The sequence below is a fragment of the Levilactobacillus sp. FUA 3915 genome (assembly GCF_044053135.1).
Classification (GTDB): Bacteria; Bacillota; Bacilli; order Lactobacillales; family Lactobacillaceae; genus Levilactobacillus; species Levilactobacillus lanxiensis.
On record NZ_CP168704.1, the window covers coordinates 2,422,202 to 2,479,872 of the forward strand.

At 50.2% G+C, this 57,671-nt stretch carries 47 protein-coding genes (2 of these 47 running past the window's edge); 43 read left to right on the forward strand and 4 right to left on the reverse strand.

Annotated elements, in window-relative coordinates; all coding sequences use genetic code 11:
* The 11 genes from asp1 to ACEPST_RS11250 form a co-directional block, all read left to right on the forward strand.
* Positions 1–1,013, forward strand: partial view of an accessory Sec system glycosyltransferase Asp1 gene (asp1, locus tag ACEPST_RS11200; protein ID WP_204121794.1) — the 3' portion only. The gene continues 505 nt to the left of window position 1, outside the view; only the last 1,013 of its 1,518 coding nucleotides appear in the window; its start codon lies off the left edge, out of view; it ends in the stop codon at positions 1,011–1,013.
* Between the two features lie 12 nt (positions 1,014–1,025).
* Positions 1,026–2,558: a glycosyltransferase family 4 protein gene (locus ACEPST_RS11205; RefSeq protein WP_204121793.1), complete on the forward strand. Its 1,533-nt coding sequence runs from the start codon at positions 1,026–1,028 to the stop codon at positions 2,556–2,558.
* A gap of 43 nt (positions 2,559–2,601) precedes the next feature.
* A complete protein-coding gene (locus ACEPST_RS11210) occupies positions 2,602–4,791 on the forward strand; it encodes a Mur ligase family protein (RefSeq protein ID WP_204121792.1) in 2,190 nt (729 codons plus the stop codon).
* Positions 4,792–4,814: 23 nt separating this feature from the next.
* Entirely contained in the window at positions 4,815–5,210 is a 396-nt protein-coding gene (locus ACEPST_RS11215) for a capsular biosynthesis protein (RefSeq protein WP_125763131.1), read from the forward strand.
* Entirely contained in the window at positions 5,207–6,850 is a 1,644-nt protein-coding gene (locus ACEPST_RS11220; protein ID WP_204121791.1) for a hypothetical protein, read from the forward strand. The genes ACEPST_RS11215 and ACEPST_RS11220 overlap by 4 nt, the downstream gene beginning before the upstream one ends.
* The gene (locus ACEPST_RS11225; RefSeq protein ID WP_395390835.1) at positions 6,847–7,572 is read left to right on the forward strand and encodes a glycosyltransferase family 2 protein; all 726 of its coding nucleotides are present in this window, start codon (positions 6,847–6,849) and stop codon (positions 7,570–7,572) included. Before ACEPST_RS11220 ends, ACEPST_RS11225 begins: the two co-directional genes overlap by 4 nt.
* Positions 7,569–9,368, forward strand: a complete 1,800-nt coding sequence (locus ACEPST_RS11230) for a hypothetical protein (RefSeq protein ID WP_204121789.1) — start codon at positions 7,569–7,571, stop codon at positions 9,366–9,368. Before ACEPST_RS11225 ends, ACEPST_RS11230 begins: the two co-directional genes overlap by 4 nt.
* A 20-nt stretch (positions 9,369–9,388) precedes the next feature.
* Positions 9,389–11,236 carry a hypothetical protein gene (locus ACEPST_RS11235; RefSeq protein ID WP_395390837.1) on the forward strand — a complete coding sequence of 616 codons (1,848 nt, stop codon included), beginning with the start codon at positions 9,389–9,391 and terminating at the stop codon, positions 11,234–11,236.
* Between the two features lie 38 nt (positions 11,237–11,274).
* A complete protein-coding gene (locus tag ACEPST_RS11240; RefSeq protein ID WP_204121787.1) occupies positions 11,275–14,478 on the forward strand; it encodes a CapA family protein in 3,204 nt (1,067 codons plus the stop codon).
* A 29-nt stretch (positions 14,479–14,507) separates the two neighbouring features.
* Positions 14,508–15,380, forward strand: a complete 873-nt coding sequence (locus ACEPST_RS11245; protein ID WP_239064535.1) for a hypothetical protein — start codon at positions 14,508–14,510, stop codon at positions 15,378–15,380.
* Between the two features lie 253 nt (positions 15,381–15,633).
* Positions 15,634–16,914, forward strand: coding sequence for a hypothetical protein (locus ACEPST_RS11250; protein ID WP_204121786.1), 1,281 nt, complete (start codon positions 15,634–15,636; stop codon positions 16,912–16,914).
* A gap of 75 nt (positions 16,915–16,989) precedes the next feature.
* On the opposite strand, the gene ACEPST_RS11255 is transcribed toward ACEPST_RS11250, so the two are convergent.
* Entirely contained in the window at positions 16,990–17,625 is a 636-nt protein-coding gene (locus ACEPST_RS11255) for a copper homeostasis protein CutC (RefSeq protein WP_308440065.1), read from the reverse strand.
* An 830-nt stretch (positions 17,626–18,455) separates the two neighbouring features.
* On the opposite strand from ACEPST_RS11255, the gene ACEPST_RS11260 reads away from it, so the two are divergent.
* The 3 genes from ACEPST_RS11260 to ACEPST_RS11270 all read left to right on the forward strand — a co-directional run bounded on the left by ACEPST_RS11260 (position 18,456) and on the right by ACEPST_RS11270 (position 21,866).
* Complete coding sequence (locus ACEPST_RS11260; RefSeq protein WP_204121784.1) at positions 18,456–19,676, forward strand: RNA-guided endonuclease InsQ/TnpB family protein; 1,221 nt, start codon at positions 18,456–18,458, stop codon at positions 19,674–19,676.
* 164 nt (positions 19,677–19,840) lie between these two features.
* Positions 19,841–21,025 carry an AI-2E family transporter gene (locus ACEPST_RS11265; protein ID WP_203646011.1) on the forward strand — a complete coding sequence of 395 codons (1,185 nt, stop codon included), beginning with the start codon at positions 19,841–19,843 and terminating at the stop codon, positions 21,023–21,025.
* The gene (locus ACEPST_RS11270; protein WP_204121783.1) at positions 21,012–21,866 is read left to right on the forward strand and encodes a methyltransferase domain-containing protein; all 855 of its coding nucleotides are present in this window, start codon (positions 21,012–21,014) and stop codon (positions 21,864–21,866) included. Before ACEPST_RS11265 ends, ACEPST_RS11270 begins: the two co-directional genes overlap by 14 nt.
* Positions 21,867–22,149: 283 nt before the next feature.
* On the opposite strand, the gene ACEPST_RS11275 is transcribed toward ACEPST_RS11270, so the two are convergent.
* Both ACEPST_RS11275 and ACEPST_RS11280 read right to left on the reverse strand, forming a co-directional pair.
* Complete coding sequence (locus ACEPST_RS11275) at positions 22,150–23,259, reverse strand: Ig-like domain-containing protein (protein ID WP_204121782.1); 1,110 nt, start codon at positions 23,257–23,259, stop codon at positions 22,150–22,152.
* A 467-nt stretch (positions 23,260–23,726) separates the two neighbouring features.
* Entirely contained in the window at positions 23,727–24,905 is a 1,179-nt protein-coding gene (locus tag ACEPST_RS11280) for an Ig-like domain-containing protein (RefSeq protein WP_204121818.1), read from the reverse strand.
* Between the two features lie 713 nt (positions 24,906–25,618).
* Between ACEPST_RS11280 and ACEPST_RS11285 the strand changes: the two genes are divergently transcribed.
* The 4 genes from ACEPST_RS11285 (at position 25,619) to ACEPST_RS11300 (ending at position 30,899) form a co-directional block, all read left to right on the forward strand.
* Positions 25,619–26,131, forward strand: a complete 513-nt coding sequence (locus tag ACEPST_RS11285; RefSeq protein WP_204121781.1) for a tRNA (cytidine(34)-2'-O)-methyltransferase — start codon at positions 25,619–25,621, stop codon at positions 26,129–26,131.
* An 18-nt stretch (positions 26,132–26,149) separates the two neighbouring features.
* On the forward strand, positions 26,150–28,495 hold the full coding sequence (locus ACEPST_RS11290) for a DNA translocase FtsK (protein WP_204121780.1): 2,346 nt from the start codon (positions 26,150–26,152) through the stop codon (positions 28,493–28,495).
* Positions 28,496–29,066: 571 nt separating this feature from the next.
* Positions 29,067–30,395 (forward strand): DUF5776 domain-containing protein, encoded by a 1,329-nt coding sequence (locus ACEPST_RS11295; RefSeq protein WP_395390844.1) that lies wholly within the window; start codon positions 29,067–29,069, stop codon positions 30,393–30,395.
* A 141-nt stretch (positions 30,396–30,536) separates the two neighbouring features.
* Complete coding sequence (locus ACEPST_RS11300; protein ID WP_204121777.1) at positions 30,537–30,899, forward strand: hypothetical protein; 363 nt, start codon at positions 30,537–30,539, stop codon at positions 30,897–30,899.
* A 235-nt stretch (positions 30,900–31,134) separates the two neighbouring features.
* On the opposite strand, the gene ACEPST_RS11305 is transcribed toward ACEPST_RS11300, so the two are convergent.
* Positions 31,135–31,257: a DUF4044 domain-containing protein gene (locus ACEPST_RS11305; protein WP_125577081.1), complete on the reverse strand. Its 123-nt coding sequence runs from the start codon at positions 31,255–31,257 to the stop codon at positions 31,135–31,137.
* 721 nt (positions 31,258–31,978) lie between these two features.
* Between ACEPST_RS11305 and ACEPST_RS11310 the strand changes: the two genes are divergently transcribed.
* From ACEPST_RS11310 to ACEPST_RS11430, 25 genes are all read left to right on the forward strand, one after another.
* Positions 31,979–32,332 carry a DUF3397 family protein gene (locus ACEPST_RS11310; RefSeq protein WP_203646022.1) on the forward strand — a complete coding sequence of 118 codons (354 nt, stop codon included), beginning with the start codon at positions 31,979–31,981 and terminating at the stop codon, positions 32,330–32,332.
* Positions 32,333–32,533: 201 nt separating this feature from the next.
* Positions 32,534–32,965 (forward strand): division/cell wall cluster transcriptional repressor MraZ, encoded by a 432-nt coding sequence (gene mraZ, locus ACEPST_RS11315; RefSeq protein ID WP_125763100.1) that lies wholly within the window; start codon positions 32,534–32,536, stop codon positions 32,963–32,965.
* Positions 32,966–32,987: 22 nt separating this feature from the next.
* Positions 32,988–33,932 (forward strand): 16S rRNA (cytosine(1402)-N(4))-methyltransferase RsmH, encoded by a 945-nt coding sequence (gene rsmH / locus ACEPST_RS11320; protein WP_203646023.1) that lies wholly within the window; start codon positions 32,988–32,990, stop codon positions 33,930–33,932.
* 42 nt (positions 33,933–33,974) lie between these two features.
* A complete protein-coding gene (gene ftsL / locus ACEPST_RS11325) occupies positions 33,975–34,376 on the forward strand; it encodes a cell division protein FtsL (RefSeq protein WP_204121776.1) in 402 nt (133 codons plus the stop codon).
* The gene (locus tag ACEPST_RS11330; RefSeq protein WP_395390848.1) at positions 34,376–36,535 is read left to right on the forward strand and encodes a penicillin-binding transpeptidase domain-containing protein; all 2,160 of its coding nucleotides are present in this window, start codon (positions 34,376–34,378) and stop codon (positions 36,533–36,535) included. Before ftsL ends, ACEPST_RS11330 begins: the two co-directional genes overlap by 1 nt.
* Positions 36,536–36,560: 25 nt before the next feature.
* Positions 36,561–37,532: a phospho-N-acetylmuramoyl-pentapeptide-transferase gene (mraY, locus tag ACEPST_RS11335; protein WP_374706465.1), complete on the forward strand. Its 972-nt coding sequence runs from the start codon at positions 36,561–36,563 to the stop codon at positions 37,530–37,532.
* Between the two features lie 260 nt (positions 37,533–37,792).
* A complete protein-coding gene (locus tag ACEPST_RS11340; RefSeq protein ID WP_204122297.1) occupies positions 37,793–38,311 on the forward strand; it encodes a helix-turn-helix domain-containing protein in 519 nt (172 codons plus the stop codon).
* Positions 38,260–39,159, forward strand: coding sequence for an IS3 family transposase (locus tag ACEPST_RS11345; protein ID WP_204122298.1), 900 nt, complete (start codon positions 38,260–38,262; stop codon positions 39,157–39,159). Before ACEPST_RS11340 ends, ACEPST_RS11345 begins: the two co-directional genes overlap by 52 nt.
* A gap of 76 nt (positions 39,160–39,235) precedes the next feature.
* The gene (murD, locus tag ACEPST_RS11350; RefSeq protein WP_275404345.1) at positions 39,236–40,816 is read left to right on the forward strand and encodes a UDP-N-acetylmuramoyl-L-alanine--D-glutamate ligase; all 1,581 of its coding nucleotides are present in this window, start codon (positions 39,236–39,238) and stop codon (positions 40,814–40,816) included.
* Complete coding sequence (gene murG, locus ACEPST_RS11355) at positions 40,816–41,910, forward strand: undecaprenyldiphospho-muramoylpentapeptide beta-N-acetylglucosaminyltransferase (RefSeq protein WP_203637256.1); 1,095 nt, start codon at positions 40,816–40,818, stop codon at positions 41,908–41,910. Before murD ends, murG begins: the two co-directional genes overlap by 1 nt.
* 715 nt (positions 41,911–42,625) lie before the next feature.
* The gene (locus ACEPST_RS11360) at positions 42,626–43,483 is read left to right on the forward strand and encodes a cell division protein FtsQ/DivIB (protein ID WP_203646027.1); all 858 of its coding nucleotides are present in this window, start codon (positions 42,626–42,628) and stop codon (positions 43,481–43,483) included.
* Between the two features lie 142 nt (positions 43,484–43,625).
* Positions 43,626–44,960, forward strand: coding sequence for a cell division protein FtsA (ftsA, locus tag ACEPST_RS11365; protein ID WP_125763086.1), 1,335 nt, complete (start codon positions 43,626–43,628; stop codon positions 44,958–44,960).
* Positions 44,961–44,982: 22 nt separating this feature from the next.
* Positions 44,983–46,257 (forward strand): cell division protein FtsZ, encoded by a 1,275-nt coding sequence (gene ftsZ, locus ACEPST_RS11370; RefSeq protein ID WP_204122244.1) that lies wholly within the window; start codon positions 44,983–44,985, stop codon positions 46,255–46,257.
* Positions 46,258–46,298: 41 nt separating this feature from the next.
* Complete coding sequence (locus ACEPST_RS11375) at positions 46,299–46,736, forward strand: cell division protein SepF (RefSeq protein WP_203646029.1); 438 nt, start codon at positions 46,299–46,301, stop codon at positions 46,734–46,736.
* A 12-nt stretch (positions 46,737–46,748) separates the two neighbouring features.
* Entirely contained in the window at positions 46,749–47,033 is a 285-nt protein-coding gene (locus tag ACEPST_RS11380) for a YggT family protein (protein WP_125763080.1), read from the forward strand.
* 18 nt (positions 47,034–47,051) lie between these two features.
* Entirely contained in the window at positions 47,052–47,831 is a 780-nt protein-coding gene (locus ACEPST_RS11385) for an RNA-binding protein (protein ID WP_203646030.1), read from the forward strand.
* A 19-nt stretch (positions 47,832–47,850) separates the two neighbouring features.
* Positions 47,851–48,558: a DivIVA domain-containing protein gene (locus ACEPST_RS11390; protein WP_203637263.1), complete on the forward strand. Its 708-nt coding sequence runs from the start codon at positions 47,851–47,853 to the stop codon at positions 48,556–48,558.
* Positions 48,559–49,507: 949 nt separating this feature from the next.
* A complete protein-coding gene (locus tag ACEPST_RS11395) occupies positions 49,508–50,026 on the forward strand; it encodes a helix-turn-helix domain-containing protein (protein WP_204122297.1) in 519 nt (172 codons plus the stop codon).
* Positions 49,975–50,874 carry an IS3 family transposase gene (locus tag ACEPST_RS11400; RefSeq protein WP_204122298.1) on the forward strand — a complete coding sequence of 300 codons (900 nt, stop codon included), beginning with the start codon at positions 49,975–49,977 and terminating at the stop codon, positions 50,872–50,874. The genes ACEPST_RS11395 and ACEPST_RS11400 overlap by 52 nt, the downstream gene beginning before the upstream one ends.
* 689 nt (positions 50,875–51,563) lie before the next feature.
* Entirely contained in the window at positions 51,564–54,377 is a 2,814-nt protein-coding gene (gene ileS, locus ACEPST_RS11405) for an isoleucine--tRNA ligase (RefSeq protein WP_204122245.1), read from the forward strand.
* A gap of 168 nt (positions 54,378–54,545) precedes the next feature.
* The gene (locus tag ACEPST_RS11410; protein WP_203646032.1) at positions 54,546–54,770 is read left to right on the forward strand and encodes a cold-shock protein; all 225 of its coding nucleotides are present in this window, start codon (positions 54,546–54,548) and stop codon (positions 54,768–54,770) included.
* A gap of 2 nt (positions 54,771–54,772) precedes the next feature.
* A complete protein-coding gene (locus ACEPST_RS11415; RefSeq protein WP_203646033.1) occupies positions 54,773–55,315 on the forward strand; it encodes an NUDIX hydrolase in 543 nt (180 codons plus the stop codon).
* 9 nt (positions 55,316–55,324) lie between these two features.
* Positions 55,325–55,630: a hypothetical protein gene (locus ACEPST_RS11420; RefSeq protein WP_204122246.1), complete on the forward strand. Its 306-nt coding sequence runs from the start codon at positions 55,325–55,327 to the stop codon at positions 55,628–55,630.
* Between the two features lie 618 nt (positions 55,631–56,248).
* Positions 56,249–56,941, forward strand: a complete 693-nt coding sequence (locus tag ACEPST_RS11425; protein WP_203637267.1) for a 5'-methylthioadenosine/adenosylhomocysteine nucleosidase — start codon at positions 56,249–56,251, stop codon at positions 56,939–56,941.
* 97 nt (positions 56,942–57,038) lie between these two features.
* On the forward strand, positions 57,039–57,671 hold the 5' portion of the coding sequence (locus ACEPST_RS11430) for a cysteine desulfurase family protein (protein ID WP_236000759.1). Its footprint extends 492 nt past the window's final position; the window shows 633 of its 1,125 coding nt (coding positions 1–633); it begins with the start codon at positions 57,039–57,041; its stop codon lies beyond the right edge, outside the window.

Here is a 57,671-nt window from a genome sequence, read left to right on the forward strand (position 1 = left end):
CGTTGGAACAATTCTTTGTGCCCGATACCAATGGGAACCCATTGACCTCCCGGATGATTCTGAAGGATTACCGGGGCCGCGGCGACCTGTTCTTCCAGAACATCGACGACCTCTTCGTCTTCTTCCTGGCCGAACTCAGCAACCAAGACAGCGAGACGACCACCTTTATCAGCGACCGTCCTGGGACCGGGGTGCAGCCCTTACTGGCACTCAACGACAGCTCACACAAGTACGTCTACATTCCCATCAACCACGCCGTTGACCCGAATGATCCGATTCACGGCAAGCTGGATGGCTTCTTAGAACCAGCCTTTGAACACTTCAGCCACTTCGATGGGTTTATTACCCCAACGGAGCAACAGGCGGAACACCTGCGACAACGTTATGCCCAGGCCCAGGTCACGGCGATTCCAGCCGTGACGACGGTGCCACTTTCCAAGGAACGCGAGGCAGCTGTGGCCCAGATTCAACGACGGCCCCACAGCCTGCTCTACGTCGGGCGGATTGCGCCGGACAAGCAGATCGAACAATTATTACGGATGTTTGCACTGGTTAAGAATCAGATCAAGGATGCGACCTTTGACCTGTACGGCTACGGCGCACCAGAGTTCATGCAACAGATGGCCGGCGTAGTCGATGAACTGAAACTCAACGACAGCGTGTCCTTTAAGGATTACGACCCGCGGATGGCGGACCACTACGACCAGTATCAACTGTTGGTCAACATGTCCTATGCCGATGGGGCCCCGATGGCGATGCAAGAAGCCATGGACCACGCGATTCCCGTGATCACTTATCCGTTCAACTATGGACCAAGCGCGTTCATCAAGGACGGCGTTAACGGTTGTCTGATTGATCGTGGGAACTCACTGGCTATGGCCGACAAGATTCGGGAACTCTTCACGGACGACACCAAGCTAGCGGACTTGAGCCAAGCAGCCTATGACAGTGCCCATCAGAACTGGACGCAACGGAAAGTTTGGAACCGCTGGCAACGCTTATTACAGGCGTAGGAGGGAGCAGCTATGTATTACTTTTTAAACGACAATATGCAGTACTCAAAATCAGGGATTGAACACGCTGAAATCAACCGGCTCCACCTCTTTGAGAAGAATGGGGTGCCTGCCAAAATCGTGACGCGGGTCTTCTCCATGGAACTCTCCAAGATTATCGACCAAGCGGGAATTGATCCGGCCGGGTTTGTGAATCTTTTCCAATACTTCTGTGGCAGCGCAGACGTGCCAACGCAGCGATTCTCCTTGAATGAATTTTCACTGCCAAGTAACACGACGCAGACCCGTAAGGACAACCAGATTCAGGTGTTTGCCCAAGGGAAAATGTTAATGATCATTTACCTGCGGCAGGGGTCCGATGACATCAGTAACATCCAGTATTTCGACGTGAATGGGCGGACGCTCAAGATGGTCTGGTGGGACGTCCGGGGCTTCAAGTGTCTCGAACAGCTCTTTGACTGGGACGGCAAAATTGTTCAGGAACAGTACTATGGGCCGGATGGACTGGTGCACATCGAAAAGTGTCACCTGTTGAACCGGGCTGGCAAAGAACACCTCAGCTGGCGTGTCCTGAACTACCGGAACCGCGACTGGGTCTTCAACGGCATGAGCGCCTTGACGCGGTTCTTCTACGACGAATTGAACGACAACGGCGAGCAGAACGTCTACATCTGTGACCGGACGGTGGAATGTGACTGGGCGCTCTTCAACATGCAGACGCCGGCGTTCCGAGTGCTTCACCTGCACAACGACCACGTGGCGGACCCTAGCGACATGCTGCATTCGCCACTGAACAACAACTATCAAAATGCCCTGATGAACTGGGACAAGTGGGACGCCGTGATTTCCTCGACGCCGGAACAGTCACAGGACATCGAGGACCGGTTCGGCAAGGCAATTCCGGCCTTTACGATTCCCGTGGGCTTCGTGACGGATGAACAGTTGGCAGAGACGCATCAAGCCTTTGGCCAACGCCAGAAGCATCTGGTCGTTCACGTGGCACGGTTGGCCCCTGAAAAGCAACAAAACCATTCGATTCAGGCCTTTGCCCAGGTCCACCAGAAGTTCCCGGATGCGCGGTTGGAACTCTGGGGTTACGCCAACGGTGACATTGGGAAGACCTTCAAGCAGGAGGCGGCGGACCTCGGCTTGACCAACGTGGTGAGCTTCAAGGGCTACACGCACGATATTGCGGCCGTTTATGACCGGGCACAATTAGGGCTACTCCCAAGTCGGGCGGAAGGGTTCTCCCTGATGCTGCTGGAAGCCCAGTCACACGGGTTGCCGATGGTGGCCAACGACGTGAAGTACGGACCTAGCGACATCATCGACAACAACGTCAGTGGCCGCTTGACGACCGATGGCGACGTGCAGGGCCTGGCAGATGCCATGCTGGATCTATTGGGCAATCAGGATGAATTGGCGGCTTACAGTGAAGCCGCTTATGAAAATGCCAAGCGTTACTCCGAGGAGGCGGTGTTTAAGCAGTGGCAAGCCTTGTTGACTTACTTTAAGGAAAAGACTGACGAAGCTGTTGAGGCTTAGGTATCGTAGCTTTAGTAAGTAAAGTCATCAGTTGTTTTGTTGAATGGGGGATGAGCAGGTGGTGCTGAATGAATCGTTTTTATCGATGAAAGAAATTGCAGCTGTTGTGGGCGGTAAGTGGTTGATTTTACCTAAAAATTTAGATGAAGTCGTCAAAAACTATGCCGTGTATACAGGAGAGCTTTTACAAGAAAATCAGGCTAACTTGTTTTTCGCAATGGATGGTCCAACTTGGCTGAAAGGAACTGGAAATGGTGGTGTGTACGCCGCCTCAACAGTGGATACACACACAAAGGTCAAAGGAATTCAAGAGCTTCTGAAAATGGTTATTGTTCAGCACTTGATTCCTGATGTTCAGGTTCCTCAGCTTCAGGTTGAAGATTCTTATGTTGCAATGAACAAATTATTCGCAGTCGTTAATGCCAATCATATCGGAAAAAATATTGGGGTCACTGGGACAGTTGGAAAGAGTACTGTCAAGAATCTATTGGCTGATTTGTTAAGTCAAAAGGTACCAACTCATAAGACACCTTCAAATTATAATTCGCGGACATGTGCCAAGGTTACCGTTTTAAATAACGGCAAAGCACAGATCAACGTTCTTGAAATTGCGGTTTCAGCGCTCTGGTATGGCAAAAATAGAGTGGGAATCGCCGCAGATGTGCCACTTGATTTGGCAATTTTAACTCAGGTGGGTGTTGGTCAACGCGGTTATGATGCTCACCAGATGGCAGATTTTAAGAGTCGTATTGCCTATGGATTAAGACCTGGGAAACCATTCTTAGTGAATGGAGATATTGAGAATATCAATGAAGTTATTGAATTGGCTCATCGATATACGCAAGATATTATCACTTATGGCTTTTCAGAAAGCTGTGATTTTAAGGCTGTGATACAAGATGATTCTGATTTAGTTGTATATGTCGAGGGTAAGCAACTGGTCAAGATGAGTGTCCAGGGATTTGATAAAGGGCTCGCCTCAAATGTGGTGGCGGTCGTGTCTGCCTATCATTTATTGATGGGTCAAATCAGTGAATCCCAGGTGACGTATCTTGAAAATCAGTGTCAGAAATTAACTAGCCGCAAGACACATGAAATTGTTGTCAACAAGCAGAAACTAAAGATCATCGACGACACACACAATGCAGAGCTACTTTCGATGAAGAACTTTATAGACTATGCGGAAAATTTACCAGTGAGTTCGCAGACAAAGAAAATCTTTATTGTGGGACGAATCGTGAATTTAGGGAAGCAAGCTGAGGCTGTTTATTTAGAATTAGCTAAAGTGTTTAATCGGGCACATTTTCAGCGAATTTACACATACGGGCCAGATATAAACGTATTGGATGAGCATCTAAGCAAGGACGTGTTTGGTGGTCATTTTGATAAGGTAGGTCCGCTGGTACAAACTGTAGCTCAACAAATAACTGAAAATGAACTTGTCTTTATTAAGGGATCTAGTCGCCAATCGCGTATTGGATTAATTGGTAACCGGTTAGCTCGAGACAGTCAGTATATCGCGGAAGGTGGCAATGCGTTTGCCATGTCTGATTTACAAACGAGTAATTGTGCGTACAGTAGAAACGGTGTTGGTCGCTTGCTAGTTATCCTAGAATGTCTGGAACGACTGTCGAGTGGTCAGTTGCACTTACTAGATGCGGTGCCAATTAAACGTATATTGGCAAATGATTCGAGCGTTAACAAAGTTGGCTTACAACAGGGTGAACGTTTAACCATTTGGTCACTATTAAGTGTCGCACTGGTTGCACCGACCCCAGATATTCTGATTAATCTTGCGGAATTTATGGGTGGTAGTTTGTCAGGCGCACAAGAAATGCTGTCAGCCAAATCACAGGCCCTTAATCTTTCTGAACGTGCGGTGGTTAATTTGACGGGACGGCCAACCAGAAAGCCACAAAGGACATATTTGCGTGATCTTGAAAAAATTGGCGAAGCTTTTGCCAAGGTACCAAATGAGTTCTTTAGTCTGTTAGGGTTGCAGCGTGCACAGTTACGTACCGATGGTAAGCTCTATCAGAAAAGGTCAAGACTATTGGAAAATCGTCTTGTTATTGGGTCAATCTTCTTTGGGGCAAATGAAGCAAACGGTCTGCTTTTTCTAAACAGTGCAACTGGCAGACAGGTGTTGGCATTTATTAATAGTCCTGAGGCAAATGCAGTCAGTGAGGCTGTTAAACAGCACCAGACTAGTTTTCCGTTGATTGAGAGTTAGTAAAAGTATTGGGGGGAATCATTATGGATAAAACAACGAGTTTAGTGGTTGATATCGATGGCACCTTGTGTGATTTGAAGACTGCGGAACAGACGTATTTAGACGTGACACCCAAGGCCAGTATGATTGAGAAAATGCGGGAGTATCAAGCAGCTGGCTATCACATCATCTTGTTCACCTCGCGACAAATGCGGACGTACGCGGGGAACCTCGGCAAAATCAACAAGTACACGGCACCCATGACCCAAGAGTGGCTCGCCAAGTACGACGTGCCTTACGACGAAATTATTTTCGGTAAGCCGTGGGCGGGTCGCGGGGGCTACTACATTGACGACCGGGCCTTTCGTCCAAGCGAACTGTTAAAGCATTCACCAGAAGAGCTGGCAGATTTGGTTGAAAAGGAGCGTGACATCCATTGACTAAAACTTTGTTAATGCTTTCCGCAGCTGAAATCGCGGATGATATGCAGACGACGTTCGGGACGATTTATCCAGCCATGATTCCGGTGACGGATGGCCAACGGATCATTGACCGAACCGTAGCCCAGTATCAGGCGGACTATAACTTATACGTGGCAGTCAGTGCCAGTGATGACTCGGTCGCAGCTTATATTGATCAAAAAAATTTACCAGTCACACCCATCAAGGTGGCCAGTGGACTGAACCTGAGTGAAGCCGTTGCCCAAGCCTTTCACAGCTTACAAGCGCAAACGACGGTGGACGAACTGACCATCATCTTCGGTGACACGGTGGTCAAGGCTCAAAACCTCTCACGACCGGATACAATCTTTACGCACGCGGTCAGCGATGCCGGACGGTGGACCACGGTGACCTACGATGACCAGCAGCACGTGGTCTTCGCGGACAAGGTGGTTCAGGACTCAACCCAGGCAAACTTTGACGCGGCCGTGGGAGTGTTCAACTTCAGTGCCGGTCAGGAACTGGTTGAGCAGTGGCAGGGCGCCAAGTCCTTCTACGAAAACTTACGGATCTACGACGAGCAACATCCATTAACGGTGGCCGAGACCGACCAGTGGTTGGACTTTGGGCATAGTGATAAATATGTGGAAGCCAAGCAGGTCGAAGCACGGTTCTTTAACAAGACCAACATTGACTTTAAACGGGGCATCATTCGCAAGGAAAGTACCGATGTGGATAAGTTCTTGGGTGAAGTCAAATGGTACCTGAAGTTGCCTAAACGGCTCTCCTACATTGCGCCGCGAATCTTCGACTACTCGTTGAACTACAACGCACCGTTCGTGGAGATGGAATACTTCTCCTACGAAAGCCTGCACAACCTCTTTCTCTATGGGAACTTTGAGCTAGGGTTCTGGCGGGAAATTATCGACGAGCTCTTCTTCCTGCGCTCAGAAATGAACGACTATCAGGTCGAGGTCAACCAGGATGAATATCAGGCGACGGTCAGCGACATGTACCTGGACAAGACGGTCAATCGGCTTCATCGCCTGATTGATGAAGACGACTTCTACGCCACGATTGCGGATAAGCCGCTGGTCATCAATGGCGAGACCTATCCCAGCATCAATGAGATCATTGCGGCATTACCAACGGTTCTCGAGCAGAGTGGCGTGCTACAGGGCAACACGTTTGCGGTGATTCATGGCGATTTCTGCATGACCAACATTTTGTATGACAACACCAAGCACGTGATGCGGTTGATTGATCCGCGGGGCAAGTTTGGCAAGTTCGACATCTATGGGGATGCCAAGTACGATTACGCGAAGCTGATGCACAGCTTCTCCGGCAAGTACGACTGCATCATCTCGGATATGTTCAACGTGGATGCCGATGAGACCGGGCGGCTGGACTACGGTCTGAACGTCACCGGAAACGAAGAGGCGATTGGGCATTTATTTGAGGAAAAATTGCAAGAGCATCTTGGGGATGCCCACGCTTACCAGCAGATTCAGTTGATTGAGTCCTTGCTATTCCTGAGTATGATTCCGTTGCACAAGGATAAGCCGGAACGACAGAAGGCCATGTTGGCGGTTGGGGTCACCAAGTTTGCCCCATTTATGGTAAAAGTAATGGAGGGATGAAGTTGCAGGTTGTGATTACGATGGCGGGACAGGGCTCACGCTTTAGAAAGGTGGGATACACCGTTCCCAAACATGAAATCGAGGTCCGGGGCAAGAGTCTCTTCGAGTGGGCCATGCTCTCCTTAAAGGATTTCGTGAATGAAAAATTTGTCTTCGTTGTGCGGGAAGGTCAGTATCAGCCGGATAATCTCCGCAAGTTGATTCAAAAGGCCGGCATTCACCGTTACAAGATCGTGACGGTATCTGAAGTGACTCGTGGGCAGGCGGCGACCGTGATGGCCGCGGCGTCCGTCTTGAATCCCAAGGATAGTCTGGCGGTCTATAACATCGACACCTACGTCTTACCCGGCCACATTCTCCGCGAAGACTTACGGGGCTGTGACGGCAACCTGACAACCTTTACAGCACCCGGTGACCACTGGTCCTTTGTGGAACTGGACGACGCGGGTAAGGTCACGGACGTGGTGGAAAAGCGGCGCGTCTCAGAGCACGCGTCGGTGGGCTTCTACTACTTCAATACCTTCGGCGACTTCGTAGAGATTTATCGACACTACGGGGATGCCATCCAGGCGGAGTACGGCGAGGTCTACGTGGCACCGATGTATCACTACCTGCTCAAGCAACAGGCGAAGATTACCTATACGGACATCCCGTTTAACACGGTGCATGTCCTGGGGACGCCAGAGGAACTGGCGGTGTTTAAGGAGGCAGCGACAGAATGAGACCAGCTGTGTGGGCTGCCGTTTGTGGCGCAGTCAGAGATGAGTTAGATGTGCGGTTGATTTTGGATTACTTGCTTCGTTGTCGGCAAGCGGGAACGATTCAGGGTATCGTCTTCTCCACCTGGGAGGGTGAACTAGAGAAGGAACCCGGCGTTGCGCAGTTGCTAGCCGATAATGGCGTGACCGTAGTCAAGACCCGGCCAATCGACCGTGTAGTGGGGGACATTAAGACAAATGCCGTAAATTATTGGCGACAGGCCACCCAGTTGCAACGGGCTTTGGATGTAATCCCGGCTGATGCAATTGTTTTGAAGACGCGAACGGATCGGGCAATGCCCGTTACACGTAAACTGGTTGAAATGTTGGCGGACGAAGATCCTTTGCCCTTGGTGGAAGAAAGCAAGCAACGGCTGAATTTGCCGGCATTTCCGGCAGTTTTCACGCACCAAGTTGCTGCGTTTCGACCACGGACTAATCGTGCGTTTCAATTCACTGATTTTGCCTTCATGGGGTACAGTCAGGACCTACGGAAAATGTTACACTTTGAGGTCCCAGAATTTTATTTCTCACGGTATTTAAACGCCAACATGTTATTTTTTATTGTCACGTTTGTCCGGGACTACCCCATCGTTAAGGACTACGAACGGCGAATCAAATATGAAGCACTAATTCCTGAATTAGATCGGTACACGGCCGCGGGTGGTGACCAGTTTCCTGAGTTTTTAAAGCGGTTTTATGCCGTTTATCTGGGTATCTTGGCAACGCATTTCCGGTTGGGGAGTTTGTGGCCAGAGGGACTCAAGACAATTTCACTCCCCGTTGAGTTTACAGACTTCTTTCATGGAGCGGCTAATCGCCACCTAACGCACTCTAGCTTAGGAACGTTAATAAATAGTGCAGAGGTTGTTAATGACTTCATTACCCAGCCAACAAATCAAGTCAGTGCAACGACATTGGCGGTACTGCAAAAGATGCATACCGCTACTCGCCAGACATTTGAGCGGGCGACACCGGCCGAAATCTTAGATTTAAAGGCTTATACGCGTAATTCTAAATTTTCTACCCAACCGTGGCTTCTTAACGGGCAAGTGATTGAAGACCGGCAACCCCCAAAATATGCGAAAACGATGGCGTATCATTTTCCTGGTATCTCTGACCAAGAACAAAAAACACTGTGGGAACAGTGTGCGGCTGTTGGCTCGACAGATCGGGTCTTGCTTGAGTTTTGGTTAAATCATCAGATAACGCCTGAAGATTCAGCTGCCTACTTATCCAGTGGTGCCAAAGATGGTTTGCCATTAAGCATTCTGGTGATGATGCGATTGTTACGGAAAAATTATTTGCATGCGAATGATGCAGCCGAAATTTTACGTGTCAACAATACGCAGGGAAAGTTAAATCGGCAGCACGGCGGTGGTAATATCCAGATAACGTGTTACGTCTTGAATCGTGTTTTATATTTACAGAAGAGTGGTCAAGAGATTCCACGTGAATTGGATTTGCAGGTGGATTATTATCTACGTCGTTACATGACAAGTGAAAAAAGTGATGAGGTTAAACAAGCGCTTGCCAAACATCCCGCACGTTTGATACAAATTTTTGATGCGCAAATTGCGCATGCAATTGAGATAAATAAGCCAGTGGTTCATCGAAGACTCATTGAATTGGCGTTGGAATTAACGGGAAATCGTAAGTATTGGGAATTACTGCAGCCTTTGTTTACTGATAAGGAGACGACCATCCGTGGTGTTTATGAATATTCAGTAGCTCAAGGCTTACTACTGCGTGGCGAATAAGCAATTTTGGAGGGGATTTTATGCGGTCTGTGTGGGCAATGGTCTGTGGAAACATTCGTGATCAAGTAGATTTTAGTTTGATGCTGGACTACCTGTTACGCTGCCGAGAACAAGGAATTATCCAGGGAATCGTCGTGAGTACTTGGGAACATGAATTTGATCAATTGGGCGATCTCCAGATGAAGTTAGCGTTGAATGATGTGGCCATTGTGATGTCGCCAACCAATGATGCTTTGGTTGCGGATATGCATGCGAATTCGGTTAACTATTGGCGTCAGGCAAAACAAATGCAGGCGGCTTTGGACTTGATTCCAACGGATGCAATTGTCATCAAGACACGAACAGATCGGGCATTACCGGCGACTAAGCGACTGGTAGCTATGCTAGATGAAGCAGATCCTCTACCACTTGTGGGGGATAAAGTGAAGGCTAAAAATCTGACACAGATTCCACAAGTCTTTGAACACCAGATTGCTATTTTTAAAGCACGGACTGGTAGGATTCTGCAATTCACCGATTTCGCTTTCATGGGGTACAGCAAAGATATTCGAAAACTAACGAACTTTGATATTGCAGATTTGACCTTCACCCGAGGAATTGTGGCCAATATCCAATTCTTTATCTATCCTTTCATTCGGGACTATCCGATTATTCGTGATTATTATCGCGTAATTGACTTCTACCCATTGCTGAAGGATTTAGCGGTTTATACGAAAAATGGGGGGACAGAATTCCCTAAATTCTTCGAGCGCGTTTACGCCGTGTATTTTGGGCTATTAGCCAGTCATTTTCGAATTGGTAGTTTACAGGACGCAAAGTCTTTGGGGGAAGTGACCAAACCAATTGAGTTTCCGGATTTGTTTCACTCTGGGCAAGGAAAGCACTTGGTACATGATGCCTTGGGCGTGACCCTGAATTCACAAGTTATTTTGGATCAATTTATGATGCAATCAACGCAGCCAGTTGCGACTGAAAAGTCGCGTAAACACTGGTGGCAGAAGCAAACAGCTGCTCAGCAAGCGCAACCGGAGATTCAACAAGCTTCAACTAAACATGTTCTTGAAAACATCCAACGGCTGTCGTCGGCGATGTTAGATCGCGTGACCAATGAAGAATTGCTTGAATTGAAATCCTTTGCTGAAAAGGAAGATTTTTCCAGTCATCACTGGCTACGAATTAAGCGACCAATTTTAGCGGAGCAACCAGAAACTTATAAGTCGTCGATTCGGTATGCTTTGCCGGGAATTAGCGCGGCAGAGCAAGAAAGCTTATGGCGTGAATGTGAAGAGAGTACGAGTGCCAACCAAGTGCTTTATCGGTACTGGTTGCACCACGATATCAAGCCACAGGATTCTCCAGCCTACTTGATGAGCACTGCACGAACGGATAATCGCTTTAGTATTTTAACGGTGACCCGGTTATTGCGACAGGGGTTGGTGGATGATAAGACGCGAGCAGAGGTTTTACGAATTAACAATTTTTTTGGCAGCTTTCACGTTCGACATGGCCGGATGAACGCAGAAATTGCGGGCTATATACTGGCTAGATACATGTACCTGGTTGAAAATGATTTGAAAATCTCTGCGATGGCGGGCGAACAAGCGCGGTATGCATTTAAGCGATTTCTGCCAAATCAGTTTGAAAACTTTAAGCAACTTGTTCAGCAGCCTGAAGAAATGATCACGTTTTTTGATCGTGAGATTGCTAATCGTGCGGGTAAACAATCCGCTAGACAAAGGGTGATTGAAATGGCATTGGAAATCACTCATGAAGATAAGTACTGGCAATTATTGGAAAAGCAATTCAATGGTCGGTATGAAGGTTACGAGTATGCCTATCGTTATGGCGTTAAGTGGCAGTTAATTTAGAAGGAAATGAAAAAATATAAGTAATTGGAGGGGTCGTTGTGGCGGAACTTAGTATGCGGCAAGTTCATGATATCGTTGGTGGTCAGTGGGTGGAGGCGCCTGTTGATGAGACAGAAACGATTCAACACTACGGGCTGTATTCAGGTGAAATTCGACGGGACATCGGAGCAAAAAATCTTTTGTTTGCCATGTCCTTGGAGAATTGGCGTAAAGGTTCTGGAAACTCAGGGGTCTATTTAAACACGTTCAAAGACAATCATGAGAAAGTGAGAAGCTTACATGATTATCTAAAGATGGCGATTGTGGAGCACCCAGTAGCTGATACCAATGTGCCACAGTTAGTCGTCCCAGATGCCTACCAAGCAATGGAACAATTGTTGCGGGCGACATTGCCCGACTATCAAGGTAAAAATGTGGGTGTCACCGGTTCAGTCGGGAAGAGTACCACGAAGACACTGATTGCTTACCTGTTAGCACACCTAGGTCGGACCATGAGCTCGGTTGGTAATCATAATTCACGGACGAGTGGGAAAATCCAAGGACTCAATCACGAACAAGGCGATTATAACGTCTTTGAATTGGCAGCGATGGCATTTAATTATCGTGAACCCGGTGCCGAGAGAATTGGTGTTGCGTCGTTGATTCCGTTTGATTTGGCTGTGTTAACGCAAATTGATGCCGGTCAAAAAGGCTGGGATGCGCGGTTGACGGCAGATGTTAAAACGCGAATGGGGGCTGGTTTGAAGCCGGGGAAACCCTTCTTAGTCAATTCAGCCATTAAGAATTTAGATGAAGTGGATAGCTTTGTTAGACGTTATACGGATAACTTGGTTACTTATGGAACTAATCCAACCAGTGATTATTTAGGTCGTATGTCTAAGGATGGTCAGCTCACGTTGTCCTACAAGGGAAAGCCACTCGCACAAGTAGATGCGACTGGCTTGGACGAAGGAATGGTCAGTGACATGATTGCCGCTTTGGCAAGCTATCATCTACTGGGCGGTCAGATGACCACTGATGTCTTGCAAGACTTTGGCGAAAAGTGTGCGAAGACCAGTACTAGAAAAGTTAGTCAATTCACTGCTAACGGTCACCAGGTCACTATCATTGATGATACGCACAATGCTGAGCTGTTATCTATTAAGAACTTTATTAAGTATGCCAAGCATTATGAAAATGGTAAACGAGTCAAAAAGTTATTTATTGAAGGTCGGGTTATTAATCTCAGAGACATCTCAGTCAAAACGCACACGGAAGTGACCCAACTGTTGAACGCTGCACAGTTTGATCAGTTCTATACCTACGGGCCGGAAATGGACTGGGTGATTCCTGCAGCTGATTTTAATAGCTTTGGCGGGTACTTTACCAATCCAGATGAGACGACGCATGCACTGGCTAAGGAACTGGATACAGACTTAGTGATCTTTATCAAAGGTGACAGTCGAAACAGTTCAATCAATCTGATTGCTCAGAATATTACGGATAATCTAGCGTACTATGCAAGCGAGAAAAGTCATTTTGCAATGAGTCTTAGTCAGCAGAATGCACAGGCCTACAGCAGAAATGGTGTCGGCCGACTGTTAGTTATGCTGACCATCATGGAACGCTTGGCTGCTGGCAAACTACAGTTAACGGATTCTTTAAAAATCACCAATGCTATGCCTAAGGATCACAGCAAACGTAAAATTGGGTTGGAAAAGGGTGCCAGTTATACCGTGTTTGAATTACTTTCAACTGCCATGGTCGCCTCTGCACCAGATGTTGTCACGAATTTAGCCGAGTACCTCTATGGTGGTAGTTCCAAGGTGATTTTACAGAAATTAAAGCAGCAGGCCACAGAACTAGGATTGTCCGACCAAGCAGTTACCAACATTACAGGTCGGCCAGGGAAACAACCCCAACGGACAACCCTAAGCGATTTAGAAAAAATCGGGGCCGCCTTTACGGACCTCCCTAACGGTGTCTTTAGCTTGCTGAGCACCCAACAAGTGATGTTTAACGGCAAATTCTACCACAAACGGTCACAACTGTTTAAGACAGGGAAGATTGTGGGATCTGTCTTTAATGATTGGCGTGAACGGTCGGGACTGTATTTCACGCAGGATGCGCGGGGAAAGCAGGCAATTGCCTTTGTCAATAGTCCACACCAAAGCTACGTTGACGCGGTCGTGGAAGATTGGGTCGATTCCCAAACGGATAGTCGCGCTGAGCTTCCCGTGATTGAACCGATTAATCTGACATCGCCCGTGGTGAATGTCTTGGCGGACACTTACTTTGGTGAAGACTATACGCGGCGGCGAGAAAATCATGGGCAGGAGGATGCCTTGCAGAAATATGGGTATAGTCATTCTTTGGCTAAGATTGGCAAATTCTTTAGTCCGGATGCCTATAACGTTTTGAACTTTGAAGCCGTCTTTGCTGAGGGCACGAGTCCACTAGACAACGTAAAACCCTTTGTGTTGGATGCGAAGGCTGAACCGACGCTGGCAGAGTTCAAACAACGACACTTTAACTTAGCTATGCTAGGGAACAATCACGCCAATGATTATGGCCCTCAAGCTTTGACCCGGACGCTGGCTGCCTTTAATGAAGCCGGTATGTCCACGGTTGGGGCCGGAAATAATCGGTTGGATAGTCGCAAATTTATTGCGTTCAACTATGATGGGCACAAGGTTGCCCTCTTCAATGGTTATTGGTATCGGAACCCGGCTTACAATTTGTTTGATTTTTATGCTAAGGATCAGCAGGCCGGGGTGAACTGTCTGGATACACTGATGATTAATGACATCCAACGGTACAAGCAGGCTAATCCCGACGCTAAGGTGATTGTTAGTGCCCATTGGGGAACTGACTATGGTGAGATTAAGGCGGCTCAACAGGAAACGGCTAACCGACTGATCTTGGCAGGTGCAGACCTGATTATTGGTCACGGGCCTCATCGGCTACAACCGATTACCTATGTTGGGGCAGCACCGGTTCTTTACAGTATTGGTAATGGGGCGTTTAACAATAACGGCGAATTCAAGAAACGAGACGTACCACCTTACGCAGCCATTGTGCGCTTAAACATTGCGAAGCAAGAACTGTATTGGTGCCCGATTTATGCGGACAATCGTGAGACCTTCTGGCAGCCAGACTTTGTGTCAGACGAAGATTTTGAAACGGTTCGGGCGTTTAACGGTCCGAAGTTTAAGACGACGAAATTAGGTGATGGCATTAATGCGGTAGTTGTGCCGTTTTAAAATAACGTGAGAGAGAGGGGGAACATCTGTTGAAAATAGTTAAGCGGGTGACGCTACTCATCCTCCTAGCGGCCGTTGTCGGCACCGCCATGTGGGGGATGACCAAGATGTACCGGGCTATGTTCGGTAACAATCACTACTACCAGCGGTCACGAGCGTACACGACGCAGGACAGTCTGCTGAATCAGAAAATGGTTTCACGGTCAAAGATGGTGCAGCTGACCAATCTGACGCATGGCACCCAGTACACGGGTAATACAAGTCTGGACCAAGCAGCGAAGACCTATCGTTACCAGGTAGGCAAGGAGAAAATTAGTAACTTTATGGGAACGGATGCGACTCTCCAGCTCTACACGGAGTCCAAGCTCATGACCAAGTCGATGGTGCAGGATGCGGCGACCTTTTGGAATACGCTAGCTGGTCAAAAAATTGTGACGGTGGTGGCTAGCGCCAAGCAGAGTGACGAGGTCATTCACGACACGAAGACCGATGACAAATCGCTGGGCGGTCAGACCTATGACCGCCAGGGGATGGTCTTCCATCCGGCCAATTGGAAATCGGCGGGTCTGTCAACTGCCGAAGAACAAGACTGGCGCGAAGCCGTTTTGATTCGTGAAATCGGACACGCGCTGGGGATACCAAGTTTGGGTGGTGGCAAGTTAGGGAATAATGCCTTTGTTCACGGGAAGATTGGCTCAGAGGTCATGAGCTACTGGTCCGTGGGCAGTGCGGCCCCCGCCATCAATAAGCAGGGCGTTAAGAGCACGGGCATGGATGGTGCGGCCTTGGCGTTAGCCGGATTAGGCTGGAAGCGGCCCCAACGTTTAGCCCAATGGGTATATACAGATCAAACACCATTCGTGCTATATCATGATGGCAAAATCAGTTCCACATTTAAGTAAGATAGTTTGGGAAAGCGGACGAAGCGGGTCGAGCAGCGACCATGAAGATAAACTCCCGGGAAAATGCGGTTTCTCGGTTGAGATAAATGCATGCGGCAACTCATGGTCGAAGGGCGTTCGTGTAAGTGAAAACGGCTTTACTGTTTGAAGAATTTCGACAGTAGAGTCGTTTTTGTTAGGTACCGGGTTAGTAAAGTGACTGTGAGTTCTGCGTCAATAGGCAGGGTGGTTCTTAGTGAGGAGGGAGCCTGATATGAAGACAATGAAAAAAGTCCTGATTGGACTGGGGATTATTTGTGGGATAGCAGCGCTACTAGTCGTACAGTCGCAACCTAAACGTGCGACCACCCAGCAATCATCAGCCAGTAATACGCTAACCATTAAGCACTATCGCTTTTCAATCAAGGACAGTGGGGCTGACTACGAAACGGCGATTCCCTTAGCAAACGCCCGAGTTAATATTTATGGCATTAACCGGACGACCGGTAAGCAGGTGTTTTTAAAAACCACGACAACGAACGCAACTGGGGCGATTAATCACTTGAAATTAAAAGCCGACCGCCGATTTGATCAGGTCAAGCTGACGTACTTCTTTGGCAACAAGACTCGCGGCTACGCCATTACCTTAAAGGATGTCCGGTATCAGGTGAGTCACACGCTCACGGTCGCCAAGAACCGGACGCTCAACTCTCAACGGATCGCGGTGTATCAGACGCCGGTCATTTCTGCGGCCATGTACTATCGGCTTGCGCGGCTAAACAAAACCTACGCGGATGTCTATCGGAATCAAGCGGCTGCTATTAAGGCGGCGTCACCCTATATTGACACACACCGGGCAACCCTTAAGCCGATTGATTTAATTTATGATCCAACCCTGACCGATAGTCAAAGCTCTTTCCACAGCCGTGGCAAACAAGACAACGACGGTGGAGTGATTCGGCGGTCAGTCATTTGCATCAATACCAGCAATCAGACGCAGGAAACCATGAATTCTGCGGTCAGCCATGAGTGGGCTCACTGGAACATGTGGCGAGTCAACAACAAGTTGGCGGCGGGGAGCTATGCCAGTCATTCCGCTTATAATACCGACCCGGGTGTCAGTTACAAGGAAGGCTGGGCAATTTTCCAGCGATACCGGTACATGTTTGGATTAACCCGTGGTTTCCCGTACGACACTATCGTTCAAAAGAATCCCGCACTGTATGGCAAATCGACCAACAATACCGTCTGGGGCGCATTAAATGATTTATTTGATATCAACTATGGTCAGTACGCGGCGCTCGAGGATGATCCGTTTGACGTTTATCAGTTATTTGTGCATGGGGATGATAGCTTGGCTAACAAAGAATTGATCAATGAGGGACTCATGTATGCCACGTTAGTGAATAGTCGGGCGACGACTTTCAAAGGATTCTATCAGTACTTGGCGGCCTACGCGGATAAATCTAAGGATAAGACTATCAAGGGTAAATTGTTTCGGGCCATGGCTGTGAATGGCATTGATAAGAATGGGGATTTTATGATTAAAGGTTAATTTACAGTGACAGAAAAAAGAGACGGTAGCGGTGAACACTTAGTCCACAACTACCGTCTCTTTAAACGCAATAAGCTAAAATTTTAAAACCTGTTGGCCATAAACCAGGTTCACGTGTAAGTCATCCGCAACCTGTTGAGCATCCGCAGCGGTGATATTGGCCGGAACCAGGGTCACACCATCTGCGTCGGCCAAACGCTTGCTGGCAACCCAGTCGGATTGGCGGTCATCACTGGCCGTGCCGGCACTCAAGACGCGGTCGACACCCTGACTGGCTAACCAGTCCAGTGCCGTGCCCCGGTCTTGGGGCCGAATCTCGTCAAAGGCTTGGCCAAATGTCAGCGTCATTCCACCAGCGGCGGCAATCAACGTGCTGAGCACCTCGACGTCCAGCTGGTGTTGGTCGGTGAGGGCCCCGAAGATGGCGCCGTCCACACCTAATTGTTGGGCTTCCAACAGGTCGGCTTCCATCATTTTAATTTCTACGCCGTTGTAAGGCACGTTGCCACCACGAGGGGCGATGATCAGGTCTAAGGACACCTGGTGTTCGTGGGCGTAACGCACGGCCTCGGCCATGACCCCCTTGCTAACGGTCGTGCCACCCACGGCCAAATTGTCGGCCAGTGCCACGTGTTTGGCGCCGGCACGAATGGCAGCGGGGAGGTCAGTATAATTTTCTAGTAACGGTTCAACTAAGAGCAAAATCGTCATCCTTTCTCTGCTTGCTCTGCGCAAGCGGCTAACAGTATGGTACAATATATCCACTCTGGTTAAGCTTATGGTTCGTTCCCGGCGGCGGATTCAAAACGCCCTGCTATGGGGCCGGTTCCAGCCTGGAAAGCGGGCTTCCACCTCGACTTTGTGCCTGAGAAGCGGTCACAAAGGTCGTCCCGTGGGCTAGGTCGGACAAGAACTCCGACCAAGACCACCGACACAGCTGGGCGTTTTGCCCCGCCTCTGGTCACTGACACTGGCACCTCGCGGATGCTTTTACCATCCTTAAGGTGGGTCCTGCCAGTTGGATTGGGAACAATCGCTGCCGTTTCCGGCGGCGGATTCAAGCCACCCTGCTGTGGGGTCGGTTCCAGCCTGAGAGGCGGGTTTCCACCTCGACTTTGAGCCAAAAGGCGGTCTCAAAGGTCGTCCCATGCTCTAAGCTGAGAAAAAACGCTCAGCTAAGACCATCGACACAGCTGTGTGGCTTGATCCGCCTCTGGTCACTCAGACTGGCCACTCATTCTCCCGTCCTCTGGGCTGTTTAACAGTTGACCGGGAACGGCCAGTAACCAGCACAAACGTTAGCCAACTGACTAGTTGTTACCCTTAATGGGTTTAATCAGTAGGGGCTGACCTAATCGTTACAGCGAACCAATGAATCAATGAATCACAGCTTAATTCCAAAGCTCATTAAAGAATAAGCAGGAAACCTGCGATTTCGATCGCAGGATGAATGCTAGAACTTAACACTTTCTAAAACATATGTTCCCCTATTGGACAGCTAAGCATGGTATACTTAGACCAATCTTCAGGGGAGGTAGCTATTGGTTAAACTAGGTCGAACGATTAAATTGCGACTCTATCCAGACATAAAACAGTCGGCCGATTTCTTAGCAATGAGCAAGGAATACCAGCGATTAGCTAATATTGTCAGTCAATGGATCTTTGACCATGAGTTCCCATTAAGTTGGTTAAAAATTAATCACCAGCTGTACCAAGTTCTCAGACAGGAATCGCCATTGAACAGCCAAATGATTCAGTCTGTCTTTCGGACGGTTGCAGCGCGTTACAAAACTGTTCAGGAACAGATGAAACAGCATCCTCGCCGTTATAAGAATGAAGACAACAAGTGGGTTCAAGTTCCCAGAGACTTGACCTGGTTGGAGAAACCCATCCATTTTCGTCGACCACAGGCAGATTTAGTTCGTCAAAAAAACTATTCCTTTGTGGATGAGATGAAACAAATCTCAATCACCACCCTGGGTAAGCGGACGAAACTGTGCTTTACCGACAAAGGCTTCGAAGACTATTTTTGCGGAGACTGGAAACTTGGTACCGCAAGATTAGTCCACAGTCGTGGTAAGTGGTTCATCCATATTGGCGTCACCAAAGAAGTTGATGACTTTGACAAACAGGGCTGTCCGAAGATTGTCGGTATCGACCGTGGTCTACGCTTTCTGGCAACGATCTATGATCACTTGGGCAAGACATTGTTCTTTGACGGCCAGAAAGTTTTACGCAAGCGAAAGAAGTTCCTAGAAATTCGGCGACAACTGCAAAGTAAAGGTACCAAGTCTGCCAAGAAAAAGCTTAAGCAATTAGCTCAACGAGAGAACTGTTGGATGACCGATGTAAATCATCGGATAGCTAAGACACTCGTTGCAGTATATGGGTCGCATACACTCTTCGTTTTGGAAGACTTAACCAACGTAACATTCAACACTGATGATTTACCTAAATCTCTGCGAAACAGCCATCGTTCCTGGTCTTTTTTCCAGCTAGAGTCTTTTTTAACATACAAGGCTCAGGCTATTCAAAGCACCGTAGTGAAAGTGAATCCAGCATTCACTTCACAACGTTGTCCCAAGTGTGGACTGGTTGAGAAAACCAACCGCCATCACGATACCCATGAATATTGGTGCGTTCAATGCCATTATCGTTGTAACGATGACCGATTAGGAGCCATGAATATTGAGATGCTTGGACAGAATTGGTTGAGCGGCGTCAAGCACCCAAAGATTACAAAACTAACGACTGTCGGGTAGATCCTGATAGTTAAACGGGTAGTCGTCAATTACCCGATGATGTTGCCACTACAAGTAGGAGTGCCTAACCGGCATGTTGGACTACTGTGTCGCCAGACACGTGAGCGACAAGCCTCTGAATTTATTCAGGGGCAATTGACTTAATCATTCAAGGAGTGACGCATTTGAAATCGGAATCTAAACAACACCGGTCGTGGTTTTGGAGCTGGGTCGTGAACAATCGGCTAGTTTCCATTCTAACAATCACGCTCCTTATTTTACTCATTTTATTGGTCCTAAGTAAAGTCCCATGGCTCGCGACGCCGTTTATTTTAGTGGGACAGATTCTGGGACTGCCCATCATTCTGGCCGGCATCGGGTATTACCTGATGAATCCGGTGGTGGATCGACTGGAAAAGCGGGGCGTGCATCGGAGCTGGTCAATCATTGGCCTCTTCATTGTCGTGGCGCTTCTGCTGGCCTGGGGTGTCGTTAGTCTGATTCCCATGGTCCAACGGCAAACCACGACGCTGATTACCGAATGGCCGCATTACTGGAATCAGCTCACACGGACCAGTATGCAGTGGCTCCAGGATGACCGGCTCGACGGGGTGCGCAAACAGTTGGATCAGTTTAACCAACAACTGTCGGACAGTTCGTCGTCCGCCTTGTCCAGTCTGGCCAAGAATACGGTCAGCTCGGTCGGCGGAATCGTCAGTCGCGTGGTGTCCATTGTGGTCGCCATCGTGACGGCACCGTTCATTTTATTTTATCTCTTGCGTGACGGCCACCAGTTGCCCGACTATTTAGCCCGACTGTTACCGGTGAGCCGGCGCAAGTCTGTGGTCACGTTGTTGCGGGAAATGAACCGCCAAGTCAGTAACTACGTGCGGGGCCAGCTGGTCGTGGCGTTTATCGTGGCCGTGCTGTTCTACATTGGGTTCCTAATCGTGGGGCTGAAATTTGCGCTGCTATTGGGCATCGTCGCTGGGGTGTTGAACCTGATTCCTTACCTGGGGTCGTTTCTCGCCATGATTCCAGCAGTGGTGGTCGCGGCGTTTGTGTCGCCGTGGATGCTGGTGAAAGTCCTCATCGTCTTTATCGTTGAACAAACGTTGGAAGGCCGGATCATTTCGCCACTAGTCCTGGGGAGCTCCCTGAAAATTCATCCGTTAACGATTATTTTTATCTTACTGATTGCCGGTAAGGCCTTTGGCGTGGTCGGTGTGGTCCTGGGAATTCCGGGGTACGCCGTCATCCGGGTCGTGGCAACCGAATTTTTCCATTGGTATCAGACATTTGTCGGCGGCTACGAAGAACCGCAGCCCGTCGTGACAGAAACAGGAGAGAAGCCACATGAAGAAGATTGATCAAGCGGCGACATTTTTAGCCGCACACACCCAGCTCTTTCGCTGCCCGGTGTGTTTAGCCCCTTATGCGACCGTTGAAGGCCACAGCTTAATTTGCCCCAACGGCCACAACGTTGACCTGTCCAAGAAGGGGACGCTGTACTTTATGCAGCGCGCTGTGGCCAGTGAATATGATAATGACATGTTAGCCGCTCGGCGACGCATGCTCCAGGCCGGCCTGTTTGCGGGTATCACGGACGCCTTTGCGGCCAAATTACCCGCCAGCCCCCAGACAATTTTGGATGTCGGCTGTGGTGAGGGAACGCCGCTCGATGACGTGCTGAAACACCGGAACGGCCAGGATGCCGCGGTCGGCTTTGATTTATCCAAGCCCGGCATCAACCTTGCCACCCAACTGGACAATGACGCCTTCTTCTGTGTGGCCGACTTGGCGCAGATGCCATTTGCAGATCACCAATTTACGGCGATCTTGGACCTGTTTTCGCCATCGGCCTACAACGAGTTCAACCGGGTACTAGCGCCTGGTGGTAAATTGCTGAAGGTGATTCCTAATCCGGATTACCTGATTGAACTGCGCCAGGCCATCTTCCCAGCCGGCAGTGCGCACGCCAGCTACGACAACAGTAACGTGCTGGATCTGTTCCAGAAGCACTATCCTAACGCGACCGTGGAACGGATTCGGTACCAAGTCCCCGTTCCAACCGAACTTTTCGCTGATTTGATGCTGATGACGCCGATGCACTGGGGTGCCGATGAGGCCCGCTTGGCCGAGGTCAAGGCCAATCCGTTCCCAGCCATCACCGTCGACGTGACCCTGTTAACCGCTGAGGGCGTGAAGTAAAACGTTTAAAGAAAGCGATAAAAAATGCTTGTGAACCTGACAGGACAGTGTTATATTTATCGATGAGAAATCGTTTGGCAGTTGACATCAGTGAAAGCTGTTGGTGGCTGACAAGTAGCACTTCACTAAAGTAGTCCCTCGCCGTGCCCACACCGAGGAGCTGCTTTTTTTCTTGCGCTAAAATAACTAGCAAACGCCCCGAAGACAGTTGCCTTCGGGGCGTTTGTGTCGTGACACGGGTTTGGTAAGGTCCAAGCTAGTCGGCAGGGCTGGTCGGCTGACGTCATTGATGCTTACGATTTCGTAAGCTCAGGAAACCACCGGTCAAACTGGCCAGTAGTAAGGCGAGTCCAGCCACGATGATGTCAGCGGATTGGTGATCACCAGTCTGTGGTAAAGTCCTGGACGGATAGGTCGCTGCAGCGTGACCGGTTGGGGGCGTCGTAGTTGGCGATTGTTCCGTTGCGTGGTGACTGATGGCTGCGCTGGTTGCGGGATGGTTAGAACTGGTACTGCCATGACCAGGGGTGATGGTTGCAGTTTGACCGGACCCAGTTGGTTTGAAAATCGGTTTCCCAGGTTTGTTAAACGTCGGCTTCGTTGGTTTGCCGGGGACGGTCACACCAGGGTAGCCGGGATCATCAGGGGTAATGGCTGGGCTTTCGGGTTCTGGAACGATTGGTTCAGGCTTAACGGGTGGGTAGGTGACGCCAGGCGTGGAAGTCCCGGGGATTTCGCCGCCAGGTTTTTCAGTCCCAGGTCCTTCAACGCCGGGTGCTTCAGGCCCACCAGGTTCTTCGGTACCGGGCTTTTCGCCACCAGGTGCTTCAGGCCCGCCAGGTTCTTCAACGCCAGGAACTTCAGGTCCGGGTTCCTCAGGGCCTGGTTCACCGGGTCCAGGTTCTTCGGGGTTGGTCGGTGGGATAACTTCTTCGGGCTGGCCAGCGCCATAGACTTCAACGGAAATGTACCCACTCTTAAGGTAATCGTGCGTCGCAAAGAAATTGGTGAAGGTACAGATGCCAACGTGACTGCCAATGGTAACGTCCCATTTGCCAATGATGGCCTTGCCATCGTAACTGCTCATGTCAAAGGACCGGGTCCGGGTAACGTTGACGTTCTTGGGAATATAGAAATACATGGTGTCACCGGCGTTGACCTTTTCGGCCTGGCTGATGGACCAACTGTACTTAACGTTGTAAACATTATCTACGGGTAAGACCGCGGTGTGTGACATGACATTCCCACCGGGGACACTGACAATTTTAGCGTCAGGCTCGCTAGTTCCCTTAGCTGGAATGACACGCGCATAGGCTTGGGTAGGTGATTCAAATAAAAAGATGAGTGCTAGGCTGGAGGTAACCAGTAGCGCAAGTTTTGTTCTTCGTCGCATGTTTTCTCCTCCTATCAGACTGAAATATGGCCCCTCTCCGACACCCATAAGTTAACACGTTTATACGCTGAACATTAGTATCTTGATTTGTTCGTTAAGTGACTCTTGGTTGTCCGATTGTTGATTTGACGGGAATCTTGTAGAACGGTAGGGAAGCACAGTCACGTTTTAATTGACAAATACGTTTCTGTGATGAAACTATTGTGCATCTGGTGGAATGGGTGTAAGTGGCCTGTTTCTAAACGCCAACGACGTGCAAAACAGGTGAAACAGTTTGACCAATAATAGGTCAGTTAGGTTAGCCGGCTGAGACTATCAAGATGGTGAATAAGTCTGACAAAAGCCCCGAAGACGATTGCCTTCAGGGCTTTTGTGTTGTGACATGGGTTTGGTAAGGTTTGGGTCAGTTAGCTGAGCGAGCTAATGGTCGGCTGATTGGCCTTAACGTTAGGGGGGAGTGGGGGTAATTAATGCTTACAATCTCGTAAGCTGAGAAAACCACCGGTCAAGCTAGCTAACAAGAGGGCGAGTCCGGCGACGATGATGCCACTGGATTGGTGATCACCAGTCTGGGGTAAGGTCGTGGACGGATAGGTCGCTGTGTGCTGACCGGCAGCGGGGGTCGTCGTGGTTGGCGATTGTCCTGTTGCGTGGTGATTGATGGCCGCGCTGGTTGTGGGATGACTAGCCGTGCCACTGCCTTGCCCGCTAGGGGTGATGGCCGCGGTTTGACCACCGGTTTGGGTGGACGTGGTTGGTTTGTGAACAGGCTTCCCGGGCTTGTTGAACGTTGGCTTCGTTGGTTTGCCGGGAACGGTCACGCCAGGATAGCCAGGGTCATTGGGCGTAATGACGGGTGTTTCGGGTTCTGGAACCACTGGCCCAGGCGTAACGGGTGGGTAAGTGACACCAGGCTTGCCGGGAATCTCGCCAGCTGGGTTTTCACCACCGGGCTCTTCAGGGTTGGGTTCTTCGGTCCCGGGTTCTTCGACACCAGGTGCTTCAGGTTCGCCAGGTTCTTCGGGACCAGGAACTTCGGGTGCTTCAGGTTCACCAGGTTCTTCGGGGCCTGGTTCTGGCTCCGGTTCTGGTTCTTCAATCCCAGGAACTTCCGGTTCAGGTTCTTCGGGATTAGGTTCCTCGGTGCCAGGTTCTTCTGGAGTGGTCACTGGTGGTGTCACTTCTTCGGGTTCACCAGCACCACGGACTTCGAAGGAAATATAGCCTTCCTTACGGTACTTGTGGGTGGCGAAGAAATTGTTGAAGGTGCAGACGCCGACGTGACTGCCGATGGTGACGGTCGTTTTGCCAACGCTGGCCTTGCCGTCGTAACTGGCCATATTAAAGGACCGGGTCCGGGTGACATTGACGTTCTTAGGAATATAGAAATTCATGGTGTCACCGGCATTGACCTTTACGGTGTTGCCGATGGACCAAAAATATTTAACGTCATAGACGCCTTCCTCAGGTAAGACCGCGGTATGTGACATTTCTTCTTTACCAGGGTCGGTGAGAATGGTGGCCTCAGGTTCACTGGTTCCACTAGACGGAACGACTCGCGCGTAGGCTTTAGTAGGTGATTCAAATAAAAAGATGAGTGCCAGGCTGGAGGTAACCAGTAGCGCAAATTTTGTTCTTCTTCGCATATTTTTTCCTCCTATCAGGCTGAAATATTGCCCCCTCCGACACCCATAAGTTAACACGTTTATACGCTCAACATTAGTATTTTAGTTTGTTCGTTAAGTGACCCTTGGTTGCGGAATTGTTGATTTAGTGGGGATTGCGTAGGACGTTGGCGAAGGAGCGTCATATTTTGGTTGATAAATATGTTTCTGGAGGAAAACTATTGGATGCATGTTTGAATGGTTGTAAGTGGCCTGGTTCTAGCTGTAGACGACGTTATGAAACGGGTGGAATAAGTTAGGGGGTAATATGCTGGTTTAAGGCAATACTTGGGTAATATTAAATTGTCTATTCGACGGTGATATAGAGAGCAAGTCTGATAAGGGATGAATATGGTAATTGTAAAGGTTAAAATCAATGTGAGTGACCAGAGGCGGATCAAGGTGACCAGCTGTGTCGATGGCGTTAGCTGGCGTTCCTGTCAGCTTACGGCATGGGACGACTTTGGAGACGTGGGGGCTTCACGGCTCCAAAGCGAGCTGGAAGACCGCCCCTCAGGCTGGAAGCGCTCCCCACAGCAGGTGGAATCCCTGGAAGCCGGAGGCGAATGTCAACGCACAATTTTCTGGTCAAATTCATGAGTTGTCTGGCGTTCAGCCCTTGTCAAAGACCCGGGGGAATGGCTATAATAATGGGACAGAACGAATGTTTGACAACAGAACGGAGAAGAGAATTTATGAGTAATCACATCGCGTTATTTGAACCCCTGTTTCCCGCCAACACGGGGAATATCGCCCGGACCTGTGCCGGGACTGACACCGTCTTAGATTTGATCAAGCCCCTCGGTTTTTCCGTTGATGACGCCCACTTAAAACGAGCTGGCCTGGACTACTGGGACAAGGTCGACGTCCGCTACCACGAGAACCTGCCGGCGTTTTTAGAAACGATTTCAGACCCCACCCAACTGTACTTGGTTTCTAAATTTGCGGACCAAGACTACACGGAACCCGATTACAGCGTCAACGAGAATGATCACTACTTCTTATTTGGCAAGGAAACGACGGGCCTGCCTGAACCCTTCATGCGCAAGCACACCGAAAAATGCATCCGGATTCCCCAAGACGACACCCATATTCGGGCCCTGAACCTCTCAAACAGTGCGGCCATCGTGATCTACGAAGTCCTACGCCAACAGGCCTTTCCTAACCTGGAACGGGTCCACACGTATCCGCACGACAAATTAAAGTAAGCGAAAGGAGGCAGTCGGTTGGCTACCAAACGAAAAACGACCCGGCGTCGCACAACCACTAAGCGCAAGCCGGCTCGCCGTAAAGCAACAAAGCAACAACCGTTTCCCTATACCGCAAACGTTATTGGCCTGGCCCTGATTGCTTTAGCTGGACTGGGTCTCTTTAACCTCGGGCTCCTTGGCACGCTGGCCGCCAATCTGGTACGGCTGGTGGTGGGAGATACCTACGAATTTGGGCTGATTTTGGTGGCTGCGGTGGGGGTCGCGCTGACCATCACCGGCACGCTGCCCCGGATTGCCCGTCACTATTTAATTGGTGGGGGCTTGATCTATAGTGGCTGGCTGCTCTGGATGAGCGCCAACCACTTTATTGCCGTCGATATTCACAGTCAGTTTTTACCTACGATTTGGCACGCCGGCCTGGCGGACCTGGTCACGGGTGGCCTGACGTCTCAATTGGGCGGTGGCCTGGTCGGGACGTTACTCCTGAGCGTGATTGCCTGGCTGATTGCGTTGGTCGGGTCTCAGATTGCGGCTTGGCTGATTATGCTGGGCGGGGTCATCGTGTTCTTCCAGATTCCCCTGGCCAGCATCGAACACTGGCTCCAGACGGTCTGGTCTACGCTCCGGCACGGTTTACAAGCCAGTGGTACAGCCCTGAAAAATGGGGGCGAACGCGTCAAGGAGCGGCAGGCCAAGCGCAGTGAGCAAAAGCCGACGGTCACCGTCACAACGCCCACGGATCCGGACAAGAAGGACTTGCCCGAACCGAAGCCGCAACCAACGCCCAAGCCACAACCGGAACCCAGCTACCACATCACGGTGGCCGCGGATGCCTCAAGTAAGAAGACGACCAAACCGGCCGCCGATGCGCCAGAGGATACGGCCGTGGCCGATGCCTTGGCTAGCAGCACGCCAGTCGACCCGAACTATCAGTTACCAACGGCGGACCTGTTGAAGCAGGTGCCACCGGCTGATCAGACCGAAGAAGTTAACGCCATTGATGCCAACACGAAAATTTTAAAACAAACGCTCGACAGTTTTGGCGTCGATGCCGAAGTGAAAAACGTCAGCCTGGGGCCGTCCGTGACCGAGTACGAATTACACCCGGCCATCGGGGTCAAGGTCTCGCGTATCGTGAACCTGGCCGATGACCTGGCCTTAGCCCTGGCCGCCAAAGGGATTCGGATTCAAGCGCCGATTCCCGGCAAATCCTTGATTGGGATTGAAGTTCCCAACAAGGAAGTCTCCACCGTGGCCTTCCGTGACGTGGTCGAGGCCCAGCCGCCGCACCCCAACAAGCCGTTGGAGGTGCCGCTGGGTCGGAACGTGACCGGGGAAGTCGTGACCATGGACCTCACCAAGATGCCGCACCTGCTGATTGCGGGGGCGACGGGGAGTGGGAAGTCCGTGGCCATCAACGGCATTATTACCAGTATGTTGATGAATGCCCGGCCCGACCAGCTGAAATTGATGCTGATCGACCCGAAGAAAGTGGAACTCAGCGTGTACAATGGGATTCCCCATTTGCTAACGCCTGTGGTTTCCGAACCCAAGAAGGCTGCGCGAGCCCTGCACAAGGTCGTGGCTGAAATGGAACGCCGCTACGAACTGTTCTCACAGTTTGGACAACGAAAAATTTCCGGTTACAACGCCTTCGTCCAAAAGGCCAACGCCGAGGACGACCAAGCGCGGCCAATGTTGCCGTACATCGTGGTCGTCGTCGATGAATTGGCTGACTTGATGATGACGGTCTCCAGCGAAGTTGAAGACGCCATCATCCGGTTAGCGCAAATGGGACGGGCCGCCGGGGTCCACATGATTTTGGCCACGCAACGGCCATCCGTGGACGTCATTACCGGTCTGATCAAGGCCAACGTGCCATCGCGGATTGCCTTTGCCGTGTCCAGTGGAATCGATTCCCGGACAATTTTGGATACCAACGGGGCCGAAAAGCTATTGGGTCGCGGGGATATGCTGTATCAACCCGTCGACGCCAACTCGCCGGTCCGAGTCCAGGGGGCCTTTATCCCGGATGAAGACGTCTCTAGCGTGGTTGAATTCATCAAGCAGCAACAGTCTGCGGACTACGATGAAGACATGATGGTCACCGACGAGGAAATCCAGCAGGAAGAGGCTGGCGACAGCGATGATGAGCTGTTCGATGAGGCGTTGAGCTTTGTGGTCGACCAGCAAAAGGCCAGCACCTCGCTATTACAACGGCGCTTCCGGATTGGCTATAACCGCGCCGCCCGCATCATGGATGACTTGGAACAACGTGGTTACATTGGGCCGCAGGAGGGGAGCAAGCCCCGCCAAGTCTACAAGCAACCAGACAACCCGGACCAACCCAACGACCAATAGGTTTTGCGCCTTTGCGGTCGCCTTGCCGGGCGGTCAACAATAGGCCGGAACGCGGTGGGCAGGACCGGCCAGAGCCAAAGGACGGTCTCTGGCCTCGCTTGGAACCGCCAAGAGCGCGTTTCAAAGACGCCATTTAGGACCTGACCTTATCAGGCCAGGTCCTAAATCCCACGGCTGAGCCTATTTTTGACCGCTCTATCGGCTGACACTGGCTTAAACCGATTTGGTCGTTGCTGGTCAGGACGTATCATGGTTATAATGACTTTTAAGTTGCTTTATTAAAATAGGGTTTCAAATCTGTTGTTTTTCCAGATTTGAAACCCTATTTGTTTACTTCGGCGGCCAAGCTATCGATATTTTTTGAGTCCTTTTAAGTAGGAAAATAGTGGTTGCGGTCAATTTATTTTTCACATGGTTAATAGCAAGTCAATTCTACTTAATGCTTTGAATATGAATGACGTTGTTAGATTGTCGTGAATAATATTAGTGTCTCACTTTAATACTTACGTTAAAATATTTAGTGTCATATTAAATGTGGAAGCGCTATACTAAAAATAGGAGATGGTTTACAATGGAAAACAAATTGATTAAGCGCGCTATTATTAGTTTAGGAGTCGCGGTCGTGGGGTTAAGCCTAGGAACGTTTGTTGGAAGTCCAACTTCAGCATTCGCTGATGATGTGGGTACCACTGCAGCTTCAGATGAAGAGAGTCCGTTCGCTGTGACCACTCTTTTTTTTAAACCGACTAGCGGCGAACCAAAAAAAATTATTGACGAACTTACACAGCTTGGCACTGACGAGTCAGGTAAAGTCAGTATGAATGATTTTTTAGCAACAAAGTTTACTTCAGAGTTTAATAAGGGGTACTCGGTATATGACGAATTGGCTATTTTCTTTCAATATGCAAATAAATCGTCGGAACGGGCTCAAGGAATTGCGGATCTAGAAAAGATTGTTTATAGAAAAGAAGGTGTAAGTGATGAAGAAGTTACCAAGGAGGTTGCTCAAGTGTTTGATATGGGAATTACTATGATTAATAATTACCATTTTCAAGACATGACCATTGATCTTGCTAAGACTACAACGGAAGCAAATGAAAACAAGGTTGTCATATCTGATTTGGATAGTTCCGACCCGAATTACGAATATGCAAAATTTAAAACTCAAGACTTTTATGTTTATTTGAAGCCCAAAGTGACTAGTAGTCCTGTTGTCGACCAGTCCAGTTTGACTGCTGATTCACAGGCAAGCATAACGGTGGGACAAACGGTTGATGCTGATACGTTTAACGCGAAGGCTACCAATAGCGCGGGTGACAGCATTCCAGTCACCGTTGACACGAGTAAGGCTGATCTCAAGAAGCCGGGTACCTATTCGGTCATCCTTACTGCGGTGAACGGTGAAACTAAAACGGTGACTTTGACCGTTCAGGCTGCCCCAAGTCCTGTAGTTCCCCAGAAAAAGGCAGTTTACGCGTTAAAAAAGATTTACTTGTATCAGAAGCCAACGTTTAACCAACATCAGCGACTAGCAACTTACGTTAAAACGAACCGGACCAATCGGCCAATGTTTGTGGTTGAGGGCTATGCGCGCTCTAAGTCGGGCCTGTTGCGTTATCAGGTGAAGGATACCGCGGGCAAGACGGGGTATATTACGGCTAAATCTGCTTTTATCGCACCTGTCTATTATCAAAAGTCCGTTAAGCAAATCAAAGTTTTAAACAAGAAAGGTATTAACAGCTATCAAGATTTGAAGTTAACCGAGGCTGGGAAACACGTGAAAATGGGCAAGACGCTGAAGGTTATCGGCTTAAAGCATTATCACTTAACAACCCGTTTTGAATTAAGTAACGGGCAATATGTGAGTGCCAATAAAAAGTTAGTTATCGCGGTTAAATAAGTTCTAATACTAATGTGATGGACCATCACCCATCAGTAAATAATTCAAATAACTTAACTGAGTCTCTCCCGAATCACCTAAATCGTTGGTGATGCTGGCCACCAAGGGTATCCTGTGGGTCAGACGGGGGAGGCTTTTTCGATGGAATTGGGGACTTGGTCCGACTGGTTTGAAGCGGTCGGCGAACTATTGGCGGTTGTGGTGGCACTGTTTCTGCCAGTCTATCAGGAACGCAAGCAGCAACGGTTGACGCGCCAACGGGTCAGCCGCAACGTGCAAAGACTGACGGTGTCGTTACTGGGAACGACCCGGAACAGCGCGACTTGGGAAGCGGATTTTCACACGCTGAAGACCATCCTACAACTATACGGGGCCTTACTGACCGACGACCGGGGCACACCCATCGTTGTGTTGGGGGAACAACTCGTGATTGCTGTGGCGGAACCGGTCCCAGATCAACCAACCATCTCAAAGCTGTTAGCACAATTAGAGGCATGCAAGTAAAAAGGGAACCGCCAACCGAATTGCGTTGACGAGTCCCATTTTTAATTTGTGAACAATCTAATAAGTTAAGTTTCTGACCTAACTGGGGCTGAGAAAATCCCGGAGTCAAGGGAAACACAGAACGATTGAAAAATTAATTAATATTCGTTGCGGGTAGCGATACTTGATTCTAGAAGAGGTTGCCAGCGCAGAAAAAAAGCCGCCAACATTCGACTGAATGTGACGACGACCCATGCTAGCCCATTAATCCTAATGAAGAAATGGCACCAAAGACCAGAGATCCAATGGTTGCGATGATCATGATCCAAACGAAAACGTTCGTGATTTTTTGAAATGTTGATTTTTTCTTTTTTTCCATGCGGAAGTAGCCACCTCTTTGCGTCTAGATTACTCAATTAGTTTACCGTGGCAACGTCAGAATTGCAACCGCCACGCAAAAGTTGTCGCGAAAACGTAAAGCTGGGCCGTCGTGGCGGGGAAGATGACGTGTTTTCACGGCAACTCGTTGCGAGATGATGGGATATATCTGCAGAGAATTAGAGTCGGCAAACAAACCGGTTGCTTGCGAATGGCAGAGGGGTGTCTAGTGAACAAAGTTTAAGAAGCGTTAACGTTCTGCCCAGTGATTGCAACGTTCGCTAGAAATCCTTATAATTAAACGGAAGTATTCAAGAACGATACGACTGATTTCACGTTGGCACATTCCCGGGATGGTGAAAATGAACCGGTAAGTGATTGCCGTTTCCGGCGGCGGATCCAAGACGCCTCTGGTCGCTCAGACTTGCGAATCATTTTTCATGGTGGTTGTTCCACCAATCTTTTACTGAAACGTGTCATGTCTTCAGGACAATAGTAGTGGCATGTGACTTAGTCGTTGCCGGAATGAACCGGCCGTGGACACGGGGTAGTGCTGATTTAAACGCGTGTCAGCCGGAGGTCGGTGAAAATAGGCTTAGCCGTGGGAGACCGCTCTTCGGCTCCCACCGTCCGCCCACCGCGTTCCGGCCTATTTTCACCGACCTGGAGGCGCGGGCTAAGACACAATAAAACAAGCAAACAAAAAATAAGGGGGAAGTCGCATGACGTTTTGGACCTCGCCGGCGGGCACACTGGCCATCCTAGTCATCGGCTGGCTGTTGATTCGGGGCGTTAAGCGCCTGTTGAAGAAACACTGGCCAGCACAATTGAACACGTGGGACCTGATGGCGCCGATTTTTATCGGCACGTCACTCCTTTTGATTCCAGCGGGAGCGGGGCAAATTTTACCGTGGCTGATCATCGGGTGGATGGCCATTGGTATCGTTGTGACACTTTTACAAGCGATTCACAACAAAGAGTTACTTTACTCGACCTTTTTCCGAACATTCTGGCGGCTGACGGACCTGTATTGGGTCGTTGGATTTGCCGCGTGTTTTTTAGTGGTTATTGGCTAAATTAATGCATAAATATTAATTTTTTTGGTTATCAACTCATTTTTAGTAAGCGTTGCAAAACGCGCTAGGCCACGGTGAACACTTGTTCGCCGTGGCCTTTTTAAGTTTTGTGGGGAAATTTATAAAAATTCGGAAACGTTGTGGTAGAAAGTGGGGGGGTGTGGTAAACTTGGTGATAGTTACAAATGGGAGTGATTGGCTATGTTTATGGGGGAGTTTGAACATTCTATCGACACCAAAGGCCGGCTGATCATTCCCGCCAAGTTTCGGGAACAATTGGGCGACCAATTTGTTGTCACTCGGGGTATGGATGGCTGTTTATTCGGTTATCCCATGCCAGAGTGGGGAGCGCTGCAAGAGAAATTGAAAGCCTTGCCAGTCAATCGCAAGGATGCCCGGGCCTTTGTCCGGTTTTTCTACTCAGCAGCAACGGAATGCGAGCTCGATAAACAGGGCCGCATCAACCTCCCCAAATCACTTCGCGACCACGCAGCGTTAACCAAACAGTGTGTGATTGTCGGGGTGGCGAATCGCTTTGAAATTTGGAGTGCCGACCGGTGGCAGGACTTTTCCACCACGGCAGAAGAAGACTTCGACGATATTGCTGAAAATCTCATTGATTTTGGCATGTAACGTTTAGGAAAGGAGAGTGTTTATGGAAGACTTTCATCACGTAACGGTATTACTTAAAGAAGCGGTGGCTGGGTTAGCCATTAAGCCAACTGGCACCTACGTTGACTGCACTCTCGGTGGCGGCGGCCATAGCCAGCGCATCCTTGAGCAGTTGACGACCGGTCATCTGTACGCCTTTGACCAAGATCAAACGGCGATTACCTACAACGAAGAACACTTAAAAAAATATATCGATGAGGGCAAATTAACCTTTATCAAGAGCAATTTCCGAGACATCCAAGCCCAACTCAATCAGCGGGGAATCACCGCGGTTGACGGCATCTTGTATGATCTGGGGGTTTCCTCCCCGCAATTTGACGAGGCGGACCGTGGCTTTAGCTATCAACACGACGCACCGTTAGATATGAGAATGGATCAGAGCCAGAAATTGACGGCCTGGATCGTGGTCAACGAATGGGAATTCAACGACCTGATGCGGATTTTCCACCGGTACGGCGAAGAAAAATTTGCCAAGCCGATTGCCAGAGCCATTGAACGGCACCGGGCGACCGCACCAATCGATACGACTGGCCAGCTGGTCGAAATCATCAAGGAAGGGATTCCCGCCGCGGCTCGTCGTCACGGGGGCCATCCTGCCAAGAAGGTGTTCCAAGCCATCCGCATCGCCGTTAACGACGAATTAGGGGCCCTGGAAGACTCCTTGGAACAAGCTGTTTCTCTCATGGATTTGAACGGCCGCATCAGCGTCATTACCTTCCAGTCCTTGGAAGACCGACTGGTCAAGACCATGTTCCGGGAAAAATCCTCGTTGCCTGATTTACCCCAAGGCTTACCCGTGATTCCGGACAACCTGCAACCTGATTTCAAACTAGTCAATCGCAAACCTATTTTGCCGTCTGAAGAAGAACTAGCGGCGAACCACCGCGCACATAGCGCAAAGCTCAGAATTTTAGAAAAAATTAAGTAGTCTTACCAAATCTATTAATTCGACATAGGAAGATGATTATTTATGGCGCAGAATAATTTAGCTGAAGCGGTTCCCCTCTCGCCGGAACCCCAACAACGCCCAAACATAGAACAGCCGCAACGTCAGGCTCAACCCCGGGTCGCCCCACAAGGCAATCCGAGCAGCCAAAAGTTGCCGATTTCTAAATTCGAAAAATGCTTGTTAACCGCCTGCGGCTTAGTTTTAGCCGTTTTGATGGTTTGTGTTGTGTCCTCCAAAATTACCATGACCAACGCGCAGCATAACCTGCAAAGCATCAACAACCGCATCACGACCGTGCAGAACCACAACACGAACGCACAACAACAGATCAATGAGTTGCAGAGTCGTAGTCGGCTTGATAAAATTGCTAAGAAGCAAGGCTTGATTTTAGAAAATGCCAGAATAAGGAATGTAAACAAATAATGAAAGATTCCCACGAGCGTCAAACGACAAATCAGCAACCCGGCAGAAACCGCAAGCATTTTGGGCAGTTTCTGTTTTACGCTATCTGCGTGTTGTTTATTTTTGTTGTTTGCCGCTTTTCGTATATCGCGATCGGTAAGAATGTCCAGAACGTCAATCTGAGTTCCCAGGCGCAGAAACTCTACACCGCCAATGAAACACTGAAAGCCAAGCGGGGCACCATTTATGATGCCAACGGCCAGGCTATTGCCGAAGACACCAGTGTCTACTCACTCTACGTGGTGCTGGATAAGCGCCAAAAGGGTGTGGACGGGCAGAAGCTTTACGCCACGAATAAGCCCAAGATTGCGCGTGTTTTGGCAAAGTACTTGCCCATCAGCGAGAAGAAGGCCCTAAAGGCGTTGAACCCCAGCAATCGCAACACGTTCCAAGTTGAATTTGGGACAGCGGGGCAAAACATTTCGTTAACCACTAAGCAGAAGATTCAAAAGGCCCATCTTAACGGGGTCAATTTTATTCAGCAGGAAGCCCGGCTGTATCCCAATGGGATTTTCGCTTCCCATCTAGTGGGACTAGCCGAGTCGAAGACCAACAAGGCGGGGGAGACCACGCTGGCCGGGACCATGGGACTCGAGCAGGCGTTTAACAAAGAACTGACTGGGACCAATGGTTCGCAAAAGATCAAGAAGGATATGTACGGCTACCAGTTACCGGGAACCAAGCAAAAATCCAAGAAGGCTAAGAACGGCGATAACGTGTACACCACGCTGGATACGCGGCTCCAAACCCTGTTGGAAACGGAAATGAGCAGCGTCCAGGACCAGGTCAAGGCCAACTCGATGAACGCGGTCCTGATGAACGCCAAGACCGGTGCGATTCTCGCCGCCACGCAGCGACCGACCTTCAATGCCTCGACCAAGGCCGGACTCAGCCAAATCTGGCGGGATACCCTGGTTCAGGATGCCTACGAACCGGGTTCAACGATGAAGGTCTTCACCATGGCGGCCTCCATTGACAGTGGCAATTACAATGGGAATGCCACCTATCAATCCGGGAAATATGCCATCGGTAATCAAATTGTTCCTGACTGGAATACGTCTGGTTGGGGAACCATTACCTACGACAAAGGATTCGCTCTGTCTAGTAACGTGGCCATGGCGCACCTGGAACAACAGATGGGCGCCAAGACCTGGAAGAAGTACATTGACCGTTTCCGGTTCCTGAAGAGTACCCATTCCGGCTTGCCGGGCGAGTTGTCCGGGAGCATTGCCTTCCAGCGGCCGATTGAACAGGCCGACACGTCCTTTGGTCAAGGGATTCAGGTTACGTTCTTCCAGATGTTACAGGGGCTGACGGCCATCAGTAACAACGGGAAGATGATGAAGCCTTACGTCATCAGTAAGGTCACCGACCCGAACACCAACAAGACCGTCGCCAAGTACTCGCCGAAGACCGTGGGTAACCCCATTTCAGCCAAAACGGCTAAAGCGGTTCGGAAACACATGGAAGATGTCGTCTATAAGAGTTATGGTATTGGGGGCGACTATAAAATGAGTGGCGAGCGGGTCGCTGTCAAGACCGGTACCGCTCAGGTCAGCAACGGGAGCGGGTACTTGTCGGGGGACGACAGCTACCTGTACTCCGTTGCCGCTATGGTGCCCGCAAGCAATCCCAAGTACGTGATGTACATCACCATGAAACAGCCGCACTTGGGGAGTAAGACCGCCACGCAGCTGTTGGCGTCGATCATGAAGCCAGTCATGGCGCGAGCCCTCCAAGAGGATGCCCAAATGACCAAATCAGCCAGCGCCAAGATGCCTGCCGTGACAGGGAAGTCGACCACCAGTGCCTCAAGCGCATTGACCAAGGCCGGCGCCACGGTGACCATTCTGGGAACTGGGAGTAAGGTGCTCAGCCAGTCCGTCAAGACGGGGACCACGCTCTACAATGGGCAACGGGTCTTTCTGAAGACCGGTGGTGCTGTCGCACTGCCAAGTTTAACCGGCTGGTCCAAGGGTGATGTGGTAAAATTAGCACAGATAGAAGGATTGAAACTGACCGTGTCCGGTGACGGGTACGTCACGAAACAAAGTGTCAAGGCTGGCACCAGTGTCGGATCCGGCGCGGGGCTCACGGTCACGTTGAAACAAAACAAATAAAAGAGAATGAGGATTGAGTCGAACAATGATGAATGTGATTTTACCCCTGTTGGGTGGATTTGTAATAACGGCGGCGTTTATGCCGTCATTGATCCGGTACTTCCGGGCGCGGCACGAAGGCCAAATGATTCGTGAAGAGGGCCCCACGTGGCACGAAAAGAAATCAGGAACCCCAACCATGGGGGGCCTGTTATTCATTGTTGCGATTGCGGTGATGACGCTCGCGACGAGCTGGATCGTTGGCCCACACCATGTGCTGTCGACCACGTGGATCTTACTGTTCATCCTGGTCTTGTACGGCGCCTTAGGGGCGTGGGATGACAGCATCAAGCTGTTTCACCGGCAAAATGAAGGCTTAAAGGCCTGGCAAAAACTGCTGGGACAAATCGTTGGGGCGTTGATCTTATTCTGGGTCTACACCCACGAACAACTCCCAATGGCCCTGCACGTTCCGGGGATGGGCAACTGGCACATGAGTGGCTGGTATGCCGTCTTCGTCATTATTTGGTTAGTTGGCTTCAGTAACGCGGTTAACCTGTCCGATGGCCTCGATGGCCTGGTGAGTGGGTTGGCCAGCATTGCCTTTGCGGCCTACGGAATCGTTGCCTGGGACCAGCACCAACTCAACATCGCTATTTTCTGTTTTGCCGTAGTCGGCAGTCTTCTCGGTTTTCTCATCTTTAATCACAAACCAGCCAAGATCTTCATGGGTGACACCGGGTCATTGGCCTTAGGTGGAGCCTTAGCGGCCGTGTCAATTCTGTTGCATCATGAATTGTCCCTGCTGTGGATTGGCCTGGTCTTTGTGATTGAGACGGCGAGTGTTATTTTGCAAGTTGCCTCATTTAAGCTAACGGGTAAGCGAATTTTCCTGATGAGTCCGATTCACCATCACTTCGAAATGAAGGGGTGGAGTGAATGGAAGATTGATTTGACTTTCTGGGGAATTGGGTTGATTACCGCGGTTACTGGCTTGTGGGTCATCTTACCAAAGTAGAGCTGCGACTGTGGTGGGGCTAACCCGCACGCCGCAGGTTAGCCCCTTTTTTAGGTTCTCTGGCTGGGCTATTTACCGCTGCGTTGGTTAGGTCCTCCGCCTTGTGGGGAACGGCTGAAGCCAAAGAGCGGTCTTCAGCCTTACTTTCAAGCCTCGCTGAAAATCGTGAGTCTCGAAACCATCCCAGGGTGTAAGGCCGGGAAGAACTGAAGTGCCGTAAAATTATTAGACAGAAAGACTAATAATTTTGAGGTGGTTCCATGAAGAAATATACGTTTGAGTTCAAAAGACGAGTGGTCAAAGAATACTTAGATGGTCAGGGTAGTGCTTTAGACTTGGCTGCTAAGCATAGAATGGCTACCGCAAGTCTTGTGGCCCGTTGGGTTAATCAGGTTAGATCAGGAGGATTTAAGGCTCTCCATAATCATGGTTGGATTCGATACCCCCTAGAGTTCAAAATGGAAGTGGTAGACTATTACCTGAACAATCATGTGAGTTTAAGTGCTACAGCTCGGTATTTTGAAGTTGATAATCCTACCATTAGTAAATGGGTTCGCAACTATCAAGAAAAGGGCATCGATGGCCTTGAGCCCAAGGATAAGGACAGGTATCAATCGATGAAAAAACAACCAAGACCAACGACTGAAAAGGAACGTCATCTCCAAGCAGAACAACGGTTAGAACATGAACTATATCAAGTCAAGATGGACCGTGATGCTTTAAAAAAATTGTTAGCCGTAACTCGCAAAAACCATCCAATGGGGACAAAACAGAAGTAGTCTATGAGCTACGGGAAAAGTATCCAGTTCGTCAACTTCTCAAGGTATTACACTTGAAACGTGCGACCTACTACGATCGACTGAAACGCAATGAGAAGCCGGATAAGTATGCACAATTGAAGACTGAGATTAAGAAAATCTTCGTTCAATCCAAACAAACTTATGGCTATCGGCGCATTCAGCTGTGTACAGAACGTGATGGCTTCAAAGCTAGCCCAGATACCATTCTCAAGCTCATGAATGAAATTGGTATTCGACCTAACATGTATTCTCGGCATACGTCCAAGTATCGGTCATATAAGGGCCAGGTTGGGAAAATAGCTCCCAACATCCTTAACCAGCACTTCAACGCGACTCAGCCCCTTTCAGTGCTCCACACGGACGTCACTCAGGTACGATTGGCTAATCAAAAATGGGCTTATATTTCAGCGATTATTGATGAAGCTAGTCGAAGCGTTTTGGCCGTTAAGATCAGTGCTCACCCAGATAAAAAGCTTATTAAGGCGACACTAAATTCACTTAAGCCCAAGCTACCAGATGATACTTTTCCAATTCTTCATTCCGACCAAGGCTGGCAGTATCAGATCAAGAGTTATCGTCACAAACTGCACAAAATGCATATTATTCAAAGCATGTCGCGAAAAGGTAACTGTCATGACAATGCGCCGATTGAAAGCTGGTTCAACCTACTAAAGCGAGAATGTCTTTATCGCCATAGTTTAAAGAGCCTAACGTCTTTGAGAAGACTCGTCTCACGCTACGTCAAATGGTTTAATACGGAGCGCATTACTTTGATTCATGGTGGGTTAACCCCTGCCAAGTATTGCCAGAAGATGCAAGTTGCATAGGTCAGAAAAGTGTCTAACATTTTACTTGCACTTCATTCTTGCCGGCTTACAGCCTGGGACAACCTTTGAGACGTGGGTGTTTCACGGCTCAAAGTTGAGGTGGGAGCCCGCTTCTCGGGCGGGAACCGGCCCCACAGCAGGCGTAGTCCTGGCAGCCGCAGGCGGCAAATTCACCGCAATCCGGTCCGAAACAAATCCGGTCCGAAACAAATCTGGTTTAACACAATTAAACAAATTTAAAAAACATAAGCATAAGAATGGAGAGCGAACGGTTATTATGAAACAAATCACGACGTATCAAAATAAAAAAGTGTTGGTCCTGGGACTAGCCAAGAGTGGGGTCAATGCGGCGCGCCTATTGAAGCGGCTGGGTGCGCAGGTCACCGTCAGTGATGTCAAACCGTTGGCTGAGAATCAGGATGCGCAGGATCTCCAAGCGGATGGGTTTACCGTGATTACGGGTGAACAAACCGCTGACCTGTTGGATCCGGGTTACGATTACATTGTCAAGAACCCCGGAATCTTCTACGACGTTCCCGTTGTGCAACGGGCGTTGGCTGAAAAGATTCCCGTGATTGGGGAAATGGAATTGGTTGGCGAGGTTGCCGACGCTGAATTGGTGGCTGTGACAGGGAGTAACGGGAAGACCACGACGACCACCATGATCCAAAAGATGTTGGACCGCGACCGGGAGACAGGCAAGGCTGTTTACGCCGGGAACATTGGGATTCCTGCCAGCAAGGTCGTTCAAGAAGTCACACCGGACGATACGTTGGTGCTGGAAGTTTCTAGTTTCATGTTAGCCGAAACGACCGAATTTCATCCCCACATCGCCGTGCTGACCAACATCTTCTCCAACCATTTGGACTACCACAAGACGCGGGCCAATTACGTGGCTGCCAAGATGAAGATCACTGCGAACCAAACGGAGAAGGATTACTTCGTCGTGAACTTTGACAACGCAGAGTGGCGTGACCTGAGCCGCAACACCAAGGCCCAAGTCGTCCCATTCTCCCGAACTGATCAGTCCGAGGATGGCGCTTACGAAAAAGATGGCGTGCTGTACTTTAAGGAAGAAGCCATCATGCCCGCCAGTGAAATCAAGGTTCCTGGGGACCACAACGTGGAAAATGCGTTGGCGGCCATTGCTGTGGCCAAAATCAAGGGTGTCAGCACCAGTGCCATCGTGGCCGTGCTGCGGACCTTTGGTGGCGTGCGTCACCGGACCCAGTACGTGTTAGAGGCCGAGGGTCGTCAATACTACAACGATTCCAAGGCAACCGACATGGAAGCCACTGAGATGGCCTTAAAGGGCTTCAGCGCGCCCGTCGTCTTACTGGCAGGGGGCTTGGACCGCGGCTACACCTTTGAAAAGATGCTGCCAGCCTTCAAGGCCCACGTCAAAGCCATTGTCTTGTTTGGCCAAACGGCTGATTTGTTAGCTGAAACGGCTAAGCAAGCGGGAATTTCCACCATTAAAATGACTGAAAACGTTGAAACGGCGGTTCCCGTGGCGTACGATTTAAGTGAACCCGGCGACATCATCCTCTTGTCGCCCGCCAATGCCAGTTGGGATCAATACCCGAACTTTGAGGTCAGAGGTGACCGGTTTATCAAGGCCGTTGAGCAATTAACGGGCAAACAGGAGGAAAAATAATGCGATTAATGGTATCGGGTGGCGGTACCGGGGGCCACATTTACCCGGCGCTGGCGCTTATCAAAGCGTTAAAGAAACGCGAACCGGATTCAGAGGTCATGTACGTGGGTTCTGAACGGGGCTTGGAGAGCACGATTGTGCCGGCCAAGGGCATCCCGTTTCAAGCAACGCGCATCCAAGGCTTCAAGCGTTCGCTGTCCCTAGAAAATTTCAAAACAATCTACTTATTCTTAAAGAGTGTGCACGCCGCTAAGAAAATGATTCGGCAATTCAAGCCGGACGTGGTGGTCGGCACGGGGGGCTACGTCTCCGGTGCCGTGGTTTATGCCGCCGCTCGGTTGCACGTGCCCACGATGATTCACGAACAAAACAGTGTCGTTGGGATTACCAACCGGTTTTTGAGCCGCTACGTGGACCGCATCGCCTACGTGTTTGACGCCGCCCTCGACCAGTTACCCGCTAGCAAAATGGTGAAGACCGGGAATCCCCGGGCCCAGGAAGCTGCGGAGGTCGTCAGCCACTTTAGCTGGTCCGAATACAATTTGCAAGACGACGTGCCCACACTGTTGATCTTCGGGGGTTCCCAAGGGGCCCTCAAGATCAACGCCGCCACGGTCGCTGCGATTCCAACGTTTAACCAGCGCAAGTACCAAGTGGTCTTCGTGACCGGGCAAAAGCGTTACGACGGCGTCATGGAACAGCTAAAGAACGTTGACGTGGCCGCTAACGTGGTCGTCAAGCCGTACATCAGCAACATGCCAGAAGTTCTGCCCAAGGTCGCTGCAATCGTCGGCCGGGCCGGCGCAACCAGCCTGGCAGAAATCACGGCTGATGGGATTCCATCAATCCTGATTCCTAGTCCATACGTCACGGCGAACCACCAAACCAAGAACGCGCAATCACTGGCGTCCGTGGGAGCTGCAGAGATCATCACCGAAGAAAACTTAACTGGCGAGACCTTAATTAAAAAGGCCGACCAGTTAATGACCGACGATGGCCTACGCCAAGACATGGCCGCAGCATCCAAACAATTAGGCGTCCCAGACGCCGCCGACCGGGTCTTGGACGTTGTTGAAACCCTAAAGCAGGGCTAAACAACGTAAAACTAGAAAATGAGTGGTCGAGTATCGTTCCCGCCGGTGGGCGCAAGCAGGCCCGCTATGGGGAACGGCGCCAGCCAAAGGGCGGTCTGCCGCCTCGACTTGAAGCCTGAAAAAACGTCAGTCTTCAAGCTCGTCCCGTGTTCTAAGCTGAGAAAAAGCGCTCAGCCAAGAACACCGACACAGCGGGCCAGCTTGGCCCACCTCTGGTCACTAAGACGGACGACAATTTTTTCTAGTAATAGCGTGTTAGCCTGAAATAAGTCATCAGGCTGTCTGCATTGGTGTTCGACGGTCGTCAGTCTGATGACTGTTAGGAAAATAACTAGAAGGACTAACGACACAACGGGCTAGTGCAGCACGACATGGACTAAGCAACTGCGGGTTAACCTCGTGTCAGCTGCAGGGATGATGCGTGAAAACTGAGTGGCAAGTCTGAGTGACCAGAGGCGGATCAAGACACACAGCTGTGTCGATGGTCTTAGCTGAGTGATTTTCTCAGCTTAGAGCATGGGACGACCTTTGAGACCGGTTTTCAGGCTCAAAGTCGAGGTGGAAGCCCGCTTCTTAGGCTGGAACCGGCCCCACAGCAGGGGGTCTTGAATCCGCCGCCGGAAACGGCAGTCACTTGCCGGCTCAGTTTTCACCATCCTGGAGGCGAGGACAAAAACAAGTTTAACCCACAAGTAAGGACGGGAGGTGGACGGCCGTGAAGTTTCGGCTGAACCGCAACGAGTCAAAACAACAGCGGGCCATGACGCCATGGGAAGAGTACCAAGCCCAGGCGGAGGCTAAGCGCAAGCAAGCCAACACCCCCAAGTGGGTGCACAAGGCCAAGCGCATCGGGGACAAGTTGCCCCGGCTCAAGCATCAACGCAACCGAAAACTGATTCGGCGGCTGAGCATTCTACTGACGAGCTTTACCGTGGTAATCCTGGCGATGGTGTATCTGCTCTCGCCACTGAGCCATTTTCAAACGGTGCGGGTCACCGGGGCGTCAGCACTCTCGGCCAAGCAGGTTCAGCAAGCGACCCGGGTGCGTCCGGGCGATTCAATCTTTCAGGTTGTTGGGCACGAACACCGCCTGCAGCAAAAGGCAGTGGCGCGTAATTCACGACTTAAGGCCGTTGACATTACCTTCCGTCAGCCCAACCGGGTCACGGTTCACGTCACTGAGTTTGCCACGGCGGGCTACGTCATGAAGCAAAATCGTTACTATGAGGTCTTAGAAAATGGTATTGTTAGTCAACAATCGGTTGATCAGCCCAAGAGTGGCACACCGGTCTACGGCCATTTCAAAAAGGCTAAGGCGCTTCACCAAATGATCTTGCAATATGCCAAGCTCGATAGTGAAATCAAACGCAGCATCAGTGAGATTCAAGCATCACCGACCAAGGATAACCCCGACCGGGTTCATTTATTCATGAACGACGGCAACGAGGTGTATGCTAGCATCCCTAGTTTCGCCAAGAAAATGGCCTATTATCCAGGCATTGCGGCCAAGCTGAAACAAAAGGGTGTGGTCAATTTGGAAGTCGGGGCGTACTCGTACCCGTTCAAAAAATAATTTCATTTTGATTGCATTGTATAAAAAGCGTCAATAAGGCTTTTTCAACCCCTAGTAAATGTGGTAAACTGAAAAATAATTAGGAGAAAAAGCGAATTCATGCAGTGTTGATCGATAATTAACTTAGGAGGTTCCTTTTTCTATGGATAATTCAGGGATGTACGTTGGTCTCGATATAGGAACCACCTCAATAAAAGTCATTGTTGCTGAGAATGTTAAAGGGCAAATGAACGTTATTGGTGTGGGAAACGAACGTTCGAATGGGGTCAGCCGCGGTGTCATCGTGGATATTGACAAAGCAGCTGAAGCCATTCAGCGCGCCGTTCGACAAGCCGAAGAGAAGGCCAGCATCGAGATTCATGATGTGATTGTGGGGATTCCCGCAAACTTATTAAAAATTGAACCATGTAGTGGCATGATCGCCATTGACGACCAGTCACGTGAAATCACGGGTCGTGACGTCCGGAGTGTTTCCGCCGCTGCGTTGATCCAGAGCCTACCGCCAGAACGAGAAGTCGTCGACATTTTAGCCGATGAGTTTGTCGTTGACGGGTTTGATGGCATCAAGGATCCACGCGGAATGGTCGGGGTACGCCTCGAACTTCATGGGACCATCTTTACTGGCCCCAAGACCATTATGCACAATACCCGTAAAGCCGTTGAACAAGCCGGCTTGAACCTGCGGGGAACGGTCATCAATCCGATGGCCCAAGGCATGATGGTCATGAACGATGGTGAACAAGACTTTGGGACCATCTTGATCGATTTGGGGGGTGGCCAAGCCACTGCTGCGGTCATTCATGATCACCAATTGAAGTACATCGACGTGGACCAAGAGGGTGGCCAATTCATTACCAAGGATATTTCCGTGGTTCTGAACACCTCCCTGGACAGTGCGGAGAAGTTGAAGCGCGACTACGGTTACGCTGATTCAACGCAGGCCAGCGACGAAGACGAATTTCCCGTTGACGTGGTCGGCCAAAGCCAACCCACGCCAATTTCAGAAAAATACTTAGCGGAGATCATTGAGGCCCGGTTGGACCAGATCTTCAAGCGCCTCCGCGGTAATTTGGATAAGGTGCAAGCCCTTGAATTACCCGGTGGTATCGTGTTAACCGGTGGGGTTGCGGCCTTACCAGGCATTACGGATCTGGCCACGGACGAATTTAACACTAACGTTCGGGTTTACGTGCCAGATCAGATGGGACTGCGTCATCCTTCCTTTACGTTGGCGCTGGCTCTTGTGAAATACTTTGGGGGGCTGAGTGAGATTGATCTGCTCATCAAGAGTGCTTTGACGGGCTCCACCCAACTAGCCGATGAAACCGACGAGATTCGTCAACGTGAACAGGATGCTGAGAACCAACAACAGCAATCTGCTGCGCCACAATCAACTCAGGGTAAGCAAGCGAAACCGAAAAAGAAGAAAAATCGCTCTGAAGGCATTCGAAAGTTCTTCAGCGACTTCTTCGACTAACGCGAGATGGAGGAATACACAAATGGAATACTCACTAGATTCAGCACAAAATAATGGGGCCATCATTAAGGTGATTGGTGTCGGCGGTGGTGGTAACAACGCCGTTAACCGGATGATTGCCGAAGACGTTAAGGGTGTCGAATTTATCGTGGCCAACACGGATGTGCAGGCCCTCGAAGCCTCAAAGGCCGAAACGAAAATTCAACTCGGGCCGAAACTCACCAAGGGTCTTGGTGCCGGGGCTAACCCAGAAGTTGGGGCCAAAGCTGCCGAAGAAAGCGAAGAACAGATCACCGAAGCCTTACAAGGGGCCGACATGGTCTTCGTCACTGCCGGAATGGGCGGGGGTACCGGTAACGGTGCTGCGCCTATCGTGGCTAAAATCGCCAAAGAGGGCGGTGCACTGACGGTTGGGGTTGTTACTCGGCCATTCAGTTTTGAAGGCCCACGGCGGGGTCGTTTCGCCGCTGAAGGGGTTGCCGCAATGAAGGAGAACGTGGACACATTGATCGTCATTGCCAACAACCGCTTGTTAGAAATCGTTGACAAGAAGACGCCAATGATGGAAGCCTTCCAAGAAGCCGACAACGTCTTACGTCAAGGGGTTCAAGGCATCTCTGACTTGATCACGAGCCCTGGCTACGTGAACTTGGACTTTGCTGATGTGAAGACGGTCATGAAGGACCAAGGGGCAGCCTTAATGGGTATCGGTTCCGCTAACGGTGAAAACCGCACGGAAGACGCTACCAAGAAGGCTATCTCTTCACCACTGCTGGAAGTGTCTATCGATGGGGCCGAACAAGTTCTGTTGAACATCACTGGTGGTCCAGACCTGTCCTTGTTTGAAGCCCAAGCGGCTTCTCAAATCGTGTCCGATGCCGCTACTAGCGACGTCAACATCATCTTCGGGACGTCCATTGACGAAGACCTCGGCGATGAAGTTCGGGTCACGGTTATCGCAACTGGGATCGACAAGAAGAAGGAAGAACGCGAAGCTGCGCAACACAGCCGCGTTGCCCGTCGTGCCGAAACCCAACAACCACGGAACACGGATTCTCGCAACGATGCCCCTAGCCAGGAGACTGAAAAGGATCCATTTGGCAACTGGGACATCCGCGAACCCGCGCACCGTCCAGAACCTAAGAGCAGCAACAACACTAACAGTTCCAACAGTGAATTTGCGGGTGTTGACAAGCCTGATTTCAACATCTTTAACCCGAGTGAAAACGACACCTCGGCAGCAGATGACAACAAGGGCGAAGACACGCCACCATTCTTCAAGCGGCGGCGGAAGTAACGTCTATCAGATAGAATTCGTGTTGAGAGGAGTGGCGCACCATGGCGGAGAAGTTTAGTCTCAGCAAATTTTTTGGCATGAACGATGAATATGACGAAGACTACGAGGACGACCCAACAACGGCTCCGGTAGCCCAGTCGAAGCCAAAGCCAACTACCCCCAGTCGACCGGCCGACAGTCGAAAGGTGGTTGCCATGCGATCTGCAAATACTAGTCACATCGCGATCTGCGAACCGCGAATCTATTCCGATGCGAAGTCGATTGCGAAACAGATTACTGGTGGGGATGCGGTCATCGTTAATTTTGCCCGGGTGGATGAATCCCAGGCCCAACGCATCGTGGATTTCTTAAATGGAACCGCGTTTGCCGTGGGTGGCGAAATCAAACGGATCGGTGAACAGATTTTTCTGTGCACGCCCCACAACTTCGAGGTCAGCGGCGATGTTGCCGCCAACCTCGGGACTCAAGTCACACAATAAAGGAGCAACGCCGTGATACAATTTGTCCTTTTGCTATTTAAAGTCTTGAACTGGGCCGTTAGCGCGTACATCCTGTTGATTGTGGTGTATGCCTTGCTCAGTTGGCTCCCTGGTGGCTATCAGTCAAAATTTGGTCAAATCATTGGCCGACTCGTCGAACCGTTCCTCCACTACTTTGATTTTGTATCGGTGGGACCACTCGGGTTCGGGCCAGTGGTGGCCATCATCGTCCTCACGTTGGTCCAATACGGACTGTCAGGACTAGAGTCGATGATTCTTAGATTATTATTTACATGAAAATAGGAGGCGAAGAAGTTGGATGAGAATGTGCTACAGCATTTTCGGCCGGACGAAGCCCCGCTGATTGACGCAATCGGCGGCTGGATTCAACAAGTCCAAGACGAATATCGCCCCGTTCTCACGCACTTCTTGAACCCCCGGCAAGTGTACATCGCGTCCACATTGGCCCGGCGAGCAGACATGCACGTCCGGTTCAGTGGGGGCCACGAACACGCTGAAATGCAGCGGGCACTGTTTTACCCGGATTACTACGAACCAGAACCGAAGGACTTTGAGCTGACGGTCCTGCGCGTCGACTATCCCGTAAAATTTGCCACGCTTCATCACAGTCAGATTCTAGGCACGTTGCTGGGTTCAGGCATTGAGCGTGAAATCCTCGGGGATATTCTCACCGATGGCCTGAACTGGCAGGTAATCACGGAAAGTAGCATGGCGGATTACCTGTTAGGCCAGGTCGATCACATCGGCCGGGTCAAGGCACGGTTGCAAGAAGAGTCTTGGAACAACTTACTGGTTCCCATGAATGAGTGGGAGACCGAGGGGGCGACGCTGTCGTCACTGCGGTTAGATAACATCGTGGGAACGGGCTTTCATTTGTCCCGGCACCGCGCCAAGGAACTGATCGAAGGGGGCAAGGTCCGGTTGAACTGGGCGGAGACTCTGAAACCAGATTTCGAACTAGACGTGGCGGACATCGTGTCCGTGCGCGGCTTTGGCCGGATTCGGCTGGATGAAGTCGGTGGTCGAACGAAGAAGGAAAAAATTCGGGTCACCCTAGCGGTGCTGCAGAAATAGATGCGGAGGGAACAGTGCAATGGTATTAAGTCCATTAGATATTCACAATAAAGAGTTTGGCACAAAGATGCGCGGTTACAACGTTGATGAGGTCAATGATTTCTTGGATCAAGTCATCAAGGATTACCAAATCACGTTGAACCACAACAAAGAATTAGAGGAACAACTGGATGCGGCGAATGAGAAGCTCAAGTACTTTAACGACTTGAAGGATTCCCTGAACCAATCCATCTTAGTTGCGCAAGAGGCCGCTGACAAGGTCAAGGCCAACTCCCAAAAGGAATCTGAGATCATCATTCGCGAAGCCCAGAAGCAAAGTTCCGACATCGTTTCTGAAGCCACGAACAAGGGTAACCAGATTATGAATGAAGCCTCCAAGCGTGCCAAGAAGCTGGCTGTCGAAACCGACGACTTGAAGAAGAGCACGCGGGTCTTCCGGCAACGGCTGCAGGTCATGCTGGAAAGCCAGTTGGAAGTGGTCAAGTCTAACGACTGGGACAGTCTGTTAAAGGAAGGTTCCATGTCCAGCTACGAAGAAATCAAGAAGGTCGTTGGTGACCGGCTTGACAACGAAGGGCCTCAGGGCGTACACTCAGAAGCATCCCAACCGGTTGAAGAGACGCCGGTAACGGAAGCCCCTGTGACCGATAGTGGGGACGACAATGGTGAAACCGTTGTGATTTTCCCAGACAACGACCAACCACAGTTTGATAAAGATAATAATTAAGCACTGAGAAAAGAACTGTTCAAAAAGAAGGTACTAGCGAGTTAGCGATGGTGGAAGGCTAACGCCCGCTCTTTTTGTCCGGTATCATTCCCAAAGCTCCACGGCTGAACTTGTAGTAAGCGGTGGCGTTCACGACACGTTACGTTGTTTGAGGGTAGGTTGCGTTTGCCGTTTCGGCTGCGCGGCCTGCTAAATTTGGGTGGTACCACGAAAACGACTTCGTCCCTAGCGGCAAGTCGTTTTTTGTTTGCTCTTTTCGGTTGGTCGTTGGTTTGCGCTCCCGGCGGTGGTCCTTTGCTCCCCACACTGTGGGGCCCGCTTCCAGCCTGAGAGGCGGTCTTCCAGCTGGCTTTGAAGCCACGAAAATCACGTGTCTTCAAAGTCGTCCCATGCTCTAACTCGGGTGAGAGACCCCGAGTAAGACCATCGACACAGCGTGGTCCGCAAAACCACCTCTGGTCGCTCACAACGGCCAACCGGAAGGCAAACAAGCACTTGGTTTTGTATGGTGTTGACTGTCGCTCTCGGCGGTAATCTTTACTCCCCACGCTGTGGGGCCCGCTTCCAGCCTGAGAGGCGGTCTTCCAGCTCGCTTTGGAGCCACGAAAAGCACGTGTCTTCAAAGTCGGCCCATGCTCTAACTCGGGTGGGAAACCCCGAGTAAGACCATCGACACAGCGTGGTCCGCAAAACCACCTCTGGTTGCTCACAACGGCCAACCGAAAGGCAAACAAGCACTTGGTTTTGTATGGGGGTTGGCTGTCGCTCCCGGCGGTGACTTCAAGACGCCCTGCTATGGGGAACGCCTGCAGCCTGAGGGGCGGTCTTCCGGCTCGCTTTGAAGCCACGGAAAGCACGTGTCTCCAAAGTCGGCCCATGCTGTAAACGACTAAAAGTGAAGTGCCGTAAAATTATTAGACAGAAAGACTAATAATTTTGAGGTGGTTCCATGAAGAAATATACGTTTGAGTTCAAAAGACGAGTGGTCAAAGAATACTTAGATGGTCAGGGTAGTGCTTTAGACTTGGCTGCTAAGCATAGAATGGCTACCGCAAGTCTTGTGGCCCGTTGGGTTAATCAGGTTAGATCAGGAGGATTTAAGGCTCTCCATAATCATGGTTGGATTCGATACCCCCTAGAGTTCAAAATGGAAGTGGTAGACTATTACCTGAACAATCATGTGAGTTTAAGTGCTACAGCTCGGTATTTTGAAGTTGATAATCCTACCATTAGTAAATGGGTTCGCAACTATCAAGAAAAGGGCATCGATGGCCTTGAGCCCAAGGATAAGGACAGGTATCAATCGATGAAAAAACAACCAAGACCAACGACTGAAAAGGAACGTCATCTCCAAGCAGAACAACGGTTAGAACATGAACTATATCAAGTCAAGATGGACCGTGATGCTTTAAAAAAATTGTTAGCCGTAACTCGCAAAAACCATCCAATGGGGACAAAACAGAAGTAGTCTATGAGCTACGGGAAAAGTATCCAGTTCGTCAACTTCTCAAGGTATTACACTTGAAACGTGCGACCTACTACGATCGACTGAAACGCAATGAGAAGCCGGATAAGTATGCACAATTGAAGACTGAGATTAAGAAAATCTTCGTTCAATCCAAACAAACTTATGGCTATCGGCGCATTCAGCTGTGTACAGAACGTGATGGCTTCAAAGCTAGCCCAGATACCATTCTCAAGCTCATGAATGAAATTGGTATTCGACCTAACATGTATTCTCGGCATACGTCCAAGTATCGGTCATATAAGGGCCAGGTTGGGAAAATAGCTCCCAACATCCTTAACCAGCACTTCAACGCGACTCAGCCCCTTTCAGTGCTCCACACGGACGTCACTCAGGTACGATTGGCTAATCAAAAATGGGCTTATATTTCAGCGATTATTGATGAAGCTAGTCGAAGCGTTTTGGCCGTTAAGATCAGTGCTCACCCAGATAAAAAGCTTATTAAGGCGACACTAAATTCACTTAAGCCCAAGCTACCAGATGATACTTTTCCAATTCTTCATTCCGACCAAGGCTGGCAGTATCAGATCAAGAGTTATCGTCACAAACTGCACAAAATGCATATTATTCAAAGCATGTCGCGAAAAGGTAACTGTCATGACAATGCGCCGATTGAAAGCTGGTTCAACCTACTAAAGCGAGAATGTCTTTATCGCCATAGTTTAAAGAGCCTAACGTCTTTGAGAAGACTCGTCTCACGCTACGTCAAATGGTTTAATACGGAGCGCATTACTTTGATTCATGGTGGGTTAACCCCTGCCAAGTATTGCCAGAAGATGCAAGTTGCATAGGTCAGAAAAGTGTCTAACATTTTACTTGCACTTCAAAGACAGCCGTTAACACCATCGACACAGCTGGGCATCTTGAGTCACCTCTGGTCGCTTAGGTTAGTGGTGTCAGTGTTAATTTGTTTTAGTGGCCAGCCACTATTGCCTGTAGGGAATTCAGTCTCACTGGTCAACCTGACCGGTAACACTGGGTTTACAGTAACAACTCGTCTTAGACGAGAGGGGCGTGAAAATGGACTCAGCCGAGCTTGAAGACCGCTCTGTGGCTTCAAGTGTCCTGCCACCAGCGTTCCGGTCCATTTTCACGCCCCGGCAGGCGGAAGGCAAAGACTAGTCAAAGGTCTGAACGCAGTGAATTCAATGTCGCTAGTCAATCTGACCGGTAATGCTGGGTTAACAACAAACACGTATGTAGCCGATAGTGGAGCCAGCATTGGGAGCCTAGCCGTGTCGTTATGCTTGGCGGTTTACCGCTTAGCATAAGGGTGCTTCTGGAGACCGCTTCTCAGGCTTCAGAACGCCCCATGGCTAGAGCTCCCTGGGCTGGCGCAACGGTAGGCGGCCAGGGACCACAATTTAGGTTTAAAGCAATGATAATTAACGGTCGGGTTGACCGGTGAGCTGAGGTCGGAGGACGGCTTGAGCTCACCGGTTCACCAACCGAGGAACAAATTTTAAGGAGGAAATACGGTATGCGAGTGAAAGACACGCTGAACTTGGGTAAGACCAAGTTTAAGATGCGCGGTAATTTACCAGTCAAAGAAGTTGACCGGCAAAAAGCCTGGGCAGACAACAAGATTTACGAAGCCCGTCAAAAGTTAAACGAAGGGAAGCCATCATTTATTTTACACGATGGGCCTCCATACGCGAACGGCCCAATCCACATGGGTCATGCGATGAACAAGATTTCTAAGGATATCATTGTTCGTTACAAGTCCATGAATGGGTTCCGTGCCCCTTACGTTCCCGGCTGGGATACGCATGGTCTGCCAATTGAACAACAGTTGACGAAGGCCGGTTACGATCGCAAGAAGATGTCCACCGCTGAGTTCCGTGACCTCTGTCGCGACTACGCGTTGAAGCAAGTTGACTTACAACGCGATGGGTTCAAACGGCTGGGTGTCGCTGCCGAATGGGACAATCCTTACCTGACCTTGAAGCCAGAATTTGAGGCCGCTGAAGTCCGCGTCTTTGGCGAATTTGCCAAGCGTGGGTTGATCTACAAGGGTAAGAAGCCCGTTTACTGGTCATGGTCATCCGAATCTGCTATGGCTGAAGCCGAAGTGGAATACCACGATGTAACGTCACCATCCGCTTTCTACGGTGAAAAGGTCGTTGACGGCAAGGGTGTCCTGGACGATGACACTTACCTAGTTGTCTGGACCACGACGCCTTGGACGATTCCTGGTTCTGAAGGAATCACCATCGATGCCGGTATCGAATACGCCGTTGTGCAACCCGCTGGGGAAGACCGGAAATTCGTTTTGGCTAGCGACTTAGTGGCTGAAAATGCCGAACGTTTCGGTTGGACAGACGTTAAAGTCTTGAAGACCGTCATGGGTCAAGACATGGACAACATCATTGCCCAACACCCATTCATCGCTGACCGCAAGCTGGTTGTGATGTTAGGTGACTTCGTGACGACTGAAACGGGGACTGGTCTGGTTCATACCGCACCAGGTTTAGGGGAAGACGACTTTAACGTCGGCAAGCTCTACAACCTGCCCGTGTTAGTGCCCGTTAACGACCAAGGATACATGACCGCCGAAGCCGGCGAAGACTTTGAGGGTGTCTTCTACGAAGATGCTAACAAGATTGCCTTGGATAAGTTAAAGGCCAACAACGCCTTACTGAACTACATGCCATATGAACACAGTTACCCATTTGACTGGCGGACCAAGAAGCCCGTTATCTTCCGGGCAACGCCACAATGGTTCGCATCCGTGGACAAGATCCGTGACGAAATCTTGGCTTCCTTACAAGACGTTAAGTTCCAACCAGATTGGGGCAAGCGTCGTTTGGAAAACATGATCAAGGACCGTGGCGACTGGGTTATCTCCCGTCAACGGGTCTGGGGTGTGCCACTGCCAATCTTCTATGGTGAAGACGGCGAGGCTATCATCACGCCAGAAACGGTCGACCACGTGGCTGATTTATTTGGTAAGTACGGTTCTAACATCTGGTTCAAGCGTGAAGCCAAGGATCTCTTGCCTGAAGGCTTTACCAGCGAACACTCACCAAATGGCGAATTCACGAAGGAAAACGACATCATGGATGTTTGGTTTGACTCCGGTTCGTCTCACCAGGGTGTGCTGGCCGAACGCGACTACCTGGACTTCCCAGCTGACCTTTACCTGGAAGGTTCCGACCAATACCGTGGCTGGTTCAACTCTAGTTTGATCACCAGTGTTGCCGCTACCGGTAAGGCGCCTTACAAGCAGGTCGTGTCACAAGGGTTCACGTTGGACAAAGATGGGCACAAGATGTCCAAGTCCATCGGGAACACGATTGCGCCTAGTGAGATCATCCAGAAGATGGGTGCCGACATCGTGCGTCTCTGGGTAACTTCCGTGGATACCTCAGCCGACGTCCGGGTCTCAACGGAATCCTTCGTGAAGATTTCCGACAGCTACAAGAAGCTGCGGAACACGATGCGTTACCTGTTGGCTAACACCAACGACTTTGATCCCGAAAAGGATGCGGTTGCCTTTGATCAGCTGACTGCCGTTGACCGGCACATGCTGTATCAACTGAATGAATTCACCAAGAGCGTCAAGGCCCACTACGACAACTTTGATTTCCTGAACATCTACAAGGAACTCATCAACTTTGTTGTCAGCGATTTGTCTGCGTTCTACCTCGACTTTGCCAAGGATGTCCTGTACATCGAGGCCGAAGACAGTGCTGCGCGTCGTTCGATGCAGACCGTCTTCTACCAAATTGCCGTGACCTTGACCAAGTTGATCACGCCAATCCTGCCACACACGGCCGAAGAAATCTGGGACTTCCTGAAAGAACCAGAAGACTTCGTGCAATTGGCTGAAATGCCCGCTGTGATGGACATGGATGATGCCGTTGAAGTCGAAGACGATGAACACAAATCCGCTTGGGACCACTTTATGGACCTGCGGAGCCACGTTCTGAAGGCTTTGGAAGAAGCGCGTGACGCCAAGTTAATCGGGAAGGCCGCTGAAGCCCACCTGGACTTGTACGTGGATGACGCCACCCAAAACCTCTTGGACAAGTTGAACGTTGACGTCCAACAAATCCTCTTGGTTTCCGGTTTAGACGTTGCGAAGTTGGACCAAGCCCCAGCTGACGCCTTGAGCTTTGGCGACATGGCCGTTAAGGTATCCGCCGCTGCCGGTGAGGTCTGTGACCGTTGTCGGTTGACCAAGGAAGACGTTGGTAGCGATGCTGACTACCCACACTTCTGTGCCCGTTGTGCCGCTATCGTTCGGGCCAACTACCCTGAAACGGCAACTGAAGGTTTTGAAGAAAAATAAGCTTAACCACTAATTTTTAAGAGTCCCATCACTGGCATGTCGTCGGTGATGGGGCTTTTTTTGGTAAAATTTGGTGAACCGAGCGCCGGACCATGTCGCCTAAGAACCATTGTTTGCGGTCGACCGTTCAAGCGAGTATAATTTGCACTATGTATGGGAGGGAACACGATGTTAACTGGAAAAGTAAAGAGTTACAATGAACAACGCGGTTTTGGCTTCATCACCACGCCCGCAGACGGCGACATCTTCGTGTACTACACGGCCATCGTCGGGGAAGGGTTCAAAAAGTTAGAAGCTGGTCAGACCGTGCAATTTGTGATTGTTCAAGGCATGCGTGGCCTCCAAGCGGCAAAGGTAACGCCCGTTGTGACGGGTAGTACTGAGGAGGCTTAGGCATGGACTTAGAAGAGCACGTTGAATCGACCGAAGAACTGTACGACGGTGTGATCGTGAAGCTGGAACGTCAGCGGGTCCGCCTACCAAATGGGGATACGGCTTCGAGAGAAATTGTGCGTCACGCGGGTGCCGTGGGCATTTTAGCGTTGACGGATGATCATAAAATGATTTTGGAACGGCAATGGCGTGCGCCCATCGCAGCGGCCACGTTGGAAATTCCAGCTGGTAAATTAGACAGCCGGGATGCTGATAACGTGGAACATGCGGTGATGCGCGAGCTCAACGAAGAAATTCGTTACCAACCGGGCCAGTTAAAACGGATTACCGGATTTTATTCCAGCGTCGGTTTTTCTGATGAATACATGACGCTCTTTTTGGCGACTGATTTGAAACCCGTCACGACCGAATTACCCCGGGACCAAGGGGAAAACTTGGAACTGCTGACGGTGACCAAGGAAGAAGCCCAGGCCATGATTGACCGCGGCGAAATCAGCGACGCGAAGACAATTACGGCCATCTATTACTGGTTATTACAGAAGTAGGTGACAGCAATGCGTTCAGACGATGAACAAGACAGTCCGAAGACCCGCGCCGATTACCGACGGGAGCAGGAGCGTGCCGAGCAAGAATTTCAGGAACGCGACCGCAAACGGGTGCAAGTCGAAAAGGAATATGCCCGCACGCACGGTGGCGAAACGCCCAGTGACGACGAGCCCACTGACGACGAGCCCACTGAACAACGGGTCAATCCCGTGGACAGCAAACAGCAACGGCTAGGACGACGGCTCAATTGGGCGATCTTCTGGCTGGTGCTTTTGATTATTGCGGTTTACCTCATCCTCTTCTTCCTCGACTAAGCTTTAACTTGCTTTGCCGCCGACAGCTGGCAAGCCCGCCACCCTGTGGGGCAACCCCTGAAGCCTGAGAAGCGGTCTTCAGAGGTGCTTTGAACCTCGAAAGTCACGAGTTTCAAAGTCGTCCCGTGCTGTAAGACCGGGAAAATCACCCGACCAAACAGCACCGACACAGGGTTCTGGGCTTACCAGTTTTACGGCTAAGACAGGTTAAAGCCACCGGACTTTGATGGTCGTTGGTTTTGGTTGTGTGAGTTGAAGCGTGAGCGAAGTTAGGTTAACAGGGATGAGGCTGTGTGTTTATATGGAATATACCATCTCACCTTTTAAAAATTAATGGCTAGTAGTGACTCGCAATCACTGGTGTCGGGTTAAACCGGTGTGAGCCGTGAGGGCAGTGAAAATGGGCTCAGCCGGGGGATTTTCCAAGGTTTTTACTTGGAAAATGGCGACTTTGAAACGCGTTTTTGGCGGTTCAAAGCGAGTCTGAAGACCGCTTCTTGGCTTCAGGCGTCCTTCCACCAGCGTTCCGGCCCATTTTCACTGCCCGGTAGGCGCCAGCACCCGCAGTTTAACCCGTAAAACAATGTAAGACAAAACGAATAGGAGTGGACACACAATATGACATTTGGTATTCTCTGCGCCATGGAAGAAGAAATTAAAGAACTGCACGAAGCCCTGGAAAACGCTCAAACCACGAGCATTCACGGCTTGGAATTTTATCAAGGCACGATTCATGGGCAATCCGTTGTCCTGGTTCGTTCCGGTATTGGTAAAGTTGAAGCCGGCTTGACCACGGCACTGTTGATCACCCAATTTGACGTCGATATCGTTATCAACTCGGGTTCAGCCGGTGCCTTGGCCCCCGACCTGAACATTGGTGACGTGGTCGTTTCCACCGAAACGGCTTACCATGATGCCGACGCCCGGGCCTTTGGCTACGAATACGGTCAATTACCCCAACAGCCAGCGCGGTTTGAAGCGTCCAAAGAATGGGGCGAAAAGATCGTGGCTGCCGCTGCGGATACCGGTTTGAAGACCAAGTTAGGCCTGATTGTTTCCGGGGACCAATTCTTGAACAGTCCTGAAACCATTAAGGACATCATGGGTCACTTCCCAGATGCTTTATCTGGTGAAATGGAAGGGGCTGCTGTTGGTCAAGTGGCGCATCAATTTGACGTGCCATACGTGGTGGTTCGGGCCATGTCCGACAACGCCGACAACGATTCCGGCGTAAACTTTGACGACTTTATTATTGACGCGGGGCACCGCTCTGCACAAATGTTATTAGCCTTGTTAGCAGCACAGAACTAACTCGGCTCTTCAGGAGGTTTTTAGGGTGCAAGAGATTCACATTGATAACAGTAATGCCGTCCGGGAAATCTACCTGGACAACGCCGCCACCACACCGATGGCGCCAGAGGTTTTAAATGAAATGGTCGACAAGATGGCTAACGTGTACGGCAACGCCTCAACCCTGTATGGTTTGGGTCGGCAAGCACACACGGTCATGGAAAACAGTCGCCAGGTGATCGCCAAAAGCATCAATGCGGCTCACGATGAAGAAATCATCTTCACCAGTGGGGGGAGTGAAAGTGACAACACGGCCATTACCCAAACCGCGTTGACGCGTCAATCCTTGGGCAAGCACATCATTACCACCGAGATTGAACACGAAGCCGTGCTCCGGCCGTTACATGCGTTGGAGGAACAAGGCTTTGACGTGACCTATTTGCCAGTCGACGAACAGGGACGCATCAGCCTGGATGACTTCAAGGCAGCCCTGCGTGATGACACGATTCTGGTGACCATCATGATGGGCAACAACGAAGTCGGCAGTCGGATGCCGATTCACGAAATTGGGGAGATTTTAAAGGACCATCAAGCATGGTTCCACACCGATGCCGTGCAGGCCTACGGGTCCCTCGACATTGACGTGCAACGCGACCACATCGACATGCTCTCGACGTCTGCGCACAAGATCAACGGTCCCAAGATGATCGGCTTCCTGTACAAACGTGAAGGCGTGAACTTCCCCAGCTTG

What these genes read in the sequence shown, in the direction of transcription:
- ACEPST_RS11205 (WP_204121793.1), top strand. Translation starts at nt 1,026, where the DNA reads ATGTATTACTTTTTAAACGACAATATGCAGTACTCAAAATCAGGGATT.
- ACEPST_RS11210 (WP_204121792.1), top strand. Translation starts at nt 2,602, where the DNA reads ATGGGGGATGAGCAGGTGGTGCTGAATGAATCGTTTTTATCGATGAAA.
- ACEPST_RS11215 (WP_125763131.1), top strand. Translation starts at nt 4,815, where the DNA reads ATGGATAAAACAACGAGTTTAGTGGTTGATATCGATGGCACCTTGTGT.
- ACEPST_RS11225 (WP_395390835.1), top strand. Translation starts at nt 6,847, where the DNA reads ATGAAGTTGCAGGTTGTGATTACGATGGCGGGACAGGGCTCACGCTTT.
- ACEPST_RS11230 (WP_204121789.1), top strand. Translation starts at nt 7,569, where the DNA reads ATGAGACCAGCTGTGTGGGCTGCCGTTTGTGGCGCAGTCAGAGATGAG.
- ACEPST_RS11235 (WP_395390837.1), top strand. Translation starts at nt 9,389, where the DNA reads ATGCGGTCTGTGTGGGCAATGGTCTGTGGAAACATTCGTGATCAAGTA.
- ACEPST_RS11250 (WP_204121786.1), top strand. Translation starts at nt 15,634, where the DNA reads ATGAAGACAATGAAAAAAGTCCTGATTGGACTGGGGATTATTTGTGGG.
- ACEPST_RS11255 (WP_308440065.1), bottom strand. Translation starts at nt 17,625, where the DNA reads ATGACGATTTTGCTCTTAGTTGAACCGTTACTAGAAAATTATACTGAC.
- ACEPST_RS11270 (WP_204121783.1), top strand. Translation starts at nt 21,012, where the DNA reads ATGAAGAAGATTGATCAAGCGGCGACATTTTTAGCCGCACACACCCAG.
- ACEPST_RS11275 (WP_204121782.1), bottom strand. Translation starts at nt 23,259, where the DNA reads ATGCGACGAAGAACAAAACTTGCGCTACTGGTTACCTCCAGCCTAGCA.
- ACEPST_RS11280 (WP_204121818.1), bottom strand. Translation starts at nt 24,905, where the DNA reads ATGCGAAGAAGAACAAAATTTGCGCTACTGGTTACCTCCAGCCTGGCA.
- ACEPST_RS11285 (WP_204121781.1), top strand. Translation starts at nt 25,619, where the DNA reads ATGAGTAATCACATCGCGTTATTTGAACCCCTGTTTCCCGCCAACACG.
- ACEPST_RS11295 (WP_395390844.1), top strand. Translation starts at nt 29,067, where the DNA reads ATGGAAAACAAATTGATTAAGCGCGCTATTATTAGTTTAGGAGTCGCG.
- ACEPST_RS11300 (WP_204121777.1), top strand. Translation starts at nt 30,537, where the DNA reads ATGGAATTGGGGACTTGGTCCGACTGGTTTGAAGCGGTCGGCGAACTA.
- ACEPST_RS11305 (WP_125577081.1), bottom strand. Translation starts at nt 31,257, where the DNA reads ATGGAAAAAAAGAAAAAATCAACATTTCAAAAAATCACGAACGTTTTC.
- ACEPST_RS11310 (WP_203646022.1), top strand. Translation starts at nt 31,979, where the DNA reads ATGACGTTTTGGACCTCGCCGGCGGGCACACTGGCCATCCTAGTCATC.
- mraZ (WP_125763100.1), top strand. Translation starts at nt 32,534, where the DNA reads ATGTTTATGGGGGAGTTTGAACATTCTATCGACACCAAAGGCCGGCTG.
- rsmH (WP_203646023.1), top strand. Translation starts at nt 32,988, where the DNA reads ATGGAAGACTTTCATCACGTAACGGTATTACTTAAAGAAGCGGTGGCT.
- ftsL (WP_204121776.1), top strand. Translation starts at nt 33,975, where the DNA reads ATGGCGCAGAATAATTTAGCTGAAGCGGTTCCCCTCTCGCCGGAACCC.
- ACEPST_RS11330 (WP_395390848.1), top strand. Translation starts at nt 34,376, where the DNA reads ATGAAAGATTCCCACGAGCGTCAAACGACAAATCAGCAACCCGGCAGA.
- mraY (WP_374706465.1), top strand. Translation starts at nt 36,561, where the DNA reads ATGATGAATGTGATTTTACCCCTGTTGGGTGGATTTGTAATAACGGCG.
- ACEPST_RS11340 (WP_204122297.1), top strand. Translation starts at nt 37,793, where the DNA reads ATGAAGAAATATACGTTTGAGTTCAAAAGACGAGTGGTCAAAGAATAC.
- murG (WP_203637256.1), top strand. Translation starts at nt 40,816, where the DNA reads ATGCGATTAATGGTATCGGGTGGCGGTACCGGGGGCCACATTTACCCG.
- ftsA (WP_125763086.1), top strand. Translation starts at nt 43,626, where the DNA reads ATGGATAATTCAGGGATGTACGTTGGTCTCGATATAGGAACCACCTCA.
- ftsZ (WP_204122244.1), top strand. Translation starts at nt 44,983, where the DNA reads ATGGAATACTCACTAGATTCAGCACAAAATAATGGGGCCATCATTAAG.
- ACEPST_RS11375 (WP_203646029.1), top strand. Translation starts at nt 46,299, where the DNA reads ATGGCGGAGAAGTTTAGTCTCAGCAAATTTTTTGGCATGAACGATGAA.
- ACEPST_RS11390 (WP_203637263.1), top strand. Translation starts at nt 47,851, where the DNA reads ATGGTATTAAGTCCATTAGATATTCACAATAAAGAGTTTGGCACAAAG.
- ACEPST_RS11395 (WP_204122297.1), top strand. Translation starts at nt 49,508, where the DNA reads ATGAAGAAATATACGTTTGAGTTCAAAAGACGAGTGGTCAAAGAATAC.
- ileS (WP_204122245.1), top strand. Translation starts at nt 51,564, where the DNA reads ATGCGAGTGAAAGACACGCTGAACTTGGGTAAGACCAAGTTTAAGATG.
- ACEPST_RS11410 (WP_203646032.1), top strand. Translation starts at nt 54,546, where the DNA reads ATGTTAACTGGAAAAGTAAAGAGTTACAATGAACAACGCGGTTTTGGC.
- ACEPST_RS11415 (WP_203646033.1), top strand. Translation starts at nt 54,773, where the DNA reads ATGGACTTAGAAGAGCACGTTGAATCGACCGAAGAACTGTACGACGGT.
- ACEPST_RS11420 (WP_204122246.1), top strand. Translation starts at nt 55,325, where the DNA reads ATGCGTTCAGACGATGAACAAGACAGTCCGAAGACCCGCGCCGATTAC.
- ACEPST_RS11425 (WP_203637267.1), top strand. Translation starts at nt 56,249, where the DNA reads ATGACATTTGGTATTCTCTGCGCCATGGAAGAAGAAATTAAAGAACTG.